Consider the following 57,671-nt stretch of genomic DNA (forward strand, 5'->3'; position numbering starts at 1 on the left):
CACGCTTTACCAAAGGGGCAACTGCTACTGTGGGTCCGCCGGGGGCGCTCGACCCGTCACAGTGTTTGAACGCCGAGCCTGATGTGCGGTAGCTCGTCCGTTACAAAGGGATCCCGGTGGCGGTGCCCGCCACGGAAATGGCACAGGAAGATGAGCGGCGTGCCCGCTTCTGCACCGGGGAGCCTTTACGCGTAACGAATTCCGCTGGGCTGGACGAAACGGGTAGAGCGGTGCTGGGTAGAAGGGTGGACCGACCCCTGCGAACCCGCAGCACCGGTCCCCCTTGGTAAAGCGTCGTGAACTGACGCCACCTGTCAGAGATTGATCCTTTTGCGCTCACCTTTGATCCATTCGGGACTGGGAGAACGTAACGCCTCAACTTAAAGTTGCGGCTCCTATCCACACATCGAAGGAACCCTTCATGACGAAGATCGATCAAGTCCTCCAGTCAGGCAACAGTCACGCCACGGTTAATCGTGACCCCAACGTCCCGCGCGGTGAGTACGGCGCCCTTGACCTCAAGCTGTCAGCGTCCAGCAATGAAGATCGCGAGTTCATCGGCACCGGACTGCACCCGAGAGCCGAGCAACTGTTTTCGGGCGCGTGGTCGGCCTGTTACATCAGCGCGTTCGAGATTGCAGCCTCAATGAAGAAGGTCACGCTGCCGTCCGACTACTCCTTGGACATCCAGGTGAGCATTGGGTCGGTTGGGGCAGGCCATTGCCTTGGTGCCCAGTTCACCATCCGCGCGCCGGGTCTGGCCAAGGAAGTCGTCGAGTCACTCGCGCACCAGGCCCATCAACTCTGCCCGTACTCGAAGGCTGTGCGCGGCAACATCGAGGTCGGCCTGAACGTTATTACGGTGTGATCGGATAAGCCATGCGGATTTCGCCAAATAGCTTTTGGAGAATCTGGACACCGCAAGCCTGTTAGTCACGCCCATTTAATATCGCATGCGATGACATCGTATCCGATGTATAACCGGGGATATTTACCGCCCCATGCAACGCGTGCGAGCACATGGCATGCGCTTTAAAGACGCTTAATACCCTTATTAACGAAGGAATTCATCGTGGAAAAGATCGAAAAAGTTCTCGCCTCAGGCAACACCCACTCTACGGTCAATCGCGACCCCAAGCTCCAGCGCGGCGAGTTTGGCGTCTTTGACCTCAAGCTGACAGCACCCGGCGTTGAAGACGTCGAGTTCATCGCCACCGAACCGCACCCGACAGCAGAGAAGTTGTTTGCTGGCGCCTGGTCGGCCTGTTACACCACCGTGTTTGGGATTGTGGCCTCGATGAAGAAGGTTACGCTACCGGTCGACTACTCCGTGGACATCACGGTCAACATTGGGCAGACCGGTGCCGCGTGGTTCCTCGGCGCCGAGTTTACCGTTCGTGTGCCGGGTCTGGCTCAGGACGTCGTCGAGGAACTCGCGCACCTGACTCATCAGATCTGCCCGTACTCGAAGTCCGTGCGAGACAACATCGAGGTCAGCACGCGCATCGTCACGGTGTGATTCGATAAGGCGCGCGTGCCACCTACGTCTTTTAACGTCGGTGACTGTGCATCCCTCCGTCGCTGGGCTGTCGTGCATCGTCGCTCTTCATGCGCCGGCCACAGCGTCGGATGGGTCGTGGTTGAGTTACTAAAAGAGGATGGAAGCAATGTTCAGTCATTTAGTGATCGGCACCAACGACCTGGAAAAAGCAAAACTTTTCTACGATGCGGTGCTGGGCGCGCGCAGCCATTGTGAAGGTCTCAGCGATAACAACGAAAAGCGGCGGCGCTATGTCTATATTACCGACACCGGGCTGTTTATCCTGAGTTACTGACCGACGTGGATTGGCTTCAGGCCCGGGGTGGCTGTGGCGCTACGTCCCGTTCCTGCTGATCGCCGCATCGGTTCATTTGCTGAAGCAGCGGGATCGCTTTAGTCCTCTTACGGCAAAACCGATACATCGGTAACCACACCGAGTACGCCGCGAACCGCCGAGCGCGGATCGTCGGGAAACGGATGTCGGCTACAGGCAGAGATTGCTCCTTTTGAGCGCGCCTTTGATCCATTCACGACTCGTCGAGCGTAACGCCTCAATTTAAAGTTTGGGTTCCTATTCACCCATCGAAGGAATTCATCATGGAAAAGATCGAAAAAGTTCTCGCCTCAGGCGACACCCACGCCACGGTCAATCGTGACCCCAATGTCAAGCCCGGCGCCCTCGACCTCAAGCTGTCGGGTCCGGGCGTTGAAAGCATGGAGTTCCTGGCCGCCGACCTGCACCCAAGAGCCGAGCAGCTGTTTTCGGGCGCGTGGGCGGGCTGTTACATCACAAATTTCGGCAGGGTGGCCGCGATGAAGAAGGTCACGCTACCGTCCGACTATTCCGTGGACATCGACGTAAGCATTGGGTCGGCCGGTGGCGGGTATTGCCTGGGAGCCGAGTTCACCGTCCGCGTGCCGGGTCTGGCAACGGAAGTCGTCGAGGAGCTCGCACAGCTGACCCACCAGAACTGCCCGTATTCGAAGGCTGTGCACGGCAACATCGAGATCAGCATGAATATCGTCACGGTGTGATCGGATAAGGCACGCGCGTCTCATCAGACATCGTTTCACATCGGTGATTGTGCATCGCTCCGTCGCCGGGCCGTCGCGCATCGTCGCTCTTCATGCACGTCGGGCACAGCATCGGATGCCAGGCACCGGCCAAAGAGGATACAGATGAAATCCAAGGATCAACCGGCACCCACAAATCCGACGCTCGCCGACTACCTGTGTTTTGCGGTTTACTCCGCGAACCTGGCGTTCGGCAAGGGATACAAGCCGATACTAGAAGTGCTTGGGCTCACTTACACGCAATACATCACGATTGTTGCGCTTTGGGAGGGAGGCAACCAGACCGTCGGCGGTCTGGGCGAGAAGCTTTTTCTCGAATCCAACACGCTTACGCCGATCCTGAAGAAGCTCGAGTTGATGGGTTATCTGGAAAGGCAGCGCGATCCCGCAGACGAGCGTCAAGTGCGGGTCAAGCTCACGAAAGACGGTCGACGGCTGCGCGAAAAAGCCCTGACTATGGATCTCTCTGAGGCGACTGGCCTCGCGCCAGACAAATTCGCTATAGTGCAGAAGGCGATCGTGGCGCTGCGGGACAATCTTATTAACTCAGTCCAAAACGGCGAAAGAGCGCTTAACGCTCGTATTGCGGCTATGAATGGGGATGTCCGACATGGAATACCAGACTGACTGGCTCACCCGGTTCATGGAACTCGTGACCGTCACCGGGAAACTGCAAACTCGGTGTGCGTTGGGAGCACCGTGGGCAAAAAAATACACCCAGGCCGGAGCTCAGGAAATACCGTATCACATCATCTTGGCCGGCAAGGCCATACTCGAGAATTCGGATGATGGTGCAACCTATGAATTACGGGCGGGCGACATCGTGTTACTGCCGCACGGTTCGGCGCATGTGTTGCACGACGGTAGCGGCGTGGCACCGGTTCCGTCCAAGGAACGTGCTTCGGGCAGTTTCCTTGTTAGCGAAAATGGTGGCACTGGCGAGGCGCTGGACATGTTGTGCGGGCGATTTTTCGTCGCGCCGCCTCATGACCGGTTAATCCGCAGCTATCTTCCGTCGGAACTCGTGGTACGCACCGAAGACATCGGCACCGCTGCACAGAGCCTGCCACAGGCCGAACGTCTGAGTCGGCTCGTCGCGCTCATGCGCGCCGAGGCGATGGACAACGCAGTGGGCGGCGGCGCGATCCTTAACGCGCTTTCGTCTGCGCTGTTTGCGTTGACGCTGCGGGCGGCCGGTGAGGCCGGTCAGGCACGTACCGGGATGCTGGCGCTCGCCGCTCATCCAAGGCTCGCGCCTGCGGCCGCTGCAATGTTTAACGACCCAGCTCGAGCGTGGACGCTTCCCGAACTGGCCGAAATATGCTGCATGTCGCGCGCCACGCTCATGCGGCAGTTTCAGGCCAGTCTTGGCCACTCCGTGATGGATCTGCTGACCGATATCCGAATAAGCGCCGCTGCGAACGCCCTGCGAAAATCTACATCGTCCACCGAGGCAGTTGCTGATCTCGTCGGGTACCAGTCGGTGTCTGCGTTTCGGCGCGTGTTTACTGAGCGGATGGGGATGACGCCGGGCGACTGGCGGCAGCACGCGCTTAAGGGTGGCGCACCGCATTTATCGGATGACGAGTCAGGCGGAGTTGGGGATCGCGATCGCGCGAGCGAGTGAATGTGGGACCACCCGGCGAGCGTCCGGGTTCGGGGTGGCTGTGGGGGCAACGTCCCGTTCCTGATGAAGGACGTCGTGCTGGTCGCTGCATCAGTTTTTTTACTGAAGCAGGATCTCGAGCGGGGCCGTGTCTCTTCGAAGAGAGCCTAAGTCGAACGGACCTTATGTGCGCCCTCCGCCACGTATCGCCCTGGTCTTTCCACGCCTGGCGGCGATGCGCCATTTCGTCCCCTTGAACGTTGTCTTGCATTGAGTGTCTGCCCCAATGCCGCGCGCCGCTGGACGTCGAAGGGGGCGTGCGCCTTTGCGGCAGGCGAATTGTCGGGAGGTGGATGCTGGTTGCAGCCTGAGATTGATCCTTACGAGCACGCCTTTGATGCATTCACGACTCGGCGAACGTAATGCCTTAATTTAAAGTTTCGACTCCTAACCACGCACGGAAGTAATCCAAAATGAGCCGTATCTCCGTACCCGACGTCGCATCCGCCACTGGTGCCGTTGCCGAAGCCCATGCCGTGACCAAAAAACTGACGGGTGGAGTTGTTCCGAATCTGTTTGCCGCGGTCGGGGCTCTGTCCCCCGATGTCCTCAAGGCCTATATGAATGCTGAAATGGTTCTTGGTGCAGGCACGATTGGCGATAAGGATACCGAAACGATCAAGGTTATCGTCAGCGAACTGAACGGCTGCGACTATTGCGTTGGCGCGCACGTCATGCTGGGGAAAATGGTGGGCCTTTCGCCAGAATCGATCAAGCAAATCCGCGCATGCAATCCCACGGGGGACGCAAAGCGTGATGCGCTAGTGCAGTTTGTGCGGCTCATTCAGCAGAGCAGCGGCACGATCACTGTTGAGCAGTTGGCGGCAGTCAGGGCGGCCGGTTACAGCCATGAGCAACTGGTTGAAATTGCGCTCGCGATCGCACTGACGGTGTTTACCAATACCTTCAATCGTATCAACGACACGACGCTAGACGTGCCGTACGCGGATTGATGTAGAGGGCGACGCAACGAAGCTGAGTGCGTTCGACGGTTCGACCGTCAGGTCGTCCGTCAGCAACGAAACCTGTAATCAAGTGCATCTGCACCCAATTGGACTGTCACTATGTGGATCGTCAGGATCGCACTCAGAAGACCCTATACCTTTATCGTCCTCGCGCTGCTGCTCGGCATAATCGGGCCGCTCACCGTGCTCCGTACGCCGACGGATATCTTTCCCAATATCAACATTCCGGTCGTCAGCGTCATCTGGAACTATAGCGGCCTGCCACCGAACGAGATGGGCAACCGAATCACCGGCAACTTCGAGCGGTTCACGCTCATCACGGTTAATAATATCGAGCATATCGAATCGCAGTCGCTCTCGGGTGTTGCGGTTATTAAGTACTTTTTTCGTCCCGGCACGAACATCGATCTGCCGGTGAGTCAGTTGACGGCGGGTGCACAAACGTGGCTCAAGCAGTTGCCGCCTGGCATCACGCCGCCGCTTATCGTCTCCTATAACGCCTCCAGCGTCCCCATCATCCAGCTGGCGCTTTCCAGTAAGACGATTCCGGAGCAGGGTCTTTTCGACCTCGCCAACAATTTCGTCAGGACTCAGCTCGTTGGCGTTGCGGGCGCATCCATTCCGTATCCGTACGGGGGACGTACACGCCAGGTGCAGGTCGATCTCGACCAGCGGCTGCTGCAGGCGCGCGGCGTTTCGGCCGATGACGTCGTCAACGCGATCAACGCGCAGAACCTGATCATTCCGGCCGGCACCGAGAAGGTAGGCGAATTCGAGTACAACATCAAACTGAACGGTAGCCCGGTTGCTGTTCGGGACCTCAACGACCTGCCGATCAAAACGGTCAACGGTACGCTCGTCTACGTCCACGACGTGGCGCATGTGCGCGACGGGGCGGCCCCGCAGACCAACATCGTCCGCGTCGACGGCCAGCACGCGTCGCTAATGACGATCCAGAAGACAGGCACCGCGTCGACCCTCGATATCATCGGCCAGATCAAGGCGTTGCTGCCATCCGTGCGAAACGCGTCACCGTCCGCGCTCGACATCCAGCCGATCGGCGATCAATCGGTATTCGTCAAGTCGGCCATCAGCGGCGTGGTCCGTGAAGGAGTGATAGCCGCGGCGTTGACCGCGCTCATGATCCTACTGTTCCTCGGAAGCTGGCGCTCGACGCTCATCATCACCATTTCGATCCCGCTGTCGGTGCTGTGCTCGCTGATCGGGCTGTCGCTTCTCGGCGAGACGATCAACATCATGACGCTGGGGGGGCTGGCGCTCGCCGTCGGGATTCTGGTCGACGATGCCACGGTCGCCATCGAAAGCATCAATGCCCATCTCGAGCGTGGCGCTGAAGTCGAGACTGCCATCCTGTCAGGCGCTCAGGAAATCGCCGTGCCGGCGTTGGTCGCTACACTGTGCATATGCATAGTTTTTGCCCCGATGTTCTTCCTGCCCGGCGTCGCGCGCTATCTCTTCGTGCCGCTGGCGGAGGCGATCGTCTTCGCCATGCTCGCGTCCTATGTGCTCTCCCGCACGCTGATCCCCACCCTCGCGAAGTACTGGCTGCGGATGCACGAGAGGCACGACGCGGAGCACGGCTCGCGCAATGCGTTCGTCAGACTGCAGGATGCCTTCCAGCGTGGCTTCGAGGCACTGCGGTTGCGCTACCACCAGCTCCTGGCGCGCATGATTGCACGGCGCCGCGTCTTCATCCCAGTGTTTCTCGGCTGCATGCTGGCATCACTTGCGCTCGTTCCGTGGCTCGGCAACAACTTCTTTCCGTCGGTCGACAGCGGTCAGATCAAGCTGCACCTGCGCGGCCATGCCGGCCTGCGGGTCGAGGAAACCGCGCGACTCACTGATGAGGTCGAGGCGACCGTTCGAAAAACCATTCCGGGATCCGAAATATCTAGTGTCGTCGACAATATCGGCCTGCCGGTGAGCGCCCTCAACCTCTCCTACAGCAACTCCGCGCCGACTACCGCCGCCGATGCCGACATTCTTATCACGCTGAAAGAGAAGCATCGTCCGACCGCGGACTATGTGCGTCAGTTGCGGGCATCGTTGCCGCAGGCGTATCCGGGCGTGAGCTTCGCTTTCCTGCCGGCCGACATCGTCAGCCAGATCCTGAACTTCGGTGCCCCGGCGCCTATCGATATCCAGGTCAGCGGATTCAACGTTGAGGCCAACAACGCGTTCGCGCAGCAACTGCTGGCGCAGGTGCGGCACGTGTCGGGCATTGCCGATGTGCGCATCCAGCAGGACCTCGACTATCCGGAGTTCGACGTCAAGGTCGACCGCAGCCGCGCGCAGGATGTGGGCCTGTCCCAGCGCGAGGTGGCCAACGACCTGCTGTTCACGCTGACGGGCAGCTTCCAGACCAACCCGACGTTCTGGCTCGATCCGAAAAACGGCGTCTCGTATCCGATCGTCACCCAGACGCCGCAGCCGCAGCTCGATTCCCTGGACACGCTTCGCAACGTGCCGCTCACGGCCGCTGGCGGCCAGCCGAATATCCTGGGGGCAGTGAGCACGATCACGCGCAGCGTGGGACCGGCTGTGGTCTCGCACTACAACGTGAAGCCGACGATCGACATCTACGCGGCCGTGCAGGACCGCGATCTCGGTGGTGTTGCAACCGACGTCAACAAGATCGTCGAAGCGGCGAAAACGAATCTGCCGCGCGGCTCGTCCATCGTGGTGCGCGGCCAGGTACAGACGATGAAGACGTCCTTCACGGGCCTCTACGGCGGTCTCGCTTTCGCGATCCTGCTCGTCTATCTGCTGATCGTCATCAATTTCCAGTCCTGGACCGACGCCTTCATCATCATCACGGCGCTGCCCGCCGCGCTGGCAGGCATCGTCTGGATGTTGTTCCTGACCCGCACGCCGCTCTCCGTGCCGGCGCTCACCGGCGCAATCATGAGCGTCGGCGTCGCGACCGCAAACAGCATCCTGGTGGTGAGCTTCGCCCGCGATCGTCTGCTTGAGGTGGGCGGCGACGCGTCGAGGGCAGCGACGGACGCCGGCTTCGCCCGCTTTCGCCCCGTGCTGATGACGGCACTCGCGATGGTCATCGGCATGGTGCCGATGGCACTGGGCCTCGGCGACGGCGGCGAACAGAACGCGCCGCTTGGCCGCGCTGTCATCGGCGGCCTTGCTTTCGCCACCGTTGCCACGCTGTTTCTCGTGCCCGCTGTGTTCAGCCTGATCCACGGCGGTGAGAAGAAGGCGAGGGCACCTGGCTCCACGCAACAACGAGTATTGGATAGGGAGTTTGAACATGAGTGAAAATCAACTGCAGGGGCGCAAGCTGCTGCCGCTGTGCGGCGCGTTCCTCGTGATCGGCACGATCGCCTGGGGCATCTGGTCGCGTAACAGTGCCGAGGCGGCGCTCGTCAAGGTAACCGACGACGAGGCGCTGCCGACCGTCTCCGTGATCACGGCCGCCGCCGGCCCCGCCGACGAAGCGCTCGTGCTGCCCGGCACGGTGCAGGCCGAATCCGAGACGCCGATCTACGCGCGCACTAGCGGCTACCTGAAGCGCTGGTACACCGACATCGGTACGCGCGTGAAGGCCGGGACGCTCCTGGCCGAGATCGACTCGCCCGAAGTCGACCAGCAGCTCCGCCAGGCCAAGGCTGACCTGACAACAGCAAACGCGAACAACCTCATTGCGCAGCAAACGGCGAAACGCGTCCACGCGTTGCTGCCGACGCAATCGGTCTCAGCCGAGCAGGATGATCAGGCTACCAGCGATGCCACGGCCAAGGCCGCGCTCGTGGCCGCCGCTGAGGCGAACGTCGAGCGTCTGACTCAACTGGTCGGGTTCGAGCGGGTCGTGGCGCCCTATGACGGCGTCGTCACGGCGCGCGAAACCGACGTCGGCAACCTCATCAATGCCGGCAGCGGCAGCGGGCCAGAGCTGTTCCGCGTTGCCGACACCAGCAAGCTCAGGGTCTATGTCCAGGTGCCGCAGAGTTACGCGGCGCTCGTGAAGCCCGGCGTCACGGCTACGCTGCAGTTCCCGGAATATCCGGGACGGACTTTCCCGGCGAACTTCACGCGCTCCGCCGACGCAATCAATCCGGGAGCGCGGACCCTGCTCGTCGAGCTCGAAGCCGACAACGCGGGCGGTGAGCTGTTTCCAGGCGGCTATACCGAGGTCCACTTCAAGGTGCCGGTCGCGCAGCGCGGCGTGAACATTCCGGCCAACGCGCTGCTGTTTCGCGCCGAAGGGGTGCGCGTGGCAAGCCTCGCAAGTAGCAGTGGCCTCGTCACGCTGCATACGGTCACGCTAGGCCGCGATTTCGGTCCGACAGTCGAAGTCACGACCGGGGTGGCGCCAGGCGAGAAGATCATTCTCAACCCTCCTGCTTCACTCGCTGACGGCGAGCGCGTGCGGGAGCAGATCGATCGCAATCCGGCGCCAGGAGGCCGTTCATGAAGCGACTTCTGAAATTCAGCGTACCGCTCGTCGCGTGCCTGCTCTGCGCCTGTGATTTCGCGCCGACGTACGTGCCGCCACCCGTGGCGACGCCGATCGACTTCAAGGAGTCCGCGGGCTGGACGCTTGCGGCGCCAAAGGATTCGGCGCCACGCGGTCAATGGTGGCGGATCTTTCAGGACCCGGCGCTCGACCGTCTGGAAGACCAGGTGAGCGCCGCGAACCAGAACCTGAAGGTTGCCGTCGCCCAGTACGACGAAGCACGCGCCGACGCAAGGACGGCGCGGGCCGACTATTACCCCACGCTCGACGCGAGCGGGTCCGCATCGCGCGAGGGCCTGTCGCGCGAGGTGGCGAATCCGTTGCCGAACCGATCCTTCAAGAACTACAGCCTCGGACTCGACTTCGATTACGAAATCGACGTCTGGGGCCGCGTGCGCAACCAGGCCAAGGCCGGCGTGGACCGGGAACAGGCCAGCGCCGCCGATCTCGCAACGGTGGATCTGAGCCTCCATGCCGAGCTCGCCAGCGACTACTTGATCCTGCGCGGCGACGATGCCGAACAGGACGTGCTCGACCGGACGGTCGAAAACTATCGCAAAGCGCTGGAGCTTACGCAGGCAAGGTTCAACATCGGGTACGCGGCAAAGCCGGACGTCTCCGCTGCAGAGGCGCAATTCGAAAGCGCCACGACGCAGGCCACCGAAATCCGGCTGAAGCGCACGAACCTCGAACACGCCATCGCGATCCTCACGGGACAGCCGCCGGCGGGCTTCGCGTTGCCTGAAAACAAGCTCGATGCAACGCCGCCTGACATCGCGCCGGTACTGCCGGCCGCTCTGCTCGAGCGGCGTCCCGATGTCGCGGCGGCGGAACGCCGGGTCGCGGCCGCCAATGCGGACATCGGCGTCGCCAAGGCCGCCTATTACCCGGCCTTCAATCTGAACGCGCTTCTCGGTGTCGAGGCCGCCATGCCAAACCACCTCTTCACGGCGCCTGCAGAAGCGTGGTCACTGGGCCCTTCCGCCGTCGTGAACCTCCTCGACGGCGGCAAGCGTCGCGCGCTCAATGACCGCGCCCGTGCCTCCTATGAGGAGGAGGCGGCGCAATACCGCCAGACTGTGCTCGATGCGTACGGCGAGGTCGAGGATAGTCTCGCGTCGCTGCGCCTCCTCGCTCGCGAGGCCACCAGCCAGCAGGCCGCCGTGACCGCCGCCGCCGATTCGACAGCACAGGCGACGCATCTCTATTCCGGAGGGCTGGCCAACTACTACAACGTCATCGAGGCGCAGAACATCGAACTTACCGCGCGGCTGACGCAGGTCGACATCACGACGCGCCGGATGACCGCCGACGTCTCGCTTATCAAGGCGCTTGGCGGCGGCTGGCAGCGCAAGGACGCGCTGGCATCCGGCACCGCTACCGACTAGTTGCCTTGCTTCATCGCCGAAACCATCCCTCTTTGCAGGCGGACGCCGAGTATGGATACCATCAGAAACATGAAAGCCTTTGTCGCAGTGGCGGACACGGGCAGCTTTACGAAAGCGGCACATCAGCTGTCAGCGACGCTGCCTGTGATATCGCGCGTGGTGACCGAACTCGAAGGCCATCTGCGCACCCGGCTCCTGAACCGCACGACGCGTCGAGTCGCACTGACCGAAGCTGGCCAGCGGTACTTAGAGCGTTGCCGCGAGATTCTGGCATCCGTCGCTGCAGCCGAGGCGGAGGCTTCGGACGCCCACGCCATTCCGGCAGGGACACTCAGGATTCATGCGATGTCGAGTGTCGGCCAGAACTACGTCATACCTGCGATTGCCGCCTATCAAGCGCGCTATCCGGGAGTCACCGTTGACCTGACGCTGTCGCAGCACGTGCCGGACCTCCTGGAAGAAGGCTACGACGTGGCAATCCGGTTGTCGCCCGATGCGCTGCCGGATTCGAACTTCGTGTCGCTTCATCTGGGGTCTATCCGCACGGTCCTGTGCGCCGCGCCGCGCTATCTGGAGGTCCATGGGATGCCTCGCACCGTGGAAGATCTTGCCAGCCACTCGTGTCTGCAACTGGCGCTGCCCGCGTTTGCGTCAAACCGATGGCTGCTCATGGGTCAGGACGGAGAGCGCGAATTCCAGCTCCCCGCCAGCCGGTTCAAGGTAAATATGTCCGACGCGATGGCGGTGGCATTGCACGAAGGCATGGGCATCGGAACTCTTCCAACGCTCGCCATCCATTCCGCTCTGCAAACGGGATCGCTGGTCAGGGTGTTGCCCGACTATCACCTGCAGGAGTTCAATGTCTACGCGGTCTACGCTTCCCGGCAATATCTCGATGCAAAGATCAGGACGTGGATCCAGTTCGCCCGAAAATGGATAACCGACGCGATACGCGCAGACGATATGGTCATTGCCGGTACGCCAGGGAAAGATGTTGAACCGAGATTGCCGCGAACAATGGCAAGCTTGCGCGATGGCAGCTCGGCGGACTTCGCGCGGCCCGTTTCCACCCCTTCAATGCCGAGTAGCGTGCTGAGAAGTATGTAGAAAGTCCGGGGGGAGAGGACACCCCGCTGGGTACGGCAGCTAAGGCAGTTCAGGTTTTGTTTGCTCGTAGGCAGAGAGTATAGGCGGCTACCAGACCGCGTTCGCTCGAACCGGTCGATGCGCGACGAATGGCTCGAATATATTCAGAATTACTAAATTTATCATAAATATGATTGTTGTGAACCCGATATGTAAAAGCCAAGTTGAAAGTCAGCTGGTCCATTGAGGATACGTTTCCATCGCGGAGCCGATTCACAGAGGCTACGTGTCCATGTTCAGTGGGCAATGGACCCATTTCGTCGACCCCGCACAAAAGAGCGTCGCCGCGCTGGTATCAACTTGCCGTTGTTGCCGAAGCAGCAGACCCGGCGTTGCTGCTGCTCGCGGCCGGGCAGGTCCTATCTGCGATCCGGCTGGGCGGTTAAGGAGGCGGCTCAATCAATCGATTTGGTCGAGTATTGCACCTGTGGTTTGATACGTTTAAGCATGCCATTGAGCAAATTAAGCATCGCAAGTATCAATTCTGACACATACAATGAACTCACTAGCGAAAGGTAACTAATGAAAGGAGTGCAAAATGTTTCACATCGAAATCCCCGCACTTGAGGTCGTCACCGGCGCCGAAGTGCTCACAGCTCCGACATGGAGGAAATCATGAATTACTTCGTCGATATACTGGGTCGTTCAGGTCTTCTGAAACGAGACTTCGACTACCATCTGCTCCGCGCCTCGATGGTGATTATCTTCGCCTGGTTCGGGTACGACAAATGGTTTCAGACCGAAATCATAGACCTGATTCCTTTAATCAAGCACGGGCCGCTTATCTTTTGGGTGCTTCCGTTGTTAGGCATTAAAGGTACAAGCATTTTTTTAGGAGCGTCAGAATGGACTTATGGCTCGTTACTGCTCTTGGGATTCTGGAATAAGAGATTGGGAGCGCTGGGTGCTTTCGGTTCTACCTTGACGTTCCTGGCTACCTTCACGATCATGCCATTTGCTCCTGGCGCGTGGGATGCTGCCGCTGGAGGGTTTCCAGCGATGACAATAGTTTCGGGCTTCCTCTTGAAGGATCTCGTTTTGCTGGTGGTCTCTGTCTACCTGCTCAAGCAAGACCTTGCCCGAGTGGTCGAGGCCCGGTGCTATGCCAATCAACGAGACCCCGCTCGCTCTCGCAACCTGACGGCGTAACGGCCTGAGGAACGCACTCCTGGCCTACGTCTGGTGGGTTCAGGGGCGCCGGGTGTGTTGCACGGTGCAAGACTTACTCGGTATCGGCAAAACGCGCTGGCCTAGGCATCGGCGGTCTTTTTCGATTGGCGTCGGCCGGCGTCGCCACAGCATCAACCCGCTCCACAGCGCCCGGCGCGGCGCATCTCAAATGCGTAGCACCTCGAGGGGCCTCGCGCGCTGCCGCCCCATAGTGTTGCGGATATTTGCCGGTCTGGACCCCGACATTGGAGACCTTTCGGTCGCCGGTGGGCCGCTCGCCTACAAGTGGGACGCGATTCTCCTGTCGGCAACGACCTCTTCGACACGATCCTGACGCCCGCCGATACCCCTGACCCGGCCAAAGCCGCGCTGCGCCTGCTACAAACCCCGGCGAACGTGCCTGTTGGCACATCGATGTCCAAGTATGTCCGGCCGGGTGCGTGGACGGCATTCCTCGACATGATCACGAAATGCTTTGAAGCGATGATCGCCAGGCGCGATGACCCCAACAGCCAGTCGAAGGGCATACCGATCTTCGTGCACACCTACAACTGTCCGCAACCGCGTAACGCGTCCGCAGGCCCTGGTATCGGTCCGTGGCTGTGCCGCGCCTATACGACTTACCAGATACCGTCCAGCGACTGGCTGCCGCTGACCACCTACCTCATCAACCAGTGGCCGCAAGCATCGCGAATCCGAACATCCGCCCCGTGTACCTTATCGGGAGCCTCGATCCCGCGCCCCCGAACTCAACAAGAACATTGAGCTACCGTCGACGTGAGTGTCCCCGTGATTGAATTTCGGGTTGCCTGTCCACGGCGGTAAGAAGATGCTGGCGGCCCTCATCAAGAATTTCATCGGCGAGCGCCGGGTCAACGTCTGCAACGGCACGCGAGAGCAGCAGCGTACCGATCATTTGACTGAACAGAGTGATCGCCTTCCTGCGACTACCTTCGCTGACCCCGTCCGTTTCTTCGATGACCTTGGCGAAATGTTCGAGGTTCGTCGCGAGACCATCCACGTAAGTGCCCCGCGCCACGTCGTCGAATCGGCGAGCGTCCCCCACAAAACCCGACAAGGGGCAACCCTCATTGATATTCCCGCGATGCTCGGGGGACAGGTACCACTGAATGCGTTGTTTAACTGGGTCGGCATTAGCTGACCTGGCGCCTTCGACTATGGAGGCAAAAACGTTTCCACCGTCTTCCATCGCCTTTTCCAGCACTGCGGCGACGAGCGCGTCTTTTGATGCGAAGTGGTTGTAGAAACCGCCCTGCGTGAAACCCGCCGCCTTCATCAACTCAGCCAGTCCGACCCCATCGACGCCGCGCTCGCGAAACAGCTTCTCGGCGGCTGCCACAATCGCGTTCCGGTTTTCTGCCGCCTGCTGCCTGGAAACACCCATTTCCCCTCTCTTCGGCCGACCGCGGCCTAATTAGTCCATCGAAAAATACAATGTTGATCACCATTGACATTGCCGGGACGTGCGCCGACAATCCGTTCCATCGACAATGTCATTCACCATTGTCTTGAGTATAGCCTGCTTTGCCTGAAGCTTCAGGCAGCAGGGACACAACAGCGATTTGACGCTCGATTGCGTCATCAATGGAATCTAAAGAGGGCCTCAACATGACGAAGACAACCCCTGAACAGAACAAGGCGCTCGTGCTGGAAGCCTTCGACACCCTGTTCAACAAGCGCGACTACGTTGCTGCTGCACGCTTCTGGTCGGACCGCTACATTCAACATAGCGCCCACATTGCGCCGGGACGCGACGGCCTGTTCGACCTGATCCGCACGCTGCCTGACACGTTGCGCTATGAGAACCAGCTGATCCTGGCCGAGGGAGATCACGTCATCGCACATGGTCGATTCTCGGGACTCGGCAGGCCTGCAGCGTGGATTGCAGCCGACGTCGTCCGCTTTGAAGATGGCAAGCTCGCCGAGCACTGGGACGTCCTTCAGGACGAAGCCACCACGGCCGAGTCGGCGAGCGGCCTGCCGATGTTCGGCGACCGATTTCCTGCCTGACCATCTTTCTCCACCCTACACCAAGGAAAAGACCGAGGCGCTCAAGCAGTGGTTCGAATACTGATCGGATACCGGCGCTTCAACCTCTACAACATAGGATACCTTACGATGAATGATCTTTTGAATCTGGCTATTGAGGCTCATGGAGGTCTTAAGAACTGGAACGCGTACAGAGCGCTCGAAGCCGAAATGTCGATTACGGGCGGTATATGGCATGTCAAGCAGAAGCCGGATATTTTCAGACACGTTGTCGTTGCAATGGATACGCAAGCCCAACGTGTCGAAATGCGGCCGTTCACAGCGCCTGACCGACATTCTTCATTTACTCCAGGTCGCATGGCCATCGGATCGTCGGACGGAAGCGTGCTTGAGAGCCGTAACGACCCACGCTCCTCCTTCGCCGGACACAGTGTGCAGACACCTTGGGACGATCTTCATGCGGCGTACTTCTGCAGTTATGCGCTGTGGACGTATTTGAGCACGCCGTTTCTCTATACCTACCCGGGCGTCGTCACAGAGGAGTTGTCGCCGTGGCAAGAAGACGGTGAGCAGTGGCGCCGGTTGAAGGTGACGTTTCCAGAATCCATCGAGACGCATTCACGCGAGCAGGTTTCATACTTCGGCCCGGACGGCTTGTTGCGGCGCCATGATTACACCGTGGACATCATGGGCGGCGCTACCGGCGCGAACTATGCGTCGAACTATCAGGACTTCGACGGCATCATGGTGCCGACGACTCGGCGCGTGTACGCTTATGATGCTGATGGCCATAAGATTGACGAACCGTTACTGGTTGCCATCGACATAGCCGCTGTTTCTTTTCACCAGGACCCGATGGTGTGAGGGAGACGCCACGCAACCATTCCGACTTTGCTCCCGTTTCTGGTGCAGACGGCGAAGCATCAAGAAGCAACATCGGAACCAACTTTGGCCGTAAGCAGCGCTTTCATCCGCCCGATGCTGTTGGCACTCTTGGGTTGCGACAACAAGGACCGGGAAGCTGCATCTGACGAAGGAAATGGCGGGTCTTTCACACAGTGTCTATCTGAAAGACGTTCTGGTCGGCTGAACTGTTTGTCGACGGTGGACGCGCGCAGGTCTGACGCATCGGCACGCCGCTTCCATCCCCTCGCACAAAGACACAATCAGGAAAATACGATGAACGAGCACGAAAATATTCGCCTCGCGCAGGAGTTCCTCGAAAAGACGGGATCCGGCGCGAGCGACGGCAACGTAGCCGGCTACATGATCATAATTTCGCTGATAGCGTCTTAATAGAGGGGCGTTCCGGAGTTATAAGCGCCGACAAAGGACTGCCAGTCAAGATTGACCTGGGCCGCATAGTTGAAGGCGAACGTCGAGATTTCCGACTCTAGTCCGCTCGTGCTTGTGACAGCATTGCTTACCTGCTTGTCGATGCTATACGAGACGATTGCACTGTTGTAGTCCTGGTCGGAGATAGCGTGGGCCGATGCCAACGCTTGGCCAAGATAGGTGGCAGCCGTATTAAGCTTGCCTGCGCTGGTCAATTGCGTGTAGTCGAAATCTTCCTCATACGGCGACTTCTCATGGAAGTAGAAGGTCATGCCGTTGATCGTGGCGTAACCAGCCAGCACGTCGGCATTGAGCGTCTGAGCCTTGTTGGTCAGGGCTACGCGGGTGCCGTCGTCGCTGTTGTCCGCGGACGACAACGTCTGCCCATTGCTGCTCGCTTCGGCCACGGCGCTGGTGGTTTCCTGCTTGATCTCGAGAATCACGTCATCCGAAGTGGACGTGGACGGCCCTTCGATCAGGATGTAGTAGCGCAGCTTGCCCAGACTACCGACGCCGGAGCCTAGTTTCTGGTGGATATCCTTCACCTGGTAGTAACTGGCGGCGTACTGCTTGGATGAAGCGATGCTGCTGATGTAGCTGCTCATCGCTGCGGCAATGTTGTTGTACGTCGTGCTGTCTACCGGGATCAACGTGTTGGCAATGGTCTGGAAGCTGCGCACACCGCTCGTTACCTGTGTGTACTTGCTCAGCAGACTGGAACGACTATCGCCGCTGGAGTCGCTGATCGTCGTCTGCACAACACCGGACGTATTGCCATTCTTGAGCTGAAAACTGAGTTCGGCGTTGCTACCCATGAAAGTGTTCATCTCGCTGACATAGGCACCCACCATGGTCTTGATGGCGGTGGTGATGTCGCTATCGGCAATTCCGTTGGCGCGACCCGCGAGGACCATGCTGGTAGCCAGGCGGCGCAGATCCCAAACGTACTGGCCGAGATAGCCCTCATCGAAGTCATCGACGGAGAACACATTGTTGCCGCTGCTGTCCTGCCAGGCGCCGAAATTGCCGATGTGGGCGTCGCCGCCGATCCAGGTATAGCCAGTCTGCGTCGTGGTATAGCTCGATGCGGGCAACGTCAGCATGTCCAGGTAGAAAATATGGTCGGTGCCGCGATAGAAATCGAAAGCGTCACCCGCCATGGTTGCCATCTTGGTGGCCAGGTCGGTGCTGTCGGTGGCCGCAAAGGGATGGTTGTAATCGTAGATTTGCGTCACTACCCAACTGGTACGCGAAGTCTGGGCGTGTGCGCCAGAAGCGCACAGCAGGACGGCAGCGGACAAAACGGCCAACGCATTCTTCATTGCTTTTCCCCTGAATTAAATAAAAAATGGAGCGGCTTGGTCGCCCCTTATTGGTGTCAGGATTCAAACAACGTTGGATGACAACCACGTGACTGAGCCGCCATTCGAATTGCGCCGATCGGCGATTCCAGCCTGCATAGCCTCGACTGACAATTGCTTTAGTATTCTTGAGTATCGGCACGCACGAAAGCGCCGCTCATGTTCAAATGCAGCTTTCATGGAGGCACGCATGGTCGCGAATCGTCAACAAACGGATAAGAGTAGCGGTGGTGTCGTCAAACAGTATGCAGTGCGAGACTTCTTCCGCAGGCCGGACAAGCATTCGTTCACAATCGCTCCGGATGGTCGGCACCTTTCGTTTCTCGCGCGGCACTCTGGCCGCGAGAACGTTTTCGTGCAGGGGATCGACGCCGATGGCGCTCCCGTAGGCGAGCCGCGCCCCTTGACCAACGAGACAGAACGCGACGTGCCCGGCCACGCCTGGAAGGGCAACGATCAGATTCTGTTCGTCAAGGATTTTGGAGGCGATGAGAACTTCCACGTGCTTTCGGTTCCGATCGATGGTAGCGAGCCGCGCGATCTGACGCCGTACGACGGCGTCAAGGCCAGCATTGTCGACGACCTCAGGGACGACGACCGCCACGTGTTGATCCAGATGAATCGTCGCGACCCGCAAGTCTTCGACGTGTTCCGCGTTGACGTCCTAACCGGCGAACTGGCGCCGATCGCCGAGAATCCAGGCAATGTCATGGAATGGATGACGGATCACGAAGGGCGGCTGCGTGTCGCGGTTGCGTCGGATGGCGTCAACCGCACGCTGCTCTACCGGGACGCCGAGACCGACCCTTTCCGGGCGGTTCTGACAACGGACTTCCGTGAGACGGTCTCGCCGTTGTTCTTTACCTTCGATGACAAACGGCTGTACGTTTTGTCGAATCGAGGTCGAGACAAAACCGCAATCTTCGAATTCGATCCCGCGACGGGCGAGGAGGGCGCGTTACTGTTCGAGACCGCGCATGTCGACGTGAGCGGACTCGCGTATTCGAAACATCGACGTGTGCTGACGCTTGCGTCATACGTTGACGATCGGCTTCATCGCCATTACTTCGACAGTCGTGCTCAGGGCATCAGGGCCGATCTTGAGCGCCAGTTTGCGGATCAGGAGGTGACCCTTACGAGCTTTACACGCGATGAGTCGCGTGCGATCGTGCGTGCCGAGAGCGATCGGTCGGCCGGCTCGGTCTGGATTTACGACATCGAGCGCCGACAACTTGCGAGGCTCGCGGACATGATGCCCTGGCTCGATCCGGCTGATCTGGTGCCGATGTTGCCGGTTCGCTTCACGGCACGCGACGGTTTGCAAATCAACGGATATCTGACGTTGCCTGCGGGCTTCGATCTCAAGCAAAAATTCGCCGAACCGTTGCCGTTGATCGTCAATCCGCACGGTGGTCCTTGGGCGAGAGACATGTGGGGCTTCAATGCCGAAGCGCAACTGCTTGCAAACCGCGGGTATGCGGTACTGCAACTCAATTTCCGTGGCTCGACGGGATACGGAAGGGCTTTCTGGGAAGCCAGTTTCGGGCAATGGGGCCGCGCGATGCAGAATGATATCGACGACGGTATCGACTGGCTCGTGTCGCAAGGGGTCGTCGACCCCGCGCGCGTCGGAATCTACGGGGCAAGTTATGGAGGCTACGCGACCCTGGCGGGCGTCGCATTCACGCCGGACCGATATGCGGCTGCGGTTGACTATGTCGGCGTATCGAACCTCTTTACTTTGCTCGAATCCATGCCTCCGTACTGGAAGCCGTTGCTCGACATGATGTACGAGATGATCGGCAATCCGCAGACCGAGGAAGGCAAGCAGACACTGCACGATGCGTCGCCGCTGTTCTTCGTGGACCGGATCGTGACACCGCTCTTCGTTGCGCAAGGCGCCAACGATCCGAGAGTCAAACAGGCCGAGAGCGATCAGATCGTCGACGCTTTGCGGGCGCGCGGTGTCGATGTCAAATACATGCTCAAGGAGAATGAAGGACACGGGTTTCAAAACGAAGAGAACCAGTTCGAGTTCTATGAAGCGATGGACGCGTTCCTTGCCGAGCATCTCGGCGGTGCTTTGCGGAAGTGACGGCATCGGCATGGGACTTCGCATCAGCCGCTCGATCGTGGAGTCGCATGGCGGGCGCTTGTGGGTCACCGATCTCCCCGCCGGGCAGGGCGGCGCAACGTTTCACTTCACGTTGCCCGCGACGGTTTCGGGTTGTTGATAATCCGAAGCCAGGTCATCCTTGGTCCAGCCGCCGCCGAGCGCGCGGATGAGGTCTACATTCGCGTCTAGCTGCTGAGTTCGAAGTTCGATCACGCTGCGTTCCGATTCAAGCGCGGCGGATTGTGATTCGACCACGTCCAGATAGCTGACTGCACCGCGCCGATAGAGCGCGAGCGACAGGTTGACGGAGGTGTCAGCTGCGGTTGCGGCCGCTTGCTGCTGATCCGTTGCGGTGCCCAGATCGGTGAGCAACGAGAGGTCGTCTTCCACCTGCCTGAATGACGCCAACACCACGCTACGATAGTGGGCTCCCGCCTCGGACATTGCCGCCTTCGCGGACTCCACCTGTGCCGCCCGTCTACCGCCGTCAAAGAGGTACACCGCAAGCGTTGGCCCGAGCGTCCAGAAGGAACTCGGGGCGCTGAGCAGATCTCCCAACACCGAGCTTTGTACGCCACCCGCCGCACTCAGCGTCAGTGTCGGGAAGTATGCGGAACGTGCGACACCAATCCGTTTGTTCGCTTCGGCTACGCGCCGCTCGGCTGCGGCAACGTCCGGCCGTCTTTGCAGCAGCACCGATGGCACGCCAACCGGGATAGCGGGCAATGGGATGGGCTGGGTACTCGGCTCAATTTTGAAGTCCGACGGCGACGATGCAACCAGCACAGCAATCGCGTGTTCCAGTACGGCCCGCCTGGCCTGAACCTGCGTAAGCTCGGATTCGGCCGCCGACAACTGGTTGGTTGCACGCGCCACATCTAACCCTGACACAATTCCACCGCCATGCCGCCTGCGGGTCAGGTCGAGTGCCTTCTGATAGTCCTCGTCGGTACCCTCGATGAGCTTGATCTGCTGATCAAGGCCGCGCAGATCGATGTAGCTTCGTGCCAGCTGGATTTCGAGGCTCAACTGCGTCGACGCCAAGTCCGCCTGTGAAGCCAGCCCCTCGTACTTGCTTGCAGCAACGGAATCGCGTACGCGTCCCCAGAGGTCGACTTCGTAGTCGACTTCGACGCCTAACGTGGCTGAGGTGTAGTCGCTTGGCGCACCGGCGGGGCGCAACGGCCGCGTGTCTGACTCACGGTCACGCTGGATATTGCCTGCCGCGGATACCTGCGGATACAGTTGCGAGCTGACCTGCTTGATATATGCCTCGGCTTGCACATAGTGGAAATACGCGGCGCTCAGGTCGGGGTTATTCGCTATCAGGCGTTGCTCGAGGTCATCGAGTCCGGGCTCCTGATAGAGTTTCCACCATCCCGTGCGGTCAAGCTGATCAGCCGGGCTGGCCGTGATCCACGGTCCCTGAGACTGATACTGTGCCGCGACAGGTACGTCCGGAACCTCGTAGTGCGGCGCGAGTGAGCACCCGGTAAGCGCCATAACACTCACGAGTGAGGGCAATGTCCGATACTTAGCCATGATGTGCGGCCTTGGCCCCCGGGCTGATCACTTCAACATGGTCACCTTCGACCAGTCCATCGGGCGGCGTGTCGATCACACGGTCACTGTCGGCTAGTCCCGAGCCGATATCTACCGCGCTGCCCAGGTCCTGCATGATCGCAACGGACTTGAAGTGGACCGCGCTGTTGCTATCGACGGTCGCAAGTCGTAGCCCCTTGTTGTCGAAGATCAGCGCGCTGGCCGGCACGCGCAATGCGCCGTCGCGTGCCGGCAGCGTGAAGTGGAGATTCACGAAGCCGCCGGGGAGCAGCAGGTGACCGGAGTTGTCGACCATCAACTGGACGAGCGTCGTTCCTGATGCTGCGTTCACGGAGTCAGCCAGACCAATAACCGTGGCCGTAAAGCTCTTGCCGGCATACTCCGGGACGGTGAAGGTGGCGGTCCCGCCAGGTTTGATAATCGGTGCGTCTTCCTGCGGCACATGCACGTACAGACGCAGCTTGTCCACGCTCGCTACCGAGAAGAGCTGCGGCCCGGTGCCGCCGCCGGCATGGATCAATGCGCCGACGTCGGTGTCGCGTGCGGTGATCATGCCGTCGAACGGCGCGACGATCCTGGCGAATACCTTGGTCGCGACGAGCCTGTCGAGGTTCGCTTGGGCCGCCACCACGCGGGCCTGCTTCGCCACATAGTCCTGTGTACGGTCATCGACTTCCTGACGCGACACGGAATCGGAGTCCAGCAGTCCCTGCCAGCGATCCGCGGTCGTCTTGGCCAGAGAGGCATCGGCTTTCGCGCTTGCCAGGTCGGCCTTGGCCTGATTCAACTGCTGGTCGAGTTCTGGCGTATCGATCACGGCCAATTCTTCGCCTGCCTTCACCTGACTGCCGATATCGACACGCCACGATTTCAGGTAGCCGTCGACCCGCGCATAGATCGGCGCGCTCTCGAAGGCCTCCAGCCGACCAGGCAGGTCCAGCGCACCGCCAGGTGCCTCTTTGGCTGGCACAACCACATTCACCGACGGTACGGCCTGCGTTTCAGTCCAGTCTTTGAGCTGATGCGCATCTTTGACGCGCAGTGTGATGCCGACCACAACAATGATGATGGCGAGCACACCACCGACAATTCCTGCAAACGAAAGCTGGCGTTGCGGCACCGCCTCACGTGGTGTGGGTTCAAACGACATGATTCGAATCTCCGGAAATCGCGGCGGTCGCAGGGGGACCCCGGTGCGAATGGAATATGCAAAAGACGGCCGGCACGAGGAACAGCGTGGCGGTCGTGGCGAACATCAGGCCGCCAATCACCGCACGGCCTAGTGGCGCGTTCTGTTCGCCGCCTTCGCCGAGTGCGAGTGCCATCGGCGACATGCCGATAATCATCGAGAGAGCCGTCATCAGAACGGGGCGGAAACGGCTCGAACCGGCTTCCAGTGCTGCCTTGAACGCGTCGCCGTGTTCGGCCAGACGTTCGCGGCAAAAGCTCACCACGAGAATGGAATTGGCTGTTGCAACGCCCATGCACATGATGGCGCCGGTCAACGCGGGAACCGACAGCGTGGTGTGTGTCGCGAACAGCATCCACACGATGCCGGCCAGCGCGCCAGGCAAAGCAGAGACGATCACCAGCGGATCAGTCCACGACTGGAAGTTGATGACGATCAGCAGATAAATCAGCACCACTGCGCCGAGCAGGCCAAAGAGCAGACCGCTGAAGGCGTTGTTCATGGTCTGCACCTGGCCGCGCAGGACAACCCTCGCGCCCTTCGGCAAACTGTGGGCGTTCACGGCCACGATCTGACGGATGTCAGCGGAAACGCCACCCAGATCGCGCCCCTGGGTCGTGGCGAAGATCTCGACCATCGGTTGAACGTCGTAGTCGCTGACGACTTCGTTGCTGACGGTGCGATGGATACTGGCCACGCCCGAGAGGATCTGTCCGCTGTTTTCCGTGGTGCCCCCGCTCAGGGGCAGATTCTTCAGGGCCGGCAGCGTATCGAGACCGTATTGCGGCGTCTGCACCACAATTGGATATTCAACGCCATTGGCCGGATTGAGCCAGTAGGTCGGGGCGATCTGACCGGATCCCGCCAGGTGTACGACCAGGCTATTGGTGACATCGCGTTCGGTGATTCCCTGAAGCTCCGCATGGATACGGTCGACGTCGACATTGAATTGCGGACTCTCTTGCGATTGCTCGATGCGGGCGTCGACCACGCCGGGAACATGCCGGATCTGACGCAACATCAGGTTGGCGTAGGCAAAGTCGGCCGGCAAACTCCTGCCACGAATCTGCAGGTCAATCGGTGCAGGCGAGCCGAAGTTCAGGATCTGTCCCACGATGTCCGCAGGCGGGAACGAGAACGTGACGCCGGGAAACTCGCGCGGCAACTGCTCGCGTAACTTGCGAACGTAATCCGCTGTGGGGTGATGGTTTTCGTTCAGCGAGATCTGGATATCGCCGTCTTGCGGACCAATCGTTCCGGTGTTGTTGTAGGCGGTATTGATGGAGCTGGTCGAAAGTCCCATGTTGTCGACCACGGTCCCCAACTCGGATCGCGGAATCGTCGCCCGCACGCCGCCTTCCACGTCCGCGAAGACTTCAGCCGTTCTCTCGATACGCGTACCGATCGGCGCACGGACGTGCAGCAGAATCTGGCCGGCGTCGACATCGGGGAAGAAGTTGCGCCCGAGAAACGGCACTAGTGCGAACGACAGGACGACGAATCCGAAGAACCCGATGACAAAAACTCGCCGATGATTCAACAGTAGCTCGAGTATCCCGCTGTAGTTCGAGCGGATGCGCTCGAAACCGCGCTCGAAGCTGCGTTGAAACCGCACCAGTGGGTTCGTAGAAACGGGACGTGCGTGCTCGTGTTCCTGTCCCTGGTCCCCGTGCTGTTCCTGAGCGTGGGGCTTCAGCAGGTACTTGGCCATCGTGGGCACGAGGGTCCGTGACAGGATGAACGATGAGATCATCGCGAAGATCACCGCTTCGGCCATCGGCACGAACAGGAATCCCGCCACGCCGCCCAGGAAGAACATCGGCACAAACACGATACAGATACAAAGCAGCGAGACAAATGCCGGTGTGACGATCTGTGCGGCACCGTCGAGAATGGCGGGTTCGACTTCCTTGCCTTGCTCCAGGTGCCAGTTGATGTTCTCTATGGTCACTGTCGCGTCGTCGACGAGAATCCCCACCGCCAGCGCGAGCCCCCCGAGGGTCATGATGTTCAGCGTCTCTCCCAGGGCAGAGAGGATTGAAATCGACCCCAGAATCGCGAGCGGAATGGACGTCGCGATGATGACGGTTGAGCGCCAACTGCCAAGAAACAGCAGGATCATCACGCTCGTCAGCAGCGCGGCGATTACACCCTCACGGGCGACGCCTGAAATGGCTGAGCGAACGAACAAAGACTGGTCACCAATCGGATCGATCCGAAGGTTATCTGGCAGCGAGGCTTTGGCGTCGATCGCCTTCTGCCTGATCCCGGCGATGATGGACAGGGTCGATGCCGAACCATTCTTGAACACGGTGAGCAGCACCGAACGCTTGCCCTCCACGTGAACAATGTTCGGTTGCGGCGGAGCACCGTCGATCACATCGGCGACATCGCGCAGATAGACGGTGGTGCCGTTGGCTGATTTGACGGGCATATTGGCAATCGCGGCGATCGTCGACGGTGCGTCATTCAGTTGCACCGTGTACTCATAGTTGCCGATCTTTTCGGTACCAACAGGCGTGATCAGATTCTGTGACGCTAACGCGTTCTCGACGTCCTCGGCAGACAGTCCGCGAGACTCGAGTGCAGACGGTTTAACGTTGAGCTGAACCTGGCGGGTTTTGCCACCGAATGGGAAAGGGATCGCGGCCCCGGCTACCGACGTCAACATTGGGCGTAGCAGATTCAGGCCCAGATCGGCCAGATTCTGCTCGGAGAGGCCCTTTCCAGAAAGCGCGAGCTGGATGACAGGCACCGTCGAGGCGTTGTAATTGAGAATAAATGGCGGCGTCTCGCCCGGTGGCAGCTGTTTCAGGATTTCCTGTGAAATCGCTGTGACCTGCGCATTCGCCGTGCCGATATTGGTGCCCGGCTGGAAGAAGATCTTGACGACGCCATAGCCGTTAAGCGAGGTGCCTTCGATGTGTTCGACGCTGTTGACCGTGGTGGTCAACACGCGCTGGAACGGCGCCATGATGCGCCCTTCCATCTGGTCGGGTGAAAGACCCGTGTATTGCCACACCACGCTAACAACGGGGATATCGATACTTGGAAAGATATCCGTAGGGGTACGAAGCGCGGACAGCGGTCCGACGATAAGAATAAAGATGGCCAGTACGACGAAGGTATAAGGACTCTTTAGCGCAATGCGCACGATCGCAATCATAAAAACCCCATTGCTTCAAAGCCGGCGGAAACCCAACTCACAAGTCCCTACGGCTACCAGATTCGCTATGGCTTACCTCAATCTGGGTCCGGTGAGATGACGCTCGCCTTGTGTGGCGCGTCGGGATGCGGAGTGTGCGCTGCTCTTGTACTGCCAGGAGCGCCGATCCAGTGGATGGCAGAAGCGACGAGCCCGAGCGTGATACCGAACGCGACGATGCCCGTCCAGCCGAAGCGCGACATCAGCCAGCCACTGATGACGGTGCCGATGGCCCCGCCGAAGAAGGTGGCAGTCATATAGAGGCTGTTGATGCGGCCCTGCGCTTTATGATCGACCGCGAAGGCGCGCGTCTGGTTGGATACCAAGCCGGCCTGCACGCCGATATCCAGCACAATGACGCCGATCACGAGGAACGCGAGCGAAGAGTTCGCGCCGGCGAGAATCAGGTAGGCAAGCGTCACGATGCCGATACTGATTCCAATGACATGGCGGGTGCCGTGCCGGTCGGAGTAATGGCCTCCGAGTGATGCGGCAAACGCGCCAGCCGCACCGATGATGCCGAAGCCGCCTGCCCATGCGCTGCCAAGGTGCCATGGTCCGGTCACAAGGAGCGCCGCCAGATTGACCCAGAAGGCGTTGAAACAGGCCCACAACAACGCCTGGATCATCATGGATTCACGAATCGGGCGATGCTGCCGCGCCAGTGGCCAGAGCGAAGCGAGCAGGCGTCCGTAGGAGAGATCCGTGCTCGGCACACCTTGCGGCAGGAGCGAAGCGGCGGCGATAAAGACCGGCACCATGAACACCGCTTCGAGCCCGTACACGGCGCGCCAGCCAAAAGTCGCGCCGACCACGCCCGCAATCGTGCGGCCGACCAGAATGCCGACCATAATGCCGCTGACGACTGTCCCGACATTACGCCCGCGCTGATGGGGGGGCGACATGACGGCCGCGAAGGGCACGAGTTGCTGTGGCACGCAACTGACGATGCCAAGACCAAAGGAGGCCGCGATCAGCGCCCAGATGCCGGGTGAGACCGCTGCCGCGATAGCGAACACGAAGGCGAGTGCGATCTGCGCGAGCACGAGTTTGCGGCGGTCGAAGCGGTCGCCAAGCGGCAACAGCAACGCGAGCCCGGTCGAGAAGCCAAGCAGCGCCGCGGCGGCGACGAGATCGACCATCGCGAGGTCGACCCCCAAGCCCGCTTTGATCAGCGGCAGGATCGGCTGGGTGCAATAGATGTTGGTGATCACCGCGCCGGCGATGATTGCCATCATGACGATCTTGCCACGCGATGCTACCGCGTGCGTAGGTGGACTAACCGGTGCGCTGGGTCGGCCGTGCATGGCATTCTCCTTGTGTCGCCCGACCTGTCAGCTCGCTTCCGCCTTAACTTCTTTCAGTTCCCCGTTTGCGAGATTCAGAACAAAGCCGCGGATGACGATATCTGACGGCACCCACGGATGAGAGCGAAGCTTCAACATCTGCTTTTTCGTGGCTTCATTGACGTCCGTATAGAAGTGGAACACTGCGGGCGTCACAGCCAGCGAGCCAGTGCGTTCGTGCAGATGCGTCTCAAACGTGCCGTCCGTAAACATCTCCATCCCACATCCCGTGTGCCCAACAATCATGATTTCCGTCACGCCCAGAACGTGAATCGAAAACATGAGTGATCGCACAACATCTTCGGTAACGACTGTTCCAACATTCCGAATTACGTCCGCGTCGGCGGGTTTGATATCGAATCGTTCTAACAGCCCATTCATACGTGGGTCCATGCACGTGATGATCGCAACCTTTGGGGCCGGCTTTCCCGCCAGCGATGCATCATGATGCTTTGCACTTGCTTGACTTGAAGTGATTGCGTGTTCGATCAGACTCATTTGGCTTCTCCGTTGATAACCGTGGTTCCTGCCCAGTTAAAACAGTCTTCGATTCTTTAAATTAGTATTCCTTTATAAATGCACCGCGCCGCTCCGATGCTTCGGCCGTTTCAAAATCACCCTCGGTCCAGACAGCGCGGAGCGTGCGAATGAGGTCTACATTCGCGTCCAGCAATGTGTTCGAAGCTGCATTACTCTGCGTTCCGATAAACGCGCAGCGCATTACGATTTGATTACGTGCGCATAGGTGGCCGCACCGCGCCGACAAAATGCGCGAAAGCTTGACTGACGCGTCAGTTGAAAACGAGCACGCTACATCAAGGACAAAATCGATTCTGACCGGTTGTCTGGTTGCTTTACCGATGATGATGCCCTATCAACCAACTTGTCCTTGAGACGTCTCAGTCATGATTGACGATGGCTGGATTCTGGACGAGTTTCGACGCGAAAACATCCAGGGCGGTGGAAATTCAATTGTTCCCTTCTGTCAACCACGCGTCGGGTCTCGCGGTAGACTAAGGCTTCGAGAGCGGTGCTCTGACTGACGCTGAAGGACTTAGGCCGCACGAACGCGGTGGTCCGGATGATCCTCTGACCATGAAAGGAAACGCGACCCTATGCCAACCCTCGAGCGAGCGCAACCGACCAGGTTTATCGACTCTGTCTGGCGTTTGGTGCTTCGCCTCGGCTTCCGCCTCGCCCGCATCTGGTGGTCCCTTCGACGGCCACACCATGAGGGCGCGCTTGTAGCCATCTATGTCGGGCAGGGGCTTTTGCTGGTGAGGTCATCGTACCGGGCCGAGTGGAATTTCCCGGGCGGTAGTGTCCACCCCGGTGAGACGCCTGAGGAAGCCGCGCAACGCGAAATGGACGAGGAGATCGGTCTCTCGTCGCATCCGTTGGTTGCCGCTGGCAGCGCGAGCGGCATCTGGGACGGGCGAAGAGACCGGGTACATTTCTTTGAACTGCACCTCGATCAGCTACCCGATTTGCGGCTTGATAACCGTGAGATTATCGGTGCGCAGTTGGTGTCGCCGGAAGAGTTGGACGGCATGGCGGTGACAGAGGCGGTCGCTGCGTATCTCAGCAAAAATCACCGCTGATCAATTTCACGAGCTCGCAATATAAGCAGTACATTGCATATCGATCTAATGCTCGCCTTGATCACTACCGCGACAAAACCCGGCGGAATCGGGCATGGGGGAAGACCGTGACTTGCCGCAAGCTGACGTTTCACGCACTCGTATTCTGCTTCGCGGGCGCATTACTGGGCAGCGGCGCGGCATCAGCAGATGAAGTCAAGGTGATGATTTCGGGCGGATTTGCGTCAGCCTATCGCGAACTGGGCCCGCAATACGAGGAGTCGACCGGCGATACGCTGGTTCCCGTCTGGGGGCCCGCTGCGGGCACCGCTGCGAATGCCATTCCTGTACGACTCGCACGCGGCGAATGGGCCGATGTGCTGATCGAGGTCGGCTATGCGCTCGACGATCAGATCAACGCTGGCAAGGTCGTACCTGACAGCAAGGTGGACTTCGCACGCTCGCCAATCGGCGTGGCGGTTCGCGAGGGAGCGCCGAAGCCGGACCTCAGCTCGGTCGACGCGTTGCGGCGCACGCTGCTCGCAGCGAAGTCGATCGTCTATCCGGACGACGCGATTGGGCTCTATATCCGCGGCGAACTGTTCCGGCGTCTCGGTATCGAGGGCCAGGTGGAGAGCAAGAGCCGCATGATCCCGGCCGAGCGGGTCGCCCGTGTTGTCGCGAACGGCGAAGCGGAGATCGGATTTCAGCAGATCGTCGAGCTGTTGCCGGTGGACGGGGTGACGGTGGCCGGCAGTTTGCCCGCGGAGGTACAAAGGTACACGGTGTTTTCCGGGGGTATCGTCACCAATGCGAAAAATCCGGCGGGCGCAGAGGCACTGATCCGTTTTCTGTCATCGCCGGACGCGGCCCCCTCGATTGAGGGGAGCGGGCTGGAACCGCTACCGGCGAAGGCTGCGAACTGAGAGGCGAGCCGGCAGGTCTGGCTTGCGAAAGAGCGTTTGTGCGATTGCGCACAGTCGAAAAAATACGTGAACAACTAGCCTAGGTGGTCGGAAATCGACACGGGGGTGCTTCATGGATTCCGCGATTCAGGTTCCGATCACTTGAAGGAATTTCAGGAAGTCCGTCAAAAAAGCAAAGACTCCGCCGCGCGATCGGACCTGATCGATACGCGCGCTCGCTATAGGGAGCTTTAGATGGATGTCCTTCGCCTGCTCGACAGCGGGCGCCAGTCAGGTGAGACTGGCGCGCGATTACCAATTTATGACTGCGCGCCTGAGCGCATCGCCGCGTCGCAAATGACTGCGTTCACCGTGGCGCTCGAGGCGCATACGGGTCGCGTCTTTGCAGACTACGCGGCATTGCACGATTTCTCTGTGCGAGAGTACCGAACGTTCTGGCGATGCTTCGTGCAGTGGGCACGGGGGCTCGATTGGTCTGGGGATGCTGAGCCTGTCTGTGTCGGCGACGACTGCGAGCATGCGCGCTTCTTTCCGCATCTCGAACTGAACTATGCGAATGACGTGCTCAGTTTATCCGTGGCTGGGGCCGACGCACCAGCCGTGATCGGATGTTACGCTGACGGCCGACGCGCGCGCCTGACCCGTGGCGAACTGCGCGAGCGGGTGGCGCGTCTTGCGCATGCGCTGTCGGAGCTGGGACTTAATGAGGGCGATCGGGTCGTCGGCGTGATGCGCAACGACACGGACGCCATTGTGGCCGCGCTGGCTGTTGCCGCGATAGGCGCTACGCTGTCGACCGCAGCGCCCGAGATGGGCGTCGAGACAATCGTCGACCGCTTTGCGCCACTCGCACCGCGCCTGCTGTTTGCGCACGCGGCGACGCGGGCTTTCGATACAGGCGCTCCGTTAGCGGGCAACGTTGCCGCTCTGGCGGCGGCCTTACCCTCGGTGCAGGGCATCGTCTGTCTTGACGAAGGACACTTGCCGGACACCATCAAACAGCCGGTCTATTCCCTCGACGCGTTGATCGACGGCGGCGACGCCGGGCGCTTCGCATGGCGTCGTTTCCCATTCAGCCATCCGCTTTTCGTCATGTTCTCGTCGGGCACGACTGGCAAGCCGAAGTGCATCGTGCACGGCGCCGGCGGCACATTGATCGAGCACCTGAAGGAGCATCGCCTTCACTGCGACCTGCGGCCGGGCGATCGGATGTACTTTCACACCAGTTGCTCATGGATGATGTGGAACTGGCAACTGTCCGCGCTCGCGTCTGGCGTCGAGATTGTGACCTACGACGGTCCGATTTCCTCGGTCGACACGTTGTGGCGTTTAGTGGCGGACGAGCGCGTGACTGTATTCGGCACGAGCCCCGCTTATCTGAAGATGTGCGAAGAGACGGGTCTGATCCCCGGCAATCAATTTGATCTCAGCGCACTGCGCGCAATGTTTTCGACCGGCGCTGTGCTGTTCGACTCGCAGTTCGAGTGGGTGCGTGACCATGTCAAACCGCTACCGTTGCAGTCGATCTCCGGGGGCACTGACATACTTGGTTGCTTCGTGCTGGGGAATCCGAACTTGCCGGTCTACGCGGGCGAAGCGCAGTGCAGGAGCCTCGCGCTCGATGTTCAGTCATGGACGGGCGGGACTCGCGCGGACGGCATCGGTCAACTGGTCTGCGTCAATTCTTTTCCGTCCCGTCCGATCGGTTTTTTTGGTGATGCCGACGGCGCCGCGTTTCACGCCGCCTATTTCGCGGCCAACCCTGGTGCCTGGACCCATGGCGATCTCATCGAGTTTTCGGCACAAGGCTCTGCACGGCTGCATGGCCGGTCCGATGGCGTACTTAATGTGCGTGGTATCAACGTGGGACCGGGCGAGATCTACCGAGTCCTGAACGACATACCGGGTATCCGCGAAGCAATGGTGGTCGAACAGCGATCGCGCGAAACGCCGACCGAAAATCCATCCACACATGGGGAGCGATTCGACACGCGCGTGGTATTGCTCGTGGTCTTGCAAGAGGGAGTTGCGTTGAGCAGCGCACTGGTTGCTCAAGTGCGCCGTGACCTCGCGCGCCGTGCGTCGGCGGCGCATGTGCCGGACCGGATCATCGCAGTCGATGCGCTACCGGCGACGCACAACGGCAAACTGTCCGAAGCGGCAGCGCGCAACGCGGTCAACGGGCTACCTGTCTTCAATACGGCGGCGTTGCGTAACCCCGAGTGTCTCGACGCAATTCGCAACCACCCTGCGTTAAATTATGCGGCCCGTGAGTTGCCGCCAGCGGGCGGGTCGCGCCAACAACTCGAACAGCATTTGCAGGCGCAATGGGAGAATCTGCTAGGGTTCGGGCCGATATCCCGGGACGACAATTTCTTCGAGTTGGGCGGACATTCACTGCTCGGAGTCCGGTTGCTGAGCGACCTCTCCGCTTTGACCAGACGGACGATTCCGCTTGCTACGCTGCTGACTGCGTCGACGATTGCACGCCTCGCTGAAGTGATCGACGGGAGCGCGCTGCCGGCATCCTCGCCGATCCTCGTGCCGGTACGCAGCGGTATCGGCAACCCGCTATTTTTGATGCACAGCTTGAGCGGATCGGTGATGGAGTGCTGGGCGCTGGTTGCCGCGCTGCGTACTTCGCGCCCGGTGTATGGGCTGCAGGCACTCGGCCTCGACGGTGATGAGCCGGTGCAGCAGCGCGTGGAGGACATGGCTCGTGGATATATCGAACAGATGCGCAGCGTCCAACCGAGCGGGCCGTACGCGTTGGCTGGCTATTCGTTCGGTGGGCTGGTTGCGCTGGAGGTAGCGCAGCAGCTTTTAGTTGCCGGCGAGCAAGTGGAGGTTCTGTGTCTGCTTGACACTTACGTCAATGAGCGCTGTTTGCCGTTGAGTGCGTGGATTCGCTATCAATGTCGCTACATGGCAGGACATGGGCGCGCGCTGCGCGAACTGCCCGCGTCACAACGTCTGCGCTATTTGACGACGAAGTTCGTGGGCGCGGTCGATCGCGTGCGGATGCGTGCCGGGCGTCTTGCGCTGCGGCCGGATCCCAATACCGAGGGAATGCCGCCGACGTTGCGTCGCGTGCGCGCGGCACTGCGCGCAGCGATGACTGCCTATCGGCCACTGCCTTATCGCGCGGGGCCCATCGTTTATTTGCGAGCGGTCATCCCGGAGCGAGAACTTGGTGACCCGCTTCCACTATGGAAACGGGTGGCCCGCGCGGGGTTGATAGTCGTCCAGGTGCCTGGTGGCCATCCCGATATGATCACCGAACCGAACGTACTTACCGTTGCAGCCGCACTCGACCATGCGTTGGCGCAAGTCTGACATCGATGGCAAGTATGCCTGAATATTTATTGCGGACTAGATGGCATGTGGCACGATCCCGTCACTATGGAAAACGCGCGACGTATCGAGTGTTGTTCGCTATCGAATGCGTGCGGCCTGTCATTGACCAAGGATACGGTCCACGTGTGGGTGCTCAACGATTCGGATGTCGGCCAGGCAAGCGCGACGTTCGTCCAGACACTTTCACCGGATGAACGAAAGCGGGCGCACGCCTGCAAGCGGGCAAGAGATCGCGATCGAGTCATCGCCCGGCGAGGCATGCTCCGCACGTTGCTCGGATACTACCTCGACTGCCGGCCGGAATGCCTGAGCTTCGGCGTTGCCGATTTCGGCAAGCCGTTCTTGCAACGCGAGGGCGCTGCACAGCTTGCCTTCAACGTTTCCCAGAGTGACGGGATTGCGCTGCTCGCTTTTGCGTGGAATTGCCATATCGGCGTAGACGTCGAGCGGCCGGTCGGTGGCTTCGACGTCGCCGGCGTGGCCAGTCAGATTTTTTCTTCAACGGAACTGAAAACGCTCGAGGCCAACCGCTCCGTTTCGGTCGATACGTTCTTTTCGATCTGGGTCCGGAAGGAAGCGCTGTTAAAAGCGCTAGGCACCGGTCTATACAGCGGTGATCTAACGGCCTACACCACGGAAGACGATTCGCGACTGGGCGGTGGCCACTGGCGCGCTTTATATAACCGCACAGTCGTAACGTCAGGATGGACGTGCGTCGACTTTGACCTCCGTCCGCAGGCGCGAGGCGCGCTGGCCGTGTCGCTTGACGGTGTACAGGTCTCGCTCTACGTCTGCTCGTTTGCGCCTTAACAGGTTGCTGATATACGACCGCGCAGGAACGGCTTACCGCCATCCGCGCGACTGACGTCGCCTCAACATTCGGTACGCGCGAATGCCGAAACAAGATATTCGATGAACACCTTCACTCGCTTCGGCACTCGACGGCCCGCCGGATAGACAAGATGAATGGGAACGCGCTCGGGTTGCAAATCGGGTAGTAGCACTTGGGCCTGGCCGGAATGGATCTCTTCCGCCATTAGCCAGTACGGCGCCTGAGCAATGCCAAGGCCGCAAAGCACAGCCGCGCGAATATGCTCTGCATCACCGGTCAACAGCGAGCCGTGCGGCACATAGGAGACTGCATCCTTCCCGACCCTGAGTGACCAGGGGTAGCGCTCTCGCCCTTTCGCGAAGACGATACAGGTGTGCTTGTCGAGGTCCGCAAGCCGGCCCGGTACACCCTTCGCTGCAACATAGCCGGGGCTCGCCACGAGCAAAAAATCTGTCTCAGAGAGCTTCCTTGCCGTCAGCGAGGAATCGATCAATCGCCCGTGGCGAACCGCCAGATCAAAGCATTCTTCGCAGCACGTTGTTACGGTTGATCAATTGATGTTTGACTACCGCGAGCACGTGCAGCACAACCAGGCCTGCCAGCAGCGCGCAACTTGCGCGGTGTATCACGAAGAGTTCGTCGGTGAGCGCGCCTTTCACGAATGGTGTGTGAATCTCGACCAGACCAAAAAATGAATAGCCGTTCGGGACCATCAAGAATCCGCTGGCCAACACCGCAAAGACCGTAACGTAGATCAAAATGTGCACTCGGTGCGCCAGCGCGTTCTGCGCGTCGGATACGCCGGCAAGTGCGCGTGGCTCATTTCGCACGAACTTCCACCACACTCGTAGCGGGAAGAGCGCGATCAGCACCGTAGCGACTGACATATTTAGTCGCGAAAGGAAATCCCGTTCGGGTCCACCCGGAAGCTCGGCTAGCGCGTAGCCAGCAACACTGGCGTAAATAATTCCGGCGGCGAATACCCAATGGAAAAACCTCGCGACGCCATCGTAATGATCCAGATCGCGCCCGCGCTTCATCAACTGACGTGCAATGCGCTCGTCAAGGCAATCGCTCTGAATGATAGCGGCTTGCGCCTCCCCAGTGCCGATTCGGCTATGTGATGCCGTTTGCGGCATCTGGTTCATATGCACGTTCACGTCCAAGCCTGTTAAGCGGATTCGATGCGCCGGTGTGCGCCACACATTGCTGGTTGTTCGGCGAGGCCGTTACGCGCTCAACGCGTGCCGCGCCAACGGTCCGACGAGTGTCAGATCGTATCCATGTGGCGTTCATTGGTCAATAGAAATGCAAATAACAATCATCCGCATTTACATTTGACTTGCACTCGCTTCAGGTGGACTGCCGCGATTCCTTGCCGGCTACCAAAAAAGGGGATTTGGGCCCGCGCTCGGGGCGTCTCCTACATGGGGCGCAGGCGATCACCTGCCTACAGCAGGGATTTGCCTTGGGCGAGAATCTTGTCGCAGACCTGCTTCGTGACCTGCTCCTTCAAACCGCCGCCGCTCAGGTCAACCTGCTTACCGTCACCGCTAGTCAGGATCCCCTTGGCACCACTGGTGTACCCGCTGTCGCTCGACGAGGAACCGCCCGGTAGTTTGCTCATCAGGCCGTCCTTGACCGACGATGCATCGCCGCCGAGATAGTTGTTCTTGATGCAGTATTGGAGTACGCCAGCAACGTTGCCGGTACTGCTGGAGGTTAGCGACTGCGCCGACAATCCGCTGCCTAAACCGCCGAGGCTGCTAAGTCCGCCAGCGGCACCGCTGTTTCCACTCTGATTGAGAAGGCTGCCGAGTTGGGCGTGGGCGGCGGGAACAGATAGCAGGGCAGCGATCAGGAACCCACTGGCCCAGGTGCGACGTTTGCATGCGGTCATGGAAGACTCCTTTCCTCGAAGTGGAGGCTGTCTTCACTATAGTGCCTTTCGGACTTGCCAAGGTCCTGATTCCAGGGTGGCCGCAGGCGCCGGAAAATTCCAGACTGGAACGATCGTTCCAGTCGCGTGGGATCCAGTTGATCCATATTGAGTCGACTATGAAAGTTTGTCGACGAAGGGCTGGAGTCCCGCCTAGACCAGAATGCGTCTTTACGACTAACATAGTCCGCGCTTGCCGGAGTTGGGTGAGAAGGGCGCCGCTTTCAGGCATGGTCGAAATGTGACACGTGGACGTAAAACCTGCGCCTGGGATGAACATGAATGAGCCAGCCAAATGAACACTAGCTCTCTGTTCGACAAACCACCACTCGATCCGCCCGATCCGCCCCACGGCAGGCCTCAAACTACGCTGGCTGATATCACCCTTCGGATGGTCCAGCCATGGCCGTGTTGCGCACTGTACTCAAATACGCCAACGGCGTGATTTTCGTCTCCTCAATGGTCGAGGCTCTGATACTTGCCGTAAGACGCAGCTCGCGCGGCTACGACTGGAAGGCAGCGGGTGTGTCGGTGACGGACTTTCTCGTTCGTGAATATCCGTTGCGCTGGTTGCTGCCACTGGCCTTCTGGAGTGACGCAATGAACTGGTTCTGGCAGCACAGGCTCTGGACGTTGCCGATGAACCATTGGAGTGGTTGGCTGACGTGCTTCGTGGGCCAGTAATTCTGCTACTACTGGTATCACCGCGCGGCCCATCGGACACGTTGGTTCTGGTGCACCCATGCTGTTCACCATTCACCTGATCAACTCAATCTTTGCGCCGCGTATCGGATTGGCTGGACTGACCGTCTTACTGGCTCGACGCTGTTTTTCGTACTCGCGCCGCTATTCGGCATGCCACCCCAGATCGTGCTGATGCTACTTTCGCTGAACCTGCTCTATCAATTCTGGCTACACGTAACGTGGATTCCACGCCTCGGGCCGCTTGAATGGCTCTTCAACACGCCTTCCGCACACCGCGTGCATCATGCGTCCAACCTCGAGTACCTGGATGGAAACTATGGCGGTGTGCTGATCGTGTTTGATCGACTATTCAACACCTATATCGCGGAGCGGCGCGGTCTGCCATGCCGCTATGGTCTGGTGCGGCCGGTGACGACCTATAACCTGCTCAAGATCGAGTTCGACCAATGGCGTGCGCTATGGCGCGATCTACTGTCCGCGCGTTCCATACGTGCGGTATTTAGCTACGTAGTCAAGCCGCCCGGCTGGCGGCCCGATAATCAAGGGGATACGACAGAAGATCTAAGACGTCGCGCAGATTCACGCTCCTTTGGCGCTGGACGGTAACAGGTTCGCCCTGGGCGCAATGATCGGATGTAACGATGATTGCAGGCCACGTTGCAGCGCAGCGAAAGTGCCAACATCGAAGCAGCGATCTTTGCGCGGCCGAGGCAATGGGAAAGCCCGCTATCTTCAGCTTGAAAGCGAATTTTTTCGCCACGGCGGATTGGTTCTGTTTGCATGATAGCCACGGTGAACGGTTCATTTTGTTCTACTCTATAAGCGCGACGCACAGTGGTTCCCGGTGTTTGTCCAGCGTCGCGGCTATAGGGAAATGCTTGTGAATTCGCCGCGCCCGTAGATCGTTTTCCCGACCTTGGCGCGCTGACCTCATGGAGGATGAAGATGTCAATTCGATTAGGAGAAGAAGCACCGGATTTCACGGCTGAAACCACCGAAGGAACGATCCGATTTCACGAATGGATTGGCGACCATTGGGCAATTCTGTTCTCGCATCCAAAGGACTTCACGCCGGTTTGCACGACTGAGCTCGGATACATGGCAGGGCTGAAGCCGGAATTCGATAAGCGCAACACGAAGGTCATCGGGCTTAGCGTGGATCCTGTCAGCGACCACCAGAAGTGGCTGAAGGATATTGAAGAGACGCAGGGACACGCGGTCAACTACCCGCTGATCGGCGACGCGGACCTGAGTGTCGCGAAGCTCTACGACATGATTCATCCGAACGCAAGCGGCGGCACGCGCACTGCGGTGGACAACGCGACGGTACGCTCCGTGTTTCTTATCGGACCGGACAAGAAGGTCAAAGCGATGCTCGTCTATCCGATGAGCGCAGGCCGCAATTTCGACGAAGTGATGCGTCTGCTAGATTCGCTGCAGCTGAACGCTAAACACACGGTGGCGACGCCTGTGAACTGGAAGCCAGGCGAAGACGTTATCATTCCGACGTCCGTTACCAATGACCAGGCGATGCAGAAGTATCCTCAGGGTTTCAAAACCTTGAAGCCCTACCTGCGGTACGTGGCGCAACCGAGATGAGGTTCTAGTTGACGGAAAGCGCGCGCACCGGGAATTTCGCAACTCGGTGCTCGCGGCGGGTCCGTCAGCATCATAAAAGGCTCGTAGATGCGGGCCATGGAGACAGACCGTGCTGATCTTCCGGCAACTATTCGACCAGCAATCGTCCACGTACACGTATCTTCTTGCCGATGGGGCAACAGGAGAGGCAGTGCTGATCGATCCGGTTTTCGAGCAGGTGCGCCGGGACACCGCGTTGATCGAAGAGCTGCAATTGCGCCTGCTTTATACAATCGACACACATGTCCATGCCGATCACGTGACTGGCGCGTGGATGCACAAACAGCGCGCAGGCAGTCAGATTGCGATATCGGCCGCGAGCGGCGCCGAAGGCGCAGACCGCTATCTGACCCATGGCGACTTTTGTCCGTTCGGCGCGCGATATCTGTCCGTGCGCGCAACACCTGGTCATACAAGTGGATGCATTTGCCTGGTACTTGATGACGAGAGCATGGCGTTTACCGGCGATTGCCTGTTGATCAGAGGCACTGGCCGGACGGATTTCCAGCACGGTGACCCGCACGCAATGTTCCGGGCGATCCACCATCAGATTTTCACTTTGCCCGAAACATGCCTGCTTTATCCGGCGCACGACTACCGCGGTTTGACTGTCACGAGTGTCGGCGAGGAGCGGCGCTTCAATCCGCGCCTCGGTGGTGAACTGTGCGAAGACGATTTCACCGGATACATGACGAACCTGGGCCTGCCGCATCCGAAGCAGATCGACATCGCGGTACCGGCCAACCTCAAATGCGGCTTCGCCGCGTGTGACCCCTCGCGGATGGCTGAGCCGAGTTGGGCGCCACTGTCCTACACTTTTGCGGGCATCTGGGAAATCAATGCTCAATGGCTGGAAGAAAATCTGCGCGCTGTCCAGATTGTCGACGTTCGCGAGCCTGACGAGTTCAACGGGCCGCTGGGGCGGATTCCGGAGGCCAGACTCATTTCACTCGGCGAGTTGGCCCAGCGCGCCGGTGAACTCGGGCAAGATCGCCCGATCGTGACGGTCTGCCGTGCCGGCGGACGTTCAGCGCAAGCCACGGCCATACTGCGGCGGTCGGGATTCGAGGCGGTTGCTAATCTCGCCGGCGGTATGCTCCGCTGGCGTGCAGAAGGACGCGTTGTCGAAAACGGGAGCGTTTAAGCCGCTCACCCGATTCGCAAAGATCCTCGACTTCGTCCAATCAGATCAGCTGCCGTCCGTAAAATTTGGGGCCGGCACGACGGAAAATTTTCCCGCACGGCGTGAGCATCAGCGCACTGAGCACAGTCATTAAATGCGACTCGTGTAAACTGTGCCGATGTCCTCACACATCGATTACCTCAACCCCGCTCTTCCTTCCGGTCTCCGGCGCGTGCCGATGCCCGTGGTCGACGCAACCCCAACTACGCTCGAAGGCTTTGGCCGGCTTGTAGCGGATCCGAGCGAGTGCCCGATTGAGATCGTGCGGTGGCCGGCGGTGGGATCAAGACCCATCGACCCTGACACCGGTGATCAGGCAGGCACGACGGAAGGCATCTTCGTCAGCGAATGGCGCGGCGACATTCTCTATGGTCGAAACGAGGCCGTGGGCGGTCACTACGTCCTGGCGTATGCAACGGAGCCTGACGCGGCCCGTGACGACAACGCCAATGCCCCAGAACGCATGTTGCTTTGGCATGCGAACTACCACCCCGACGGCGGACAACTGTTCTTCCCTCTCGACCATCGTCCCTTCTACATTCCGTTGGCGTTGCCGGGAGACGACATTACGCCAGAGAAGTTCGTGTGTTTTCGCTTCGATGGACGGCAGGGTCTCTACATCCATCCGAGCATCTGGCATGAAGGCGTGTTCACGCTTGAAGGAACACAGCGCTTCTTTGACAAGCAGGGCGCTGTCCACGCGCGCGTGTCCGTCGAGTTTGCGCGCGAGTTTGGTTGTCTGCTCGAGGCACCGATTCTCGGCGACGCTTGACCTGTTTTAGTGGCGCTCGACTCGCCGTTACTCGCGCTCGGTTTCGAGCGCCGCGTCGGCGCACGCCAGAAAACCTTTGATCAGGTGGCGCGTATGGCGAAACTGGTTTCAGCAAGGCGATGGTTCGGACCGCTATGTGCCGGGCGAGCCTTTCGAGAGCAACGACTACCGGCGACGACCATCACAATTCGAGTTTGATATGCAAAGCATGACAGCGACCCCGCAGGGTGAGTCTCGCAATGGGCAGGCGGCGCCGGTCCGGTTCGGAATCGTGCTGCTTCCCAACTTCACCTTGACGGCCTTCTCCGGATTCGTCGACGTGCTGCGCCTCGCCAGTGACGAAGGCGACCTTAGCCGGCCGGTTCGTTGCGCGTGGAGCATCATCGGCGAATTGCTTACGCCAGTCCGTGCAAGCTGCGGTATCCAGGTCACGCCGAAACGCGCCTCAACCTCACCCACCTGGCCTTCGGCCCGCCACGCATCCAAAAGTAAAGCGAGCGATCTTGCTGATGGAGCAACACATCGGGCAGCCGTTAAGCTTGAGCGAGCTTGCACATCGCCTGGAAATGTCTGTTCGACAACTTGAACGCTTGTTCAGCAGCGAAATGGAGACTGCGCCGCTGACCTATGCCCGGCAGCTTCGTCTGCGTACCGCTGCCTGGTTGCTGACGAGTTCTGACCGCACCGTTACCGAAATCGCATCTTCATGTGGCTTCGCAGACGCATCGCATCTAGGTCGGGAATTCAAGAAGGAATACGGAGAAGCGCCAAACGCCTTTCGCATGCATGGTGCGCAGCTCGCGCAATAGGTCACGGATACGTCGGTTACTACCTCGCAATCGTTTGCCACCAGGCGGTTCACGGCGAAAGACCACGCACCATGCATGCATCGACGCGATGGCGACGAACGATCGTTAAAGCCCCCGTAAAATACGCCGATAACCCGGTTAGCCGTTCGCTTACATAACCCACAATTCAGAATAAAAGGTAGCGCGCATGAGCGGGTTCACTCCATTCGCTGATTCGGACATAAACGCAGGCCGTTCTCCCCGCGATGTACGGGTCCGCAAAGGGAAACAGACGACGACGATCAGTGTGCCCTGCAGTGTCGGCGGTTCAGTCTGCTTCATGCGCCCCGGCCCCGATGGTCAGGGTTCGCGTTTCGTCGCGGCGTTTCGACTCGTGCCACCTGAAAAAATTAGTGACGACGTTGTCGTGTTTGGGATCGACGGTTCGACACTCAATGGGCTCAGGCGTGACGAGGAATTTATTGACGCTGTCCGCCCGTTGCTTAAGTCGGGATCGCGCGTCTCGCTGGGAAAGAATTGGCTTTCCATCACTGTCGGCAATGCGAAAGCGCGTGATTCGAAAGATGAAATTTGCCGCTATTTGACGGTGGTGGCCACGCGACTCGAGTCCCTCATCGGTGCGAGCGCGAACGAGTCGGCCAACATCGGTCAGCTGTCCTTACCCTACGTTGTGCTTTCGTACGCCTCAGGAATCGCTTTGGGCTTGGGGTTCGCATTTTCGAGGCAATCGCTGATGCCGTTGCGAATTGCCGAGTGCGCCTTGGCGCTGACTTTGGTGCTGGCGTGTTTGATGTTGCTGCTTGTCATTCCTATTCACCTGCGCAAGCAGGCGCTCGGTGGCCCGGTTGCATCAACCGTCGTCGGCGCGGCAGTGATGGGTTCGATTTGCCTCGGCTCCGCAAGCGCGCTTATTGCGAACACTTACGTTGGAGAACGGTTTTTGCAGCCGGAGGGGTTGACGGCGTCGGGCATCATTGTCATCACGCGCGGGAAACATACCAGTTGCACACTCGTTCTTGACGAACCATCGGCGCGGATTGTGGCTGGCACATACGTTGGGCGGCTGCCAATTGCGTGCAGCGATGTCCATTATCGCGAGAACCTGCATTCGCGCTCCTATTACATTGATATCAATCCTGGCCTTTTCGGTGCACGTTTCGTGCAAGCGATCCGTACCACAGATAATTGACGCGAATCAGGCGAGGCTCAATGAAAGGGCGGCGACCCAGGCCGAGCGCAGGGCTCGCTCGGTGCCGCCGCATGCAAAGCGCCATAGTGAAAAGCAGCATGAATCAAGGTGAGATTTGACTAGCGGAAGCCGTACATCAGCACCTTTTTCCCCTCAAAGCTTTCCTGCACACCTTGCTCGCAATACGGTGGGCACGTCGTGCCGTCGACGGTCGGCGCGGATGATGTAGTAATTGCCCTGGAGACAATGGATTCGATGAGCGTCCCGTCGTCAGCGACGACGATTTGCAAGTCAGTCTCGACGCCGGCCGGCACGGGGCCTGCGCTATAGACGATATTCATGGTGCCGGTGCAATCGGAGTTCACCGTGTAGGTGCCGCTCTGGTTCGGATTGAATGTCGTCTGCCCTCCCTTGGGCACCCCGTTGATAATCCCGAAGTCGGTGCGCGAAAAATGGCCTGCGCCATCGAACGCCACCAGGGCGACGTCATCAAGGATCGACGGGGCGGCGAACTTATGCAGCACATTACCTGGATCGAGCAATCCAAGAATTTGTCCGTGACCGCTAAACCCATACGGTCCCTTTAGCGTGGCGTCCGAGCATAGGCCACCGGCCTGTGCCGAACTGCTGAGCGCTAGAAGCGCAACTGCCGTTGTCGACAAAACGCTCAAACTTTTCATGATCATCTCCTTGTCAGCGAATGAGGCGATTAGCTGCCGAAGGCGCAAGGGTTCGCATTGCCTGGCTGAATTGGGCGCGCCACTCAGAGAAATGAAAGTAAAACAGCCGCAGTTATGCCCGGCGATCGCCGTTTGCGGAGCCACCGATAAGCGAACGAAGAACCGCCGACGCGGCCGTCAGTTCGGAAACGCGAGGTGCGAAAGCCTCACTATGGGAAAACGTTATGGATAACGAAGGAATACGCCAAGCGCTTATTTTGCGCCTGGTATGGGCGGATACGTGCTGAAGGGTTGCACGAAAGTCCGCGCGTGGGTGACTTCGTGAGTCGGCTACGCATTAAGATTGCGTCGCGAAAACCAGTATAGGTCAGGATATTTTCGAATGCGATGCATTCGACGATGCTATCGACTGCGAATTTTCGCACTTAACGCTAAGGGGCGCGCTTGATACCCAGCGGCGGCGTTACGCCGGTTCGTGAGTCGAGTTCCGATTGCCACCTTGCCTGCGTGAGCAATTGCTTTGCTTCAGGATTCGAGGGATCGATCACGAGGGCGTCGCCAGCGTTGCGCCACACGCAGGTCCACTGATCACGCACGGCGCAAGTCCGTGCGGCTAGCAGGATCGAATTTCGTCTGAATTCGCGGTCCTGAAGATCTGCATTCAGTTTGATGGCGCTGATGTTGTTGGGCTCTTCAATGAGGACTCTCGATAGAGCCGCTCGCGCGGTAGTCAGGTTGTTCTTGTCCATATTCACGCGAGCAATCTGCAGATCGACTTCTGCACGTGGGTGTTGCATTGCGGCGGGAATTTCGGTCTTCGGCCGTGCCGCAACGCGCGCGATGGGGCGAGCTTGCCCGGTGGTTGATAACGGCTGTGAAGGCGATGGCGATGGCGAGGGTGAAAGCGAAGGCGAAGGCGAAGGCGAAGGCGCTGATGAAATGGACGACGGCGAAGGTGACGTTGGCGGCATCGGTGTCGATGGTATCGCCGCAGGCGAAGGGAACGTTGGTTGTAGCGATGAAACCGGTTCAGCGCTCGTAATGGTTCCTTCCGCGCTTTGCAAGGCAAGCGCGACCCTGTCGTCGCGTTTGCTGAAGAGGCCAGAACTCAGCGTTACACATATCAGCGCCAATAACGCGAGCAGGATCGAGACGCCATACATCCAACCGGCAGGCGCGGTATTTCGCTCGTATTCGTACCGCGGTGGCGATCCATAAGCGCCGTCAGCTTCGTTGCCGGACTGCGTGAAGAGCGCGCGGAATTTTCGCCACGCTATGTGTGGCGGCTTCTGCCAACTACGCTGTTCAGCCATTGGGTCGCGACGTTCCGCGCGCTCGTGCTCTTGCTGCGGCGCGTACGGTGAACGACTGGTCGGACCGACGCCTTGCCGGATGCCACTGCCGTCGGTCAAATGGGGTTCATCGAGCATATCCCGGAGTGTGCAGACAATTGGATGGGATTGGGGTCGGGTTCGACATGCTTGGTTGCGGTGAACGACTAGCAACCATTGATGCATGACGACGTTCAGTGTGCTGAGGCGAAACTGAAAAATAGAGTACCACAGACACACGTTAGAACGTTCGCGTAAAAAATCATGGCGTGACCGCGCGTTGCAACCGCATACGGAAGACGCAATCCGTGTGCCTGCTCTCACGGTTTATCAGAACATTGAGGTCTCATCGCATTCGAAAACAGACGTGCAGAACGGAAAGAGGCCAGCCGGGTGCTCCATTGCCTGATCTCCGTATGTCAAACGTGAGGACTCCCATGGAGTTTTTCGCCATCGCGATCCCAAGGCGGCACCCCACCCATTGCATCGACGAGGAAATCCACCATCACTCGCACCTTTGCACTGAGGTGACGGCGACTGGGGTAAATCGCCAGAACCTCGATGTCGGGTAAGCGATAACCGGGTAGTAATGGCACGAGATTGCCGGCACGCAGATCGTCGCCAATCAGAAAGGTGGGCTGCCAGATCACGCCTTGGCCAGCGAGCGCGGCGGCCCGCGCCGTGTCGCCGTTGTTGGTGTGCATCTGACACTGGACCTTTACCGGGTGAACCTTGCCGTCCTGGTCGATGAACTGCCATTCATCACCCGTGGCCGCATAGGTGTAGCCAACGCAGAGATGGTCGGCGAGTTCCGCTGGCGTTCGCGGCTGCCCACGGCGCGCCACGTAGTCGGGCGACGCACACAGGATGTTGCGCGACTTCGCCAGTTTGCGGGCCGCGTGGCTGGTCGAACCGGCGCGCGAGATCCGGATCGCGAGATCGAAGCCTTCATCGACGATATCGACGACCCGATCGATCAGTGCGACTTCAAGTTCTACCCGTGGAAATTTGCGCATGAACTCGGGCCATAGCGGCGCAAGATGTCGAATCCCGAAGCTCACCGGCGCGTTGATGCGCAACCGTCCGCGTGGCTCGACCGACGTGGACGACACGAGCCCTTCAGTTTCCGCGATGTCGTCGAGGATGGATTTGCTCCGCTCGAATAGGGTTTCGCCGCTGGCGGTAAGCGACAGCTTGCGGGAAGTGCGATTGAGCAGGCGCGTCCCGAGATGCGCTTCGAGTTCATTGACGTAACGCGTCACGTTGGCGGGCGAGGTATCCAGTGCATCCGCTGCACGCGTAAAGCTGCCGCGGCTCACCACAGTCACAAAGACTTCAAACGCTCGCAGCCTGTCCATGCGCGTCCCCAACGTTCATAAAAGCTGAATGATAGGTCAATCCTTTTGATGTTTCATTAACTGAAGGTGATGGCTATATTGCTCCTCAAGGACCCGGGCATCGTGCACCGGTCCACCACTGTAGTCAGGAGATTGACCATGCAGCGCTTAACAGGAAAAGTCGCGATCGTAACCGGCGCCAGTGCGGGAATTGGCCGCGCCACCGCCAAACTGTTCGCCAAGGAAGGAGCAAAAGTAGTGGTCGCGGCACGCCGCGAAGCCGAACTTCAGACCCTTGTCTCCGAGATCACGCGCGACGGCGGGGAAGTTGTGTCGCTGGCGGGTGACGTGCAATCAGAGGACTTCGCGAAAGCGCTGGTGGCACTCGCCGTCAGCCGCTTTGGCTGCCTCGACATTGCCTATAACAATGCCGGTACGTTGGGCGAAATGGGGCCGACAACGGGCGTATCCGAACAAGGTTGGTCGTCGACCCTGGCGACCAATCTGACCAGCGCCTTCCTCGGGGCGAAGCATCAGATTCCCGAGATGGTGAAGCACGGCGCAGGATCGATCATTTTTACATCGACCTTCGTTGGTTACTCGTTTGCCTTCCCCGGCACCGCAGCGTATGCAGCGAGCAAAGCGGGGCTGATTGGGCTGACTCAGGCGCTCGCGGCCGAGTACGGAGCGCAAGGTGTGCGTGTCAATGCGATCTTGCCGGGTGCCGTGGACACGGAGATGTATCGCGGCATGAATGACACGGCCGAATCGCAAGCGTTCGTCACCAATCTGCATGCGCTCAAGCGCGTTGCACAACCGGAAGAACTCGCGCGCTCGGTCCTGTATCTTGCATCCGATGATTCCTCGTTCGTGACCGGCACCGCATCGCTGGTTGACGGTGGCGCGTCGATTACGCGTACCTGACAGGAGCCGTGTAGCGTGCGATAAGGCGCGACGTAAAAGAAGACGACCTGGCCAGGTCAGGTCGCCAAACCCGAGGGGTCGGCGTGCCGTGATTACGGACGACGACCCTCAATGCGCTTACTTAGCCGCGCGCGCTGCTTCCTCGATCGCCGCTGCAACTTCCGTCGGCTTCGACAACATGGCCACATGGCTCGCGTCAACCTTGATTTCCGTCGCGCCAATCTGATGCGCCATCGCGTCCTGCAACGCTGGCGGAATCATGCGATCCTTCTCGGTCACGACGAACCATGACGGCTTGCTTTGCCATGCGGGCTGCGTCACCTTGTCGTCGGTACAACCGGCAAACCACGGGCCTTGGGTCGCAGCGACGAGGCGCGCCTGGGCGACCGGCAGATCCTGCGCAAAGTCGTTGATAATTGCGTCGGTGGACAGCGTCAGATAGCCCGCCGAGTCCTTCTGCAAGGCGGACGCCCACGACGGCGCCGGCTTGCCCTTCAGGATATCGTTGATCGACTGGTCTTTCTGCGGCGCGAATGCGGCCACGTAGACGAGCGCCTTGACCTTGTCGTCGTTGCCGGCCTGGGTGATCACGGCGCCTGCCCACGAATGGCCAACCAGGATGACAGGGCCGTTCTGCTGCTCGATTACGCGGTGCGTGGCGGCCACGTCGCCATCAAGAGAGCTGAGCGGATTCTGTACCGCAACGACGTGCAGCCCTTTTGCCTCCAGGAGCGGGATAACCTTGTCCCAGCTCGATCCATCGGCGAACGCGCCGTGCACGAGCACAACGTTCTTGCCTTTCAGGTCGTCGTTGGCGGCGGCGCTTGCCGGCGTCATCGCGCTGATTGACAGGAGGCTGCCGAACATGACGGTAGCGGCCAGGCACTTTTTGAGCAGGGTGTTCATACTATGGGTCCTCGTGGATAAGTGGGTCAGATTGCGGATTGAAGGATGCCTTGATGCGGCGGCTTGCTGTATCGGTCAAATGACCGAGGCGCCGGCAACGCTTTTGGGATGCCCATCCGATTCCCGAGGAATGGCGGACAGGACTAAAACAGGTCGACACCTACATGGCAGATGTTTCAACAATCCGGGCGCTCAACGCCGTGAAGGCGCTGGCGTTCATCGGCGACCTCAGCATGGGGCAGCCGACGGATCATTCGCTGCGCACCAGCTGGCTTGCCGGGCGGCTTGCGGCCGAAGCGGGCCACGACGATGCGCAATGCGGCGTCGTCAAAGAAGTCTCACTGCTGCGCTGGTCAGGCTGCACGGCGAACGCGGCCGGCTTTTCGGAAATGCTGGGCGACGATATCGGCGGACGCGAAGCGATGCTTGCCATGCGGCCGGGCTGGGGCGGCGCGGCGGAAGCGCAGGGACGTCTTGACGCTACGATTACGCTGCTGGCGGAGATCCACTGCGAAGTGTCGGGGGAGATTGCGCGCATGCTTGGTCTCGAGGGTGCTACCCAAAGCGCCTTGCGGAACATCTTCGAGAAGTGGGATGGCGGTGGGCAGCCGCTGCGGGTTGAAGGCGCACGAGTGCCTGAGGCGGTTTTTATGGTTGCGCTTGCAGGCGACCTGGAAATCTTGAGTCGTGTGTATGGGCTGGAATCGGCGCAAAAACTGATCGCGCAGAAAGCGGGCCGCTACTATCCCGACTTGCTTGCGCGTATCGCCTGCGCGCAAGCGGGAGAATGGCTCACCGAACTCGATCAGCAAAGCGCGGCAGGGCGGGACGAACCGCTGGACGCGCTACCCATGCAACAGGTCACCGCGCCCGAAATCATCGCCGACGTCATCGACCTGAAACTGCCGTGGATGGCCGGTTACTCGCGGCGCGTGGCCGAGGCGGCGGCGCGATGTTGCGCGCGCCTAGGATTCGACGACGAGGTTCGTCGCACCACGTATCTTGCCGGCTTGATTCACGGCATGGGGCGCATGGCGGTGTCGAATGCGATCTGGAATACGCCGGGGCGGCTGTCTCCCGCGGCATGGGAAAAGGTGCGCCTCGTGCCTTACTGGACCGCACGCGCTGGCAAGCAGATTGGCGCGCTCGCTCGCGAATCCGAAATTGCGTCGCAGGCGTATGAGCGGCTTGACGGAGCGGGCTATTTTCGCGGCGCCACGGGCAACATGCTCGGCCGCGAGGCTCGCGTGCTGGCTGCGGCTGCTAGCTGGGTGGCGTTGCTGTCACCGCGTCCGTGGCGCGCGGCTTTCCCCCCGGACGAGGCTGCGGCCTTGCTGAATGAACAGGCGGCGGCGGGCTTATTCGACGCCGACTCGGTCCATGCCCTGTTGTCCTGCGAGAAGGACGGTTATGAAGTGGGCGCTGAGCGCATCAAGCCGGGGCGAGGTGCGCTCCTGTCGCCGCGTGAGGCCGAGGTCTTGTGGCACATCAGCCAGGGCGCCAGTAACAAGGAAGTCGCCAAAACGCTCAGTATGAGTCCGAGCACGGTTCGCACGCATGTGGAAAGCGTGTTCCGCAAACTCGAATGTTCGACGCGGGCGGCCGCTACGTTGAAAGCGTCAACGCTGGGTCTGATTTAAGTCGCATGACGGCGCGGCGCTAGATGCAACAGCACTCTCTGCGCATAAAAAAACGATTTTCACCCGGATGCACGCGAAACCTTCCAGGCGTTCAGAACGCCCGGGCTAGGTGAAGAGATGATTCTGCAGGGCAATGCATTCGTTGAGCAGGTTCTACCCGGCGCAACGATACGAAAGCTCTCAGATGAGGAAATGTCGGTTTATCGAGCGCCGCTTCCTACTCCCGAGTCGCGGCGACCCACCTGGCGTTTCCCGAACGAACTACCGATCGCGGGAGAACCCGCTGATGTGTATTCCCTGCTTGGAGCAGGCACATATTGCGCTAGCGCAGTCCTCTTACCCGAAGCTGCTTTTCACAGCGAATCCAGGCGCCTTGGCATCACCCGCTGTCGCCAGACGCGTTGTGAAAAATATTCAGGAATGCAAAGTGGTGGAGCTTGGCCACGGCATTCACTACTTGCAGGGAGATCATCCAGATGTCATTGGTTCCACTGTGCGTGAGTGGCTGCTCGTTCATACACTCGAGGCCCGATAGCCTTCATTGAGCATCCAGTGACTGAACTGCGCATACTCACGTGCATATTCGCGGGCGTCGCGCGCCAGTTCAACGGTATGAGCCAATTGTCCACCGCGGCAGTGAGGGCACGAACATAACCTGGTTGTGCAAGATCTGCCGCCGCCGGCGCACCCGAGTTCAGCATACTCAGTTGTCCCCCGATACAACCGAACGCTGTACAGCCAGCAGATTCGCGGTGTTCTGTGCGATCCGGTCGTTGCTGATCATTAGCGGTGCGGAATACAGATCACGAAGATGGCGCCCGACACTGTATTCGGTGCCGTTCTTGTAGCCCGCCATGCCGCAGATCATCAGCACTTCCTGCACCACTTGCAGCGCGGTGTTGGAGAGGCTGGTTTTCAATGTATTCATGTCGGTGGCGAAGCCCAAGATGGCAGAGAGCGGCGTGTCGGCCCGGCATGCGTCGTCTACAGTCTCATGTACGCGCTGCGCTGCCTCTAGACCGGCGGCAAGGCGTGCCTGCATCATACGCAGCAGCCCCACTGCCTCTGCGAGCCGTGGCCCGGCCGGTGGGGCGGAGCCGGGCTTCGAGCGCGCCTGGGCGCGAAAGAATGCACTCGCCCGATTCACCGCGTCGCTGGCGACACCGGTCCACACGGATGCCCACAGCGTGTGCGAGAGAGGCAGCATGGTCTGGTCGGCGATCTCGGCAAAGGGTGTGGGTAGTATCTGTTGCTCCACGCCCGTGGCGACGAGGCGAAATCCTTCGCTGCAGGTGCCGCGCATTCCCATCGAATCCCATTCGCCGCGCTTTTCGAGTTGCGTTTCCGCCTTGAGCACGACAATCAGCACCTGGTCGCCGGCAGGGGACTCCGGCGTGCGCCGGGCGGTGACCAGAATACCGTCGGCGTTTGCGCCGTAGGAGATCGTCGGCGCCAGCTTTTCGATTCGAAAACGCGCGCCGTCGATCTGGATCGCGCAGGAACTGGTGCGTAAATTGCCGCCAATGTTTTCTTCGGAAGTCGCTGACGCCAGCAGCAACTGATGCTCGACAACCTTAGCGAGCAACGCCCGTTGCCAAGGCAAACTGCTGCCGTATTTGTCGATGCATGCAATCTCGATCTGGTGCATCGCATAGATCATGGCGGTCGATGCACAAGCTTGCGCCAGCGTTTCGCAGATCGCCCCGATTTCCACGACGCCTAGTCCGGGACCGCCAAACGCCTTGGGCACCATCGCCGAGAGCAACCGTTCGCGGCGCAGTGCATCGACTGCTTCAGCAGGGAAGCGCGCGTCCCTGTCGACATCATTCGCGAATTGCGCGGCGACGGCTGCGGCGCGTTGAGCGGCTGCACGCCAGCCGGGCTGGGATCTGGACGCGGTGGGAGCGGTCGACGCGGGTGTGCCGCTGCGGGCGATGGCGTCATGCTCGAGTGGGTTGTTCATGCTGACGCCTTTACCGGTAGCAGTTCGTTGACTGCTGCGGCGATCGAATCGACACTCGAAAAGAGGCGGCGAGTGAGCATGCGGTCGGGGATCTCAAAGCCAAATTCGCCTTCGATCGCCAGTATCACCTGCACGGTTGCAAGCGATGTCAGGCCGGCTGCATAGAGATCTGCGTCGTCTGCGACGGTGTCCATCGGCACGTCGAGACAAGCCGATTCGGAAAGGATGCGCCTCAGTACTGTTTTCATGGAGAAGTGTCCCTCAGGTTTTTCTCGTTAGCCCGCTGTTGCATCACTCTCATTGCGAACGCGCAGGCGGGGCGGCCGGTCCGCTCGCATGCGCTGACACATCCGGAGCGTCCCCCCCTTTTGACCCGGTAGCGGACGGCCCCACTCCAGGATTGTTTGTATTGAACGGATCGCTAAGTACTACCGTCGGTGCGATGTCGCACGGAAGAGCGTCCGGTCTTAAGGGTCGACCGCGCGCAAAAAGAAGCCGGCGAAAGCAGGCTGAAAGGTTCTAGCTATTTCCGAGGGCGTGCTAGAACCTGAGAGAGGGAGCAGCATGCGGGCGTCAGAGCCGCGCAGTCTCTCAGGTACCCGCCGAAATCGTCGGGAAAATCGCGCTCTGCGATTACTTTCGGGGGTGTTACACGCTGAGCGCTTTCGCGCTTTCCTCGTTTACGTCCTTTCGTTTATTACGGATGCAGAAGACGCGAAAAAAATCGTTAGGCCCGTTAATCAATGTACCCAAGGTGGGCCAGGCGAGATCATCGACGGCATGATTGGGATCGTGGATAACCCTAGGGCTGATGCGGCGGCGCGGGTCGCCTTATGTGGGCTGCGGCGGCGTTTGCGGCTGATGTCCCGGTAGTGGCGGAAAGGCGAATGCGATTGCCATGGCGCCAAGCCCTACGACCGATGAACTGAGATACAGCCACGTGTACTGGCCCGACATGTCGTAGATCCAGCCACCGGTCACCGGTCCCAGCGCCATGCCGAGGCTCGACAGCATGGTCGCCGCGCCGAGCACCGCGCCGAGGATGCGCGTGCCGAAGTACTCGCGTGCGAGTACCGCATAGAGCGGCATCACGCCGCCGTAGGCCGCTCCAAACACGAGCGCGAGCATGTAGAAAGTCTCCAGACGGCGGGCAAACAGATAGAGGCTGATCACGAGCGCCTGCACCATGAGTCCTGTGACGAGAACAGGCTTGACGCCGACTCGGTCTGCGAGCACGCCGAGCAACACCCGACCGCCGAGACCGGACAGCCCTTCGACGCTATAGATGCTGACCGCCGCCATTGGCGGAACGCCACACAGGATTGCGTAGCTCACCATATGAAAGATCGGCCCCGAGTGGGCGGCGCAGCATGCGAAGAAGGTCAGACCAAGCACGAGAAACTGGCGCGTTCGCAGTGCTTGCGCGACGCGCATGGGGGGCGCTGCCGCACTGTCGGCTGCATTGCCGTTAGCGGTCGCCGTCTGCACGGGAGGCCGACGCACGAGCAGCGACGTCGGCAGCAGCACGAGCCAGACCATGACACCGATGACCAGCATTGCGGTGCGCCAGTCGTACGCTGAGATCAGCCAGCGGGCGAACGGCGAGATGGTCATCGGCGCGACGCCCATACCTGCTGAAACGAGCGACACGGCAAGGCTGCGCTGCCGCTCGAACCACACGGTGGTCGCTGCGATCATCGGCGCGAAGAACGCGCTGGCGGCGAGTCCCACGAGGATGCCGTAAGTCAGTTGAAACTGAAGCAGCGAGGTGGCGCGACTCGCGAGTACCAACGCGAGCCCAAGCAACACTGCACCAACTGTTACGACGGGCCGTGCACCAATCCGGTCGCTCAACGCCCCCCACCCGAAGCCGCTCACGCCCATCACAAGGAAATTGAGCGTCATGCCGCTGGAGATGCCCGCGCGAGACCAGTCCGTCGCACTGGAGATCGGCTGCAGAAAGATTGCTAGCGAGAACATCGCGCCGATTGCGACGCAGGTCATGATGGCACCCGCAATCACGATCACCCACCGATAGTTGCCGGTCGTTTCGTCTGCGTTTCGAGAGGTCGTTTCGCTCTGACTGCGCTGCATGGTGCCTCCACGCGTTCGGTAGATATCATCACGACGAACGGGCATGTTCAAAATCGACAGTGTGAACAAAAAGCAGCCAACAGGGGCCAGGTGACGGAAGAGTTTCGCAAGGTATTCGGAGGATATCCGTTCCAGGCTCGTGTTAGATTTTCAATCATCTGATGCTAACTCTGTTACCTATGGAATATCCCTGCGGGCTGCGTGACACGACAGGCACCCGCGAGACCACACAGCTATGCCACGGATCGTTTATGTGTCGTCGTGTCAGGCACCTGGTGGATCAACAGCGGTGCGGACTTCGATCCCGCACACACGGTCCCGGTACGGGCCGGCACCTTCGTGCGGCGCATTGCACGAACCTGGCATTACGACGGCGTCCCGCGTGGTGAAGCGGAGCCAGTAGTGATCGCCATTTGTGGAATCGGTCCGGTGGATATCCGGCTAGCGGAGCCTGATAAATCCCTGGTTCGGGCCGTATAGACCGGCGATTTAATCGGAGGGCAAACTCGATGAATCTCCCTACTGTCGCGCAACATCAGCCGAACTGCACCGGCCCGCAACTCGGCACCTGGAAGCTACAGTCCTTCACGGACGAAGACCTGGCGACCGGCGAGAAGACCGATTTGTTCGGCGCGCACCCCAGCGGCTATCTCTCCTATGGGCCTGACTGCCGGATGTCCGCCATCTTGCTCAAGGAGGGGCGAAGGACGCCCGAGACGCTCGTTCCAACCGATGCGGAACGCGTCGATCTCTACAACGGGCTGATCGCATACGCAGGGACCTACAGTATTGAGGGCGACAAAGTAAGCCACCATATTGAGGCCTCGTGGAACCAGTCGTGGACAGGGACGACTCAAGTGCGTCAGTTCAGAATCGACGGCAACTGCTTGTACATAAGAACGCTGCCCGCGAAGAACCCAATGACCGGCAAGCAAAGCTCGGCCGTATTGGTTTGGGTCAAGGTCGAGTAGGCGAATATCCTCGGGTGTGGGGATCTGCCGTCCTCGACAGCCCGCAATCTGCGCAACTGATACAGTTCTTCCTGTTTCGAATGGGAGGGCCTGATGTTCAAATCTGTAAGACTTGTGGTTGCCGCGGTGGCAGTTGTGTCGTCTGGTTTTGCACTGGCGGCGAAGCAGCCGGCGCCCAATTACCTGCCCGCGTCAGATGCCGCGACGTTTGAGAACGCGCCGGCGATCGTCGAGGGAGCGTCGGGCAAGAACGTCAAATCGACGATCTACGTCTTTATGGACCCGAACTGCATCTTCTGTCACTACGCGTGGAAAGCGCTCCAACCCTACGAGGCTGCCGGGTTGCAGGTGCATTGGATTCCGATGGGCTTCCTGAAACCGGATTCCCCGGGAAAGGCCGCCGCATTGCTACAGGCGCAGAACGGGCCGGCATTGATGCACGAACTCGAGACGAAATTCTCTGAGAAAGACGAGTCTGGCGGGATCAAGCCGCTGGCAAATGTACCGTCCGCGACGCAAACCAAGCTGGATGGCAATGCCAGGATGTTTAAGGACTTCGGCTTCGATGGCACGCCGACGATCATCTACCAGGCAAGTGGCGGCCGGTGGGCAGATGTCAGTGGCTTGCCGCCTTTGAGCTCATTGCCGGGCATGTTGAATCTGCCGGAACAACCGATTACCGATCCGTCTTTGCAGCGGTTCCGCTAAAGACACCGCAGCGGCGGATTCACTGGCGCGTTGGTTGACGTTAACGCTTACGGCAGTTTTACAAGAACTGCGTTTGGGGTTTGGCACCCTGAAGACGCGTGGCCGCTATCCCCATCGTCCCCGCGTGACTGAGGCGTTGGATGGAAATTGCACCGCTTGTTAGAACAATTTCCGCCACTGCTCCTGCATGTCCGCGCGTGTGTTGACCTCGATCAGCACGCCGCCCGGCGCACGGCAAAAGAACCGCGATCCACGTGTGTTGTTGAAGACCTCCGACTCCATCCGAACGCCGCCCTCCAGGAATTCCCGATAGAGAGTGTGGACGTCATCGAGACTGTCGACTTCAAGGCCGAAATGGAAGTTTTTCGGCCAGACCGGCACTTCTTCCGTAACGTGCTCCAGAACAATGTCGAAGCCGTTGCGCTTAAGCAGGCGATGCTCGCCGGCGGCGACGATTTCGCAGCCGAGGTATTTCTCAAAGAATGCAGCCGTCTCGGCTACGTTGGTGGTGGGGAAGCTCAAGTGGTTCAGCTTCGCTTCTTTGTGAAGATTCATCATCGATCTCGCAGAAAGGTTGAACGGTGGCGTGGAGAGCGTGGCGTCCGACCGGCCCCTATGCACTGATGCCGGTCGGATGGCTTTCCACAGGGCTAATTTTGCGAGTAATTGCTCGATTGGAAAACTCGCGTCGAGGCGGTGTCTCGTGTTAGCGCGCGGCTCAGCATTGGCGGGGGTTTGACGCTTCTGGCGCGGCGATGAGAAGAAACATTGCTCGCGTTTTCGGAGCCGCCTGTCCGCCCGCGCATGATCTTTTGGGCTGCCGCCGATCTGCGATCCTTAGATGCCAAAAAAATCGGTACGGATCAGGCCGCTTTTCGATTGTCGGCTTCCATAGAAAATCGCATGCGATTCAAACGCATGAGAGTAAAGAAGATTAACACCTCATATCCATCAAGGAATTCATCATGACCAAGATCGACAAAGTTCTCTTCTCCGGCACGACCCACACCACCATCAACCGCGACCCCCGCCTGCAGCGCGGCGACCACGGCGTCCTCGACATCAAGCTGTCAGCGCCCGGCGGTGACGACCTTGAGTTGATCGCGGCTCTGCCACACCCGACCGCCGAGCAGTTGTTCGCGGGCGCCTGGTCGGCCTGTTACATCACTGCCTTCGGAATTGCCGCATCGCTGAAGAAGGTCACGCTGCCGGCCGACTATTCCGTGGATATCCAGGTCGACGTGGGCCAAACCGGCGCCGCCTGGTTCCTCGGCGCCCAGTTCACCATCCGCGTGCCGGGCGTTGAAAAGGCCGTCGTCGAGGCAATCGCACACGCGGCCCATCAAATCTGCCCGTACTCGAAGGCTGTACACGGCAACATCGAGGTTGCGCTGAACGTCGTCACGGCGTAATCCCGCACGGCAAGCATCGCTCACCGCGTCGCAAGGCTGACGCGCGTCATCGCTCACGATGCGCGATCGGTCACGGGGAAGGTGTTAACGGCGATTACGGTCCGTGCCGGCGGTATCTCTATCACGGCGATCATGGTCTTTTCATCATTACCCAACCGCTCGACCAGCAGCCGGCTACCCACGCCAATGGTGGCACAATCGGTTTTGTCTGCCAGTCTGCTGACCAGGTCGATCTCTGGCATGCTGCCGGGGTCGCCCAGGGTGGCGCATCGGTCGAAGACCCACCCGGCGTGCGCGGCGCGCAGGCGGGCGGCCTGTATCTCGCCTATCTGCGCGACCCGGACGGCAACAAGCTCTGCGCTTTGTATCGCATGCCGGACTGAGGCAAAGACAGCGCTGGACCGCTCTCGGCCTGCCATGCATATTGTGGTAAACAGCGCTGCCCCCATATGCAACCAAGGTGGGCGAAGCCATTCCGGCCGGCGCATCAGCTGAGAGCCGGCGAGCTAACGCATTGAAGATTGATGTACTTGGTGGCATATCGCCACTCACGGAGAGAAACGAATATGACGACGCAAACTGAAACCGCCGTTCTGGCTGGCGGGTGTTTCTGGGGCATGCAGGACCTGCTGCGGCGCTACCCCGGCGTGCTGTCGACGCGAGTCGGCTACACCGGTGGTGACGTGCCCAATGCCACTTATCGTAATCATGGCACGCACGCCGAGGGCATCGAGATCGTGTTCGACCCGAGCCAGATCAGCTATCGCCAGATTCTCGAATTTTTCTTCCAGATCCACGATCCGACAACCGTCAACCGCCAGGGCAACGACATCGGGACGAGCTATCGCTCGGCGATCTTCTATCTCAACGACGAGCAGAAGCAGGTGGCCGTGAACACCGTGGCGGACGCCGACGCATCCGGCCTTTGGCCCGGCAAGGTCGTCACTGAAATCGTTGCCGCGGGCCCCTTCTGGGAAGCTGAGCCGGAACATCAGGACTATCTGGAGCGGCTTCCCAACGGATACACCTGTCACTTCATCCGGCCAGGCTGGAAATTGCCGGTACGTGAAGCCAAGGCAGCGGGTTGAGTCGCAGATCCGGTAAGGCGAACTCATGATCGCGAGCGGCCTTGAACCATGTTCCACGGTTCAAGGCCGCCAGGTTTGCGGCGGCATCCTTGGAAAGCGCCGAATCTCCATGAGGCATCAT

General features: G+C 59.7%; 49 protein-coding genes and 4 pseudogenes. 35 read left to right on the top strand and 18 right to left on the bottom strand.

Annotation, left to right across the window (positions count from 1 at the left end):
* Positions 1–421 precede the first annotated feature (421 nt).
* The 13 genes and pseudogenes from WCA85_RS28735 to WCA85_RS28795 all read left to right on the top strand — a co-directional run bounded on the left by WCA85_RS28735 (position 422) and on the right by WCA85_RS28795 (position 14,206).
* Entirely contained in the window at positions 422–868 is a 447-nt protein-coding gene (locus WCA85_RS28735; protein ID WP_424068260.1) for an Ohr family peroxiredoxin, read from the top strand.
* A 204-nt stretch (positions 869–1,072) separates the two neighbouring features.
* Positions 1,073–1,519, top strand: a complete 447-nt coding sequence (locus WCA85_RS28740; protein ID WP_424068261.1) for an OsmC family protein — start codon at positions 1,073–1,075, stop codon at positions 1,517–1,519.
* A gap of 148 nt (positions 1,520–1,667) precedes the next feature.
* Complete coding sequence (locus tag WCA85_RS28745) at positions 1,668–1,835, top strand: VOC family protein (protein ID WP_424068262.1); 168 nt, start codon at positions 1,668–1,670, stop codon at positions 1,833–1,835.
* Between the two features lie 302 nt (positions 1,836–2,137).
* Positions 2,138–2,575 (top strand): OsmC family protein, encoded by a 438-nt coding sequence (locus WCA85_RS28750; RefSeq protein ID WP_424068263.1) that lies wholly within the window; start codon positions 2,138–2,140, stop codon positions 2,573–2,575.
* 144 nt (positions 2,576–2,719) lie between these two features.
* A pseudogene (locus WCA85_RS28755) lies at positions 2,720–3,169 on the top strand (MarR family winged helix-turn-helix transcriptional regulator); the annotation flags it as partial.
* Positions 3,170–3,224: 55 nt separating this feature from the next.
* On the top strand, positions 3,225–4,241 hold the full coding sequence (locus WCA85_RS28760) for a cupin domain-containing protein (RefSeq protein ID WP_424068264.1): 1,017 nt from the start codon (positions 3,225–3,227) through the stop codon (positions 4,239–4,241).
* 452 nt (positions 4,242–4,693) lie between these two features.
* Entirely contained in the window at positions 4,694–5,233 is a 540-nt protein-coding gene (locus WCA85_RS28765; protein ID WP_424068265.1) for a carboxymuconolactone decarboxylase family protein, read from the top strand.
* A gap of 111 nt (positions 5,234–5,344) precedes the next feature.
* On the top strand, positions 5,345–8,539 hold the full coding sequence (locus WCA85_RS28770; protein ID WP_424068266.1) for an efflux RND transporter permease subunit: 3,195 nt from the start codon (positions 5,345–5,347) through the stop codon (positions 8,537–8,539).
* On the top strand, positions 8,532–9,695 hold the full coding sequence (locus WCA85_RS28775) for an efflux RND transporter periplasmic adaptor subunit (RefSeq protein ID WP_424068267.1): 1,164 nt from the start codon (positions 8,532–8,534) through the stop codon (positions 9,693–9,695). The genes WCA85_RS28770 and WCA85_RS28775 overlap by 8 nt, the downstream gene beginning before the upstream one ends.
* The gene (locus tag WCA85_RS28780; protein WP_424068268.1) at positions 9,692–11,125 is read left to right on the top strand and encodes an efflux transporter outer membrane subunit; all 1,434 of its coding nucleotides are present in this window, start codon (positions 9,692–9,694) and stop codon (positions 11,123–11,125) included. The genes WCA85_RS28775 and WCA85_RS28780 overlap by 4 nt, the downstream gene beginning before the upstream one ends.
* Positions 11,126–11,176: 51 nt before the next feature.
* Positions 11,177–12,232: a LysR family transcriptional regulator gene (locus tag WCA85_RS28785; protein ID WP_424068269.1), complete on the top strand. Its 1,056-nt coding sequence runs from the start codon at positions 11,177–11,179 to the stop codon at positions 12,230–12,232.
* 654 nt (positions 12,233–12,886) lie between these two features.
* The gene (locus WCA85_RS28790) at positions 12,887–13,420 is read left to right on the top strand and encodes a DUF417 family protein (RefSeq protein WP_424068270.1); all 534 of its coding nucleotides are present in this window, start codon (positions 12,887–12,889) and stop codon (positions 13,418–13,420) included.
* Between the two features lie 306 nt (positions 13,421–13,726).
* On the top strand, positions 13,727–14,206 hold the full coding sequence (locus tag WCA85_RS28795; RefSeq protein WP_424068271.1) for a hypothetical protein: 480 nt from the start codon (positions 13,727–13,729) through the stop codon (positions 14,204–14,206).
* A 1-nt stretch (position 14,207) separates the two neighbouring features.
* On the opposite strand, the gene WCA85_RS28800 is transcribed toward WCA85_RS28795, so the two are convergent.
* Positions 14,208–14,846, bottom strand: coding sequence for a TetR/AcrR family transcriptional regulator (locus WCA85_RS28800; protein ID WP_424068272.1), 639 nt, complete (start codon positions 14,844–14,846; stop codon positions 14,208–14,210).
* Between the two features lie 224 nt (positions 14,847–15,070).
* Here WCA85_RS28800 and WCA85_RS28805 point away from each other — a divergent pair, with 224 nt between their 5' ends.
* Positions 15,071–15,472 carry a nuclear transport factor 2 family protein gene (locus WCA85_RS28805; RefSeq protein WP_424068273.1) on the top strand — a complete coding sequence of 134 codons (402 nt, stop codon included), beginning with the start codon at positions 15,071–15,073 and terminating at the stop codon, positions 15,470–15,472.
* 108 nt (positions 15,473–15,580) lie between these two features.
* Positions 15,581–16,315: a hypothetical protein gene (locus tag WCA85_RS28810; protein WP_424068274.1), complete on the top strand. Its 735-nt coding sequence runs from the start codon at positions 15,581–15,583 to the stop codon at positions 16,313–16,315.
* Positions 16,316–16,743: 428 nt separating this feature from the next.
* Here WCA85_RS28810 and WCA85_RS28815 read toward each other — a convergent pair whose 3' ends face one another.
* Positions 16,744–18,108: a DUF2252 domain-containing protein gene (locus WCA85_RS28815; protein ID WP_424068275.1), complete on the bottom strand. Its 1,365-nt coding sequence runs from the start codon at positions 18,106–18,108 to the stop codon at positions 16,744–16,746.
* A 229-nt stretch (positions 18,109–18,337) separates the two neighbouring features.
* On the opposite strand from WCA85_RS28815, the gene WCA85_RS28820 reads away from it, so the two are divergent.
* Both WCA85_RS28820 and WCA85_RS28825 read left to right on the top strand, forming a co-directional pair.
* Complete coding sequence (locus WCA85_RS28820; protein WP_424068276.1) at positions 18,338–20,242, top strand: prolyl oligopeptidase family serine peptidase; 1,905 nt, start codon at positions 18,338–18,340, stop codon at positions 20,240–20,242.
* Positions 20,238–20,381: pseudogene (locus tag WCA85_RS28825) on the top strand (ATP-binding protein); the annotation flags it as partial. The gene WCA85_RS28820 and the pseudogene WCA85_RS28825, both read left to right, overlap by 5 nt.
* On the opposite strand, the gene WCA85_RS28830 reads toward WCA85_RS28825, so the two are convergent.
* The 5 genes from WCA85_RS28830 to WCA85_RS28850 all read right to left on the bottom strand — a co-directional run bounded on the left by WCA85_RS28830 (position 20,345) and on the right by WCA85_RS28850 (position 28,064).
* Positions 20,345–21,805 carry an efflux transporter outer membrane subunit gene (locus WCA85_RS28830; RefSeq protein ID WP_424068277.1) on the bottom strand — a complete coding sequence of 487 codons (1,461 nt, stop codon included), beginning with the start codon at positions 21,803–21,805 and terminating at the stop codon, positions 20,345–20,347. The pseudogene WCA85_RS28825 and the gene WCA85_RS28830 sit on opposite strands and share 37 nt — an antisense overlap.
* Positions 21,798–22,976, bottom strand: a complete 1,179-nt coding sequence (locus tag WCA85_RS28835; protein ID WP_424068278.1) for an efflux RND transporter periplasmic adaptor subunit — start codon at positions 22,974–22,976, stop codon at positions 21,798–21,800. The genes WCA85_RS28830 and WCA85_RS28835 overlap by 8 nt, the downstream gene beginning before the upstream one ends.
* Entirely contained in the window at positions 22,966–26,181 is a 3,216-nt protein-coding gene (locus WCA85_RS28840) for an efflux RND transporter permease subunit (RefSeq protein WP_424068279.1), read from the bottom strand. Before WCA85_RS28840 ends, WCA85_RS28835 begins: the two co-directional genes overlap by 11 nt.
* Before the next feature lie 77 nt (positions 26,182–26,258).
* On the bottom strand, positions 26,259–27,527 hold the full coding sequence (locus tag WCA85_RS28845) for an MFS transporter (RefSeq protein WP_424068280.1): 1,269 nt from the start codon (positions 27,525–27,527) through the stop codon (positions 26,259–26,261).
* 27 nt (positions 27,528–27,554) lie between these two features.
* On the bottom strand, positions 27,555–28,064 hold the full coding sequence (locus tag WCA85_RS28850; protein ID WP_424068281.1) for a beta-class carbonic anhydrase: 510 nt from the start codon (positions 28,062–28,064) through the stop codon (positions 27,555–27,557).
* A gap of 617 nt (positions 28,065–28,681) precedes the next feature.
* On the opposite strand from WCA85_RS28850, the gene WCA85_RS28855 reads away from it, so the two are divergent.
* The 4 genes from WCA85_RS28855 (at position 28,682) to WCA85_RS28870 (ending at position 34,239) form a co-directional block, all read left to right on the top strand.
* Positions 28,682–29,167 carry an NUDIX domain-containing protein gene (locus tag WCA85_RS28855; RefSeq protein ID WP_424068282.1) on the top strand — a complete coding sequence of 162 codons (486 nt, stop codon included), beginning with the start codon at positions 28,682–28,684 and terminating at the stop codon, positions 29,165–29,167.
* Positions 29,168–29,274: 107 nt separating this feature from the next.
* On the top strand, positions 29,275–30,072 hold the full coding sequence (locus WCA85_RS28860; protein WP_424068283.1) for a substrate-binding domain-containing protein: 798 nt from the start codon (positions 29,275–29,277) through the stop codon (positions 30,070–30,072).
* Positions 30,073–30,306: 234 nt separating this feature from the next.
* On the top strand, positions 30,307–33,408 hold the full coding sequence (locus WCA85_RS28865) for an acetoacetate--CoA ligase (protein ID WP_424068284.1): 3,102 nt from the start codon (positions 30,307–30,309) through the stop codon (positions 33,406–33,408).
* Between the two features lie 45 nt (positions 33,409–33,453).
* A complete protein-coding gene (locus WCA85_RS28870; protein ID WP_424068285.1) occupies positions 33,454–34,239 on the top strand; it encodes a 4'-phosphopantetheinyl transferase family protein in 786 nt (261 codons plus the stop codon).
* Between the two features lie 62 nt (positions 34,240–34,301).
* Here WCA85_RS28870 and WCA85_RS28875 read toward each other — a convergent pair whose 3' ends face one another.
* The 3 genes from WCA85_RS28875 to WCA85_RS28885 form a co-directional block, all read right to left on the bottom strand.
* Positions 34,302–34,754, bottom strand: a complete 453-nt coding sequence (locus tag WCA85_RS28875; protein WP_424068286.1) for a substrate binding domain-containing protein — start codon at positions 34,752–34,754, stop codon at positions 34,302–34,304.
* A gap of 22 nt (positions 34,755–34,776) precedes the next feature.
* Positions 34,777–35,421: a cytochrome b gene (locus WCA85_RS28880; RefSeq protein ID WP_424068287.1), complete on the bottom strand. Its 645-nt coding sequence runs from the start codon at positions 35,419–35,421 to the stop codon at positions 34,777–34,779.
* Positions 35,422–35,711: 290 nt separating this feature from the next.
* Complete coding sequence (locus tag WCA85_RS28885; protein ID WP_424068288.1) at positions 35,712–36,161, bottom strand: DUF2501 domain-containing protein; 450 nt, start codon at positions 36,159–36,161, stop codon at positions 35,712–35,714.
* Between the two features lie 441 nt (positions 36,162–36,602).
* On the opposite strand from WCA85_RS28885, the pseudogene WCA85_RS28890 reads away from it, so the two are divergent.
* From WCA85_RS28890 to WCA85_RS28915, 6 genes and pseudogenes are all read left to right on the top strand, one after another.
* Positions 36,603–37,511 (top strand): annotated as a pseudogene (locus tag WCA85_RS28890) (sterol desaturase family protein).
* Between the two features lie 339 nt (positions 37,512–37,850).
* The gene (locus tag WCA85_RS28895) at positions 37,851–38,504 is read left to right on the top strand and encodes a peroxiredoxin (RefSeq protein ID WP_424068289.1); all 654 of its coding nucleotides are present in this window, start codon (positions 37,851–37,853) and stop codon (positions 38,502–38,504) included.
* Positions 38,505–38,616: 112 nt separating this feature from the next.
* On the top strand, positions 38,617–39,687 hold the full coding sequence (locus WCA85_RS28900) for a rhodanese-like domain-containing protein (protein ID WP_424068312.1): 1,071 nt from the start codon (positions 38,617–38,619) through the stop codon (positions 39,685–39,687).
* A 157-nt stretch (positions 39,688–39,844) separates the two neighbouring features.
* Complete coding sequence (locus WCA85_RS28905; protein WP_424068290.1) at positions 39,845–40,498, top strand: ureidoglycolate lyase; 654 nt, start codon at positions 39,845–39,847, stop codon at positions 40,496–40,498.
* Between the two features lie 208 nt (positions 40,499–40,706).
* Positions 40,707–41,307: pseudogene (locus WCA85_RS28910) on the top strand (helix-turn-helix domain-containing protein).
* A gap of 187 nt (positions 41,308–41,494) precedes the next feature.
* The gene (locus WCA85_RS28915; RefSeq protein WP_424068291.1) at positions 41,495–42,496 is read left to right on the top strand and encodes a hypothetical protein; all 1,002 of its coding nucleotides are present in this window, start codon (positions 41,495–41,497) and stop codon (positions 42,494–42,496) included.
* Between the two features lie 119 nt (positions 42,497–42,615).
* Here WCA85_RS28915 and WCA85_RS28920 read toward each other — a convergent pair whose 3' ends face one another.
* Positions 42,616–43,182: a hypothetical protein gene (locus WCA85_RS28920; RefSeq protein ID WP_424068313.1), complete on the bottom strand. Its 567-nt coding sequence runs from the start codon at positions 43,180–43,182 to the stop codon at positions 42,616–42,618.
* 425 nt (positions 43,183–43,607) lie between these two features.
* Positions 43,608–43,973 (bottom strand): hypothetical protein, encoded by a 366-nt coding sequence (locus tag WCA85_RS28925; protein WP_424068292.1) that lies wholly within the window; start codon positions 43,971–43,973, stop codon positions 43,608–43,610.
* 92 nt (positions 43,974–44,065) lie between these two features.
* On the opposite strand from WCA85_RS28925, the gene WCA85_RS28930 reads away from it, so the two are divergent.
* Entirely contained in the window at positions 44,066–44,218 is a 153-nt protein-coding gene (locus tag WCA85_RS28930; RefSeq protein ID WP_424068293.1) for a hypothetical protein, read from the top strand.
* A gap of 708 nt (positions 44,219–44,926) precedes the next feature.
* On the opposite strand, the gene WCA85_RS28935 is transcribed toward WCA85_RS28930, so the two are convergent.
* Positions 44,927–45,865, bottom strand: a complete 939-nt coding sequence (locus WCA85_RS28935; protein ID WP_424068294.1) for a LysR family transcriptional regulator — start codon at positions 45,863–45,865, stop codon at positions 44,927–44,929.
* Positions 45,866–46,003: 138 nt separating this feature from the next.
* On the opposite strand from WCA85_RS28935, the gene WCA85_RS28940 reads away from it, so the two are divergent.
* A complete protein-coding gene (locus WCA85_RS28940) occupies positions 46,004–46,768 on the top strand; it encodes an SDR family oxidoreductase (protein ID WP_424068295.1) in 765 nt (254 codons plus the stop codon).
* A gap of 117 nt (positions 46,769–46,885) precedes the next feature.
* Here WCA85_RS28940 and WCA85_RS28945 read toward each other — a convergent pair whose 3' ends face one another.
* Positions 46,886–47,674 (bottom strand): alpha/beta fold hydrolase, encoded by a 789-nt coding sequence (locus WCA85_RS28945; RefSeq protein WP_424068296.1) that lies wholly within the window; start codon positions 47,672–47,674, stop codon positions 46,886–46,888.
* A gap of 164 nt (positions 47,675–47,838) precedes the next feature.
* Between WCA85_RS28945 and WCA85_RS28950 the strand changes: the two genes are divergently transcribed.
* The gene (locus tag WCA85_RS28950) at positions 47,839–49,314 is read left to right on the top strand and encodes an HD domain-containing phosphohydrolase (RefSeq protein WP_424068297.1); all 1,476 of its coding nucleotides are present in this window, start codon (positions 47,839–47,841) and stop codon (positions 49,312–49,314) included.
* Between the two features lie 703 nt (positions 49,315–50,017).
* Here the strand turns inward: WCA85_RS28950 and WCA85_RS28955 are convergent.
* The 3 genes from WCA85_RS28955 to WCA85_RS28965 form a co-directional block, all read right to left on the bottom strand.
* Positions 50,018–51,277, bottom strand: coding sequence for an acyl-CoA dehydrogenase family protein (locus WCA85_RS28955; RefSeq protein WP_424068298.1), 1,260 nt, complete (start codon positions 51,275–51,277; stop codon positions 50,018–50,020).
* Complete coding sequence (locus WCA85_RS28960) at positions 51,274–51,525, bottom strand: acyl carrier protein (protein WP_424068299.1); 252 nt, start codon at positions 51,523–51,525, stop codon at positions 51,274–51,276. Before WCA85_RS28960 ends, WCA85_RS28955 begins: the two co-directional genes overlap by 4 nt.
* A 583-nt stretch (positions 51,526–52,108) precedes the next feature.
* Positions 52,109–53,371 carry an MFS transporter gene (locus WCA85_RS28965; protein ID WP_424068300.1) on the bottom strand — a complete coding sequence of 421 codons (1,263 nt, stop codon included), beginning with the start codon at positions 53,369–53,371 and terminating at the stop codon, positions 52,109–52,111.
* Between the two features lie 509 nt (positions 53,372–53,880).
* Between WCA85_RS28965 and WCA85_RS28970 the strand changes: the two genes are divergently transcribed.
* Positions 53,881–54,342 carry a lipocalin-like domain-containing protein gene (locus tag WCA85_RS28970; protein WP_424068301.1) on the top strand — a complete coding sequence of 154 codons (462 nt, stop codon included), beginning with the start codon at positions 53,881–53,883 and terminating at the stop codon, positions 54,340–54,342.
* Positions 54,343–54,435: 93 nt separating this feature from the next.
* Positions 54,436–55,050: a thioredoxin fold domain-containing protein gene (locus WCA85_RS28975; protein ID WP_424068302.1), complete on the top strand. Its 615-nt coding sequence runs from the start codon at positions 54,436–54,438 to the stop codon at positions 55,048–55,050.
* 159 nt (positions 55,051–55,209) lie between these two features.
* On the opposite strand, the gene WCA85_RS28980 is transcribed toward WCA85_RS28975, so the two are convergent.
* The gene (locus WCA85_RS28980) at positions 55,210–55,605 is read right to left on the bottom strand and encodes a VOC family protein (RefSeq protein ID WP_424068303.1); all 396 of its coding nucleotides are present in this window, start codon (positions 55,603–55,605) and stop codon (positions 55,210–55,212) included.
* 410 nt (positions 55,606–56,015) lie between these two features.
* Here WCA85_RS28980 and WCA85_RS28985 point away from each other — a divergent pair, with 410 nt between their 5' ends.
* The 3 genes from WCA85_RS28985 (at position 56,016) to msrA (ending at position 57,550) form a co-directional block, all read left to right on the top strand.
* Complete coding sequence (locus WCA85_RS28985; RefSeq protein ID WP_424068304.1) at positions 56,016–56,462, top strand: Ohr family peroxiredoxin; 447 nt, start codon at positions 56,016–56,018, stop codon at positions 56,460–56,462.
* Positions 56,463–56,608: 146 nt separating this feature from the next.
* On the top strand, positions 56,609–56,845 hold the full coding sequence (locus tag WCA85_RS28990) for a VOC family protein (protein WP_424068314.1): 237 nt from the start codon (positions 56,609–56,611) through the stop codon (positions 56,843–56,845).
* A gap of 183 nt (positions 56,846–57,028) precedes the next feature.
* Complete coding sequence (gene msrA / locus WCA85_RS28995) at positions 57,029–57,550, top strand: peptide-methionine (S)-S-oxide reductase MsrA (RefSeq protein ID WP_424068305.1); 522 nt, start codon at positions 57,029–57,031, stop codon at positions 57,548–57,550.
* Positions 57,551–57,671: the final 121 nt, after the last annotated feature.

Origin of the sequence: Paraburkholderia sp. (assembly GCF_049581445.1) — a bacterium.
Taxonomy (GTDB): domain Bacteria; phylum Pseudomonadota; class Gammaproteobacteria; order Burkholderiales; family Burkholderiaceae; genus Paraburkholderia.

Bases quoted from the DNA above. Each gene is read 5' to 3' on its own strand.
- msrA (WP_424068305.1), top strand. From the start codon at position 57,029: ATGACGACGCAAACTGAAACCGCCGTTCTGGCTGGCGGGTGTTTCTGG.
- WCA85_RS28835 (WP_424068278.1), bottom strand. From the start codon at position 22,976: ATGTCGTTTGAACCCACACCACGTGAGGCGGTGCCGCAACGCCAGCTT.
- WCA85_RS28935 (WP_424068294.1), bottom strand. From the start codon at position 45,865: ATGGACAGGCTGCGAGCGTTTGAAGTCTTTGTGACTGTGGTGAGCCGC.
- WCA85_RS28775 (WP_424068267.1), top strand. From the start codon at position 8,532: ATGAGTGAAAATCAACTGCAGGGGCGCAAGCTGCTGCCGCTGTGCGGC.
- WCA85_RS28980 (WP_424068303.1), bottom strand. From the start codon at position 55,605: ATGAATCTTCACAAAGAAGCGAAGCTGAACCACTTGAGCTTCCCCACC.
- WCA85_RS28820 (WP_424068276.1), top strand. From the start codon at position 18,338: ATGGTCGCGAATCGTCAACAAACGGATAAGAGTAGCGGTGGTGTCGTC.
- WCA85_RS28940 (WP_424068295.1), top strand. From the start codon at position 46,004: ATGCAGCGCTTAACAGGAAAAGTCGCGATCGTAACCGGCGCCAGTGCG.
- WCA85_RS28920 (WP_424068313.1), bottom strand. From the start codon at position 43,182: ATGATCATGAAAAGTTTGAGCGTTTTGTCGACAACGGCAGTTGCGCTT.
- WCA85_RS28800 (WP_424068272.1), bottom strand. From the start codon at position 14,846: ATGGGTGTTTCCAGGCAGCAGGCGGCAGAAAACCGGAACGCGATTGTG.
- WCA85_RS28895 (WP_424068289.1), top strand. From the start codon at position 37,851: ATGTCAATTCGATTAGGAGAAGAAGCACCGGATTTCACGGCTGAAACC.
- WCA85_RS28765 (WP_424068265.1), top strand. From the start codon at position 4,694: ATGAGCCGTATCTCCGTACCCGACGTCGCATCCGCCACTGGTGCCGTT.
- WCA85_RS28750 (WP_424068263.1), top strand. From the start codon at position 2,138: ATGGAAAAGATCGAAAAAGTTCTCGCCTCAGGCGACACCCACGCCACG.
- WCA85_RS28850 (WP_424068281.1), bottom strand. From the start codon at position 28,064: ATGAGTCTGATCGAACACGCAATCACTTCAAGTCAAGCAAGTGCAAAG.
- WCA85_RS28840 (WP_424068279.1), bottom strand. From the start codon at position 26,181: ATGATTGCGATCGTGCGCATTGCGCTAAAGAGTCCTTATACCTTCGTC.
- WCA85_RS28735 (WP_424068260.1), top strand. From the start codon at position 422: ATGACGAAGATCGATCAAGTCCTCCAGTCAGGCAACAGTCACGCCACG.
- WCA85_RS28845 (WP_424068280.1), bottom strand. From the start codon at position 27,527: ATGCACGGCCGACCCAGCGCACCGGTTAGTCCACCTACGCACGCGGTA.
- WCA85_RS28780 (WP_424068268.1), top strand. From the start codon at position 9,692: ATGAAGCGACTTCTGAAATTCAGCGTACCGCTCGTCGCGTGCCTGCTC.
- WCA85_RS28945 (WP_424068296.1), bottom strand. From the start codon at position 47,674: ATGAACACCCTGCTCAAAAAGTGCCTGGCCGCTACCGTCATGTTCGGC.
- WCA85_RS28785 (WP_424068269.1), top strand. From the start codon at position 11,177: ATGGATACCATCAGAAACATGAAAGCCTTTGTCGCAGTGGCGGACACG.
- WCA85_RS28830 (WP_424068277.1), bottom strand. From the start codon at position 21,805: ATGGCTAAGTATCGGACATTGCCCTCACTCGTGAGTGTTATGGCGCTT.
- WCA85_RS28855 (WP_424068282.1), top strand. From the start codon at position 28,682: ATGCCAACCCTCGAGCGAGCGCAACCGACCAGGTTTATCGACTCTGTC.
- WCA85_RS28745 (WP_424068262.1), top strand. From the start codon at position 1,668: ATGTTCAGTCATTTAGTGATCGGCACCAACGACCTGGAAAAAGCAAAA.
- WCA85_RS28770 (WP_424068266.1), top strand. From the start codon at position 5,345: ATGTGGATCGTCAGGATCGCACTCAGAAGACCCTATACCTTTATCGTC.
- WCA85_RS28950 (WP_424068297.1), top strand. From the start codon at position 47,839: ATGGCAGATGTTTCAACAATCCGGGCGCTCAACGCCGTGAAGGCGCTG.
- WCA85_RS28975 (WP_424068302.1), top strand. From the start codon at position 54,436: ATGTTCAAATCTGTAAGACTTGTGGTTGCCGCGGTGGCAGTTGTGTCG.
- WCA85_RS28805 (WP_424068273.1), top strand. From the start codon at position 15,071: ATGACGAAGACAACCCCTGAACAGAACAAGGCGCTCGTGCTGGAAGCC.
- WCA85_RS28905 (WP_424068290.1), top strand. From the start codon at position 39,845: ATGTCCTCACACATCGATTACCTCAACCCCGCTCTTCCTTCCGGTCTC.
- WCA85_RS28930 (WP_424068293.1), top strand. From the start codon at position 44,066: ATGGCGAGGGTGAAAGCGAAGGCGAAGGCGAAGGCGAAGGCGCTGATG.
- WCA85_RS28965 (WP_424068300.1), bottom strand. From the start codon at position 53,371: ATGCAGCGCAGTCAGAGCGAAACGACCTCTCGAAACGCAGACGAAACG.
- WCA85_RS28760 (WP_424068264.1), top strand. From the start codon at position 3,225: ATGGAATACCAGACTGACTGGCTCACCCGGTTCATGGAACTCGTGACC.
- WCA85_RS28865 (WP_424068284.1), top strand. From the start codon at position 30,307: ATGGATGTCCTTCGCCTGCTCGACAGCGGGCGCCAGTCAGGTGAGACT.
- WCA85_RS28955 (WP_424068298.1), bottom strand. From the start codon at position 51,277: ATGAACAACCCACTCGAGCATGACGCCATCGCCCGCAGCGGCACACCC.
- WCA85_RS28925 (WP_424068292.1), bottom strand. From the start codon at position 43,973: ATGCAACACCCACGTGCAGAAGTCGATCTGCAGATTGCTCGCGTGAAT.
- WCA85_RS28915 (WP_424068291.1), top strand. From the start codon at position 41,495: ATGAGCGGGTTCACTCCATTCGCTGATTCGGACATAAACGCAGGCCGT.
- WCA85_RS28985 (WP_424068304.1), top strand. From the start codon at position 56,016: ATGACCAAGATCGACAAAGTTCTCTTCTCCGGCACGACCCACACCACC.
- WCA85_RS28815 (WP_424068275.1), bottom strand. From the start codon at position 18,108: ATGAAGAATGCGTTGGCCGTTTTGTCCGCTGCCGTCCTGCTGTGCGCT.
- WCA85_RS28810 (WP_424068274.1), top strand. From the start codon at position 15,581: ATGAATGATCTTTTGAATCTGGCTATTGAGGCTCATGGAGGTCTTAAG.
- WCA85_RS28970 (WP_424068301.1), top strand. From the start codon at position 53,881: ATGAATCTCCCTACTGTCGCGCAACATCAGCCGAACTGCACCGGCCCG.
- WCA85_RS28790 (WP_424068270.1), top strand. From the start codon at position 12,887: ATGAATTACTTCGTCGATATACTGGGTCGTTCAGGTCTTCTGAAACGA.
- WCA85_RS28885 (WP_424068288.1), bottom strand. From the start codon at position 36,161: ATGACCGCATGCAAACGTCGCACCTGGGCCAGTGGGTTCCTGATCGCT.
- WCA85_RS28960 (WP_424068299.1), bottom strand. From the start codon at position 51,525: ATGAAAACAGTACTGAGGCGCATCCTTTCCGAATCGGCTTGTCTCGAC.
- WCA85_RS28870 (WP_424068285.1), top strand. From the start codon at position 33,454: ATGTGGCACGATCCCGTCACTATGGAAAACGCGCGACGTATCGAGTGT.